Origin of the sequence: Pseudomonas sp. RIT-PI-o (assembly GCF_001297215.1) — a bacterium.
GTDB classification, from domain to species: domain Bacteria; phylum Pseudomonadota; class Gammaproteobacteria; order Pseudomonadales; family Pseudomonadaceae; genus Aquipseudomonas; species Aquipseudomonas moraviensis_A.
The window spans coordinates 170,082-227,204 of the sequence record NZ_LHPA01000041.1; the positions used below are offsets into that span (position 1 = coordinate 170,082).

Below are 57,123 nucleotides of genomic sequence, written 5' to 3' on the forward strand. Positions count from 1 at the left end.
ATGGTGTTGAACGCGCGCCCGACCTCCACCACTTCACTGCCGCCGCCCTCCGCCACTGGCTCGACGTCGGCGCCCAGCGACAGATCCCGCGCTGCCCGCGCCAGACGCTTGAGCGGCCGGCTCTGCCAGTGCACGAGCAGGCCGATGAACAACAACAGAAAGCCGCTGGTCAGGACGATGAACCACACCTGCTGCGCCGGCAGGCCTTGCTCTTCGAGACTGGTGTAGGGCTCGGGCAGCAACGAGGCGATGTACAACCACTCGCCCGGGGCCATCTGAATTTGAGTGACCAGCACCGGCGGGTTCACCGGTTCAAGCGTCAACGCGTAGTGCGCCCAGGAGCGCGGCAATTCATCGAGTTTCAGTCCGGCGTTGAAAATGCGCAGGTCTTCGGGACTGACGAAGGTCACCGAAATATCCGTGTCATGGCCCAGCGACTGGCGCAGCACTTCATCCACCGCTTGCATCACCGCGGCCTTGCGCGGCGTCACTGGCAGCACGTCCATGCCCAAGGGCTTGTCGTTGAGGGTCACGACAAACCGGGTGCCGCCCATGCTGCGCAATTGATCGAGCACCAGCGGTCGATAGGCCACCGGCAAGGAACGGAAATAACTGACGCTGGCGGTCATCGAATGGGCCAGGCTGCGGGCGCTGGTGACCAGGCCTTCGAGCTGGGTGGCGCGCAACTGCGAAACCCAGATCACACTCGACAGCGTCTGTGCGAACAGCACCGCCAGCAGGGTCAGCAGCAACATCCGCCCGAGCAGCGAACGCGGCACCGGAATGCGGTTGGCGAACTTGCGCAGTGACTCAGTGAGCATTGCCGGCAACCACATTGGCTGCCAACTGGTAACCGCTGCCACGCACGGTGCGGATCAGCCGTGGCGGTTTTTCGGTGTCGCGCAGGCGTTGGCGCAAACGGCTGACGGCCATGTCGACGATGCGATCGAGCGGCATCAGATCGCGGCCACGGGTGGCGTTGCCGATGGTGTCGCGGTCGAGGATTTGCTGCGGGTGGTCGAGGAACAGTTTCAGCAGGGCGAAATCGGCGCCGGAGAGGATCACCTCTTCACCGTCAGTGTGGAACAGCCGATGGCTGACCGTGTCCAGGCGCCAGTCGTCAAAGGCCAGCACTTCGCTGCCGCTGCGTTCGTGGGCGAATTGCGCACGGCGCAGCAAAGCCTTGATTCGCGCTTGCAGTTCGCGCGGGCTGAACGGTTTGCCGAGGTAGTCATCGGCGCCGAGTTCGAGACCGATCACGCGGTCGGCTTCGTCGGAACTGGCGGTCAGCATGATGATCGGCACCTGCGCCTGACGGGGATGCTGACGCACCCAACGGCACAGGCTGAAGCCATCTTCGTCGGGCAGCATGACATCGAGGATCACCAGATCGCTCGGCGCCTCGTTGAGCGCCTGACGAAAACCGGCGCCATCGGCGGGGGGCCGCCCCCGAAACCCGGCGCGGGTCAGGTAGGTTTCCAGCAACTCGCGTATTTCCTGGTCGTCATCGACCAACAATATCGACTTGTTGACTGAGCTCACTTCGAAGGCATCCTTGTTGTTGGAGTTGGGGCGGATTATGCCTTAAGCGCTGATTTTACAAACACCACAAAACCACTGTGGGAGCGAGCCTGCTCGCGATAGCGGTTTCACATCCAACGGATTCGTTGACTGATGTACCGCTATCGCGAGCAGGCTCACTCCTACAGTTGACCGTATTTCAGGGTCGAGTTGCTTGATCCAGCGCTACGCCGGCGCCCACCAGGCCGGAGTACGGTGCCGTCACCAGCCACACCGGGATGCCTTTGAAGTAGTCGCTCATGCAGCCCTTGTCGGCGAAGCAGCGAGCGAAGCCGCTTTCGAGGAAGAAATCGGCGAAGCGTGGAATCACCCCACCGACGATAAACACGCCGCCGCGCGCGCCGGTGGTGAGCACGTTGTTACCAGCGACGCGACCGAGCCAGCAGCAGAACTGCTCGAGCACTTCCAGAGCAATCGGGTCACCGGCAAGGCCGGCGGCAGTGATGGCTTCCGGCGTCTCGAGCGTCGGCTCATGGCCATCCACCGCACAGATCGCCCGGTACAGCCGCGGCAGGCCGCCGCCGCTCAATGCGGTTTCCGCGCTGACATGGCCGATCTCGTTGTGGATGTGCTGCCACAATTGCGTTTCCCGCGGGCTGCTCAGTGGCAGGTCGACGTGGCCGCCCTCGCCCGGCAGCGCGGCAAAGCGACCTCCGCCGAGATCGAGCAGGGTGCCGACACCCAGGCCAGTGCCCGGGCCGATCACCACCGCCGGGCGCAACGGCTCCGGCGTGCCTTCGCAGACCACGCGGAATTCGCCCGGCTGCAAACGAGTCATGCCCAGTGCCATCGCCGAGAAGTCGTTGGTCAGCAACAATTGGTCGACCTGCAAGGTCTTGCAGAACGCGCTGCGACTCAGCCGCCAGTGATTGTTGGTGAACTTGAATTCGTCGCCGCTCACCGGTCCCGCCACCGACAGGCACACCGAACCGATTGAACCCGGCGCCAGGCCAAGCCCGCTCAGGTACAGGCCGATCGCCTCTTCCGGCGTGGCGAAGTCGGCCGTGGCCAGCACCTGAACCGATTGCAGTTGCTGGTTTTGCCACAACGCGAAACGCGCGTTGGTGCCTCCGATGTCACCGACCAAAGCCAGTTTCAATTAAGCGTCTCCAGGGCAGAAGTGAAGGCGCTGGCGCCCTGCTCCGCCGAGCTGAAGGCCATGCGCATGAAGCCAAACAGCTCGCGGCCGCTGCCAATGTTGTTGCCCAACAGGCCCTTGGCAGGTTCGCGCGCTGCAAATTCGGCGGCGTCGACCTTCAGTTCCAAGGTGCCTTTGACGCCATCGACGCGGATGATATCGCCCTCTTGCACCCGCGCCAAAGCACCACCGACATAAGCTTCGGGGCTGACGTGAATCGCCGCCGGGATTTTCCCCGACGCGCCGGACATGCGCCCATCGGTCACCAGCGCGACTTTGAAGCCGCGATCCTGCAGCACGCCGAGGAACGGCGTCATCTTGTGCAGCTCCGGCATGCCGTTGGAACGCGGGCCCTGGAAGCGCATCACCGCGACAAAATCCTTCTCCAGCAGACCGGCCTTGAACGCATCGGCCAGATCCTGCTGATCCTGGAAGACCATCGCCGGTGCTTCGACGATCTGGTTTTCCAGCGCGACGGCAGACACTTTCATCACGCCGCGACCGAGATTGCCTTCCATCACCCGCAGTCCGCCTTCTTGCGAGAACGCACGGGACACCGGACGGAGGATGTTTTCGTCGAGGCTGTCAGTCGGGCCTTCGCGCCAGACCAGCTCACCGTTATCGAGGAACGGTTCCTTGGTGTACTGGCTCAGGCCATGACCGAGCACGGTGTTGACGTCTTCGTGCAGCAGACCGGCGCCGAGCAGTTCGCGAATCAGGAACGACATGCCGCCGGCGGCCTGGAAGTGATTGATATCAGCTTTCCCGTTCGGGTAGACGTGGCTCAGGGTCGGCACGACTTCGGAGAGGTCGGCCATGTCTTGCCAGGTCAGTTGAATGCCCGCGGCCATGGCGATGGCCGGCATGTGCAGGGTGTGATTGGTCGATCCGCCAGTGGCGTGCAGGGCAACGATGGAGTTGACCAGCGCCTTCTCGTCGACGATTTCGCCGATCGGCATGAAGTTGCCGTTCTGCTTGGTCAGGCGCGTGACCTGATGCGCGGCTTCGCGGGTCAGCGCGTCGCGCAGCGGTGTGTTCGGGTTGACGAAAGACGCGCCCGGCAAGTGCAGGCCCATGACTTCCATCAGCAACTGATTGGTGTTGGCGGTGCCGTAAAACGTGCAGGTGCCCGGGCTGTGGTAGGACTTCATCTCCGATTCCAGCAGCTCTTCACGGGTGGCCTTGCCTTCGGCGTACTTCTGGCGGACGTCGGCTTTTTCCTTGTTGGAAATCCCCGAAACCATCGGCCCGCCCGGGACAAAGATCGTTGGCAAATGACCGAAGCGCAGCGAGCCCATCATCAGGCCCGGAACAATCTTGTCGCAGATGCCGAGCATCAGCGCGCCATCAAACATGTTGTGCGACAGCGCCACGGCGGTCGACATGGCGATCACTTCGCGACTTGGCAGGCTCAGTTCCATGCCCGGCTCGCCCTGGGTCACGCCGTCACACATCGCCGGAGTGCCGCCGGCGAACTGGCCGACCGAGCCGATCTCGCGCAGGGCGTTCTTGATCTGTTGTGGGAAAACTTCGTATGGCTGATGCGCCGAAAGCATGTCGTTATACGAAGACACAATGGCGATATTTGCCGAGTTCATCATCCGCAGGCTGTGCTTGTCTTCCGTGCCGCACCCGGCCACGCCGTGGGCGAAGTTGGCGCATTGCAGCTTGCCGCGCATCGGGCCGTCGGTGGCGGCGCCGCGAATCAGTGCAAGGTAAGCCTGACGCGTGGCGCGGCTGCGGGCGATAAGCCGTTCGGTGACCTCAAGAACGCGGGGATGCATGTGTAGAACTCCAGGCTAACGGATGTGGCGACCTGATTGTCTATGCTGGTCAAACGCCGTTGTTGTTGGAATGACAGACGGCTTTTTTGACCATTCGGACCAGTTGATTCAGGTCACTCGTTGTAGATAAAACAAAATATTGCCACTAAAAAGGCTTGTTTTCTATTTTTATGCGAATAATCTTGTAATTCCAACAACAAAACGACGGCGGCGCTGTTCCATGACTCTTCGAATCGCAATCAATGGTTTTGGCCGCATCGGCCGTAATGTCCTGCGCGCACTGTATACCCAAGGCTATCGTCAAGACCTGCAGATCGTCGCGATCAACGATCTGGGTGACAGTTCGATCAATGCCCATCTGCTCAAATATGACACCGTCCACGGCACGTTCGACGCCGAAGTGGCCCACGATAACGAAAGCCTGACGGTCAATGGCGACCGCATCGCGGTCAGCGCCATTCGCAACCCGGCCGACCTGCCATGGGCCGCGGAAAAGATCGACGTGGTCTTCGAATGCACCGGTCTGTTCACCGACCGTGCCAAAGCCGCCGCGCACATCAGCGCCGGCGCCCGCAAAGTGATCATCTCGGCCCCGGCCAAAGGCGCCGATGCCACCGTCGTTTACGGCGTCAACCACGACATTCTGCGCCAGTCGCACCAGATCATCTCCAACGCTTCGTGCACCACCAACTGCCTCGCGCCAGTGGCGCAGGTGCTGCATCGCGAGCTGGGCATCGAGAGCGGTCTGATGACCACCATCCACGCCTACACCAACGACCAGAACCTCACCGACGTCTATCACAGCGACCCGTACCGCGCCCGTTCCGCCACGCAGAACATGATCCCGAGCAAGACCGGCGCAGCCGAAGCGGTAGGCCTGGTGCTGCCGGAACTGGCGGGCAAATTGACCGGCATGGCTGTGCGCGTACCGGTGATCAACGTGTCGCTGGTCGACCTCACCGTGCAACTGAAGAAAGAAGCCAGTGCCGACGAAGTCAACGCCCTGCTGAAAGCGGCCAGCCAGCACTCGAAGATTCTCGGCTACAACACCTTGCCGCTGGTTTCCAGCGACTTCAACCACAACCCGCTGTCGTCGATCTTCGACGCCAACCACACCAAAGTCAGCGGCAAGTTGCTCAAGGTGCTGGCCTGGTACGACAACGAATGGGGCTTCTCCAACCGCATGCTGGATAACTGCCTGGCGTTGTGTAACGCGGAATAATTGCGGGTATCCCCAAACCTGTGGGAGCGAGCCTGCTCGCGAAAGCTTTCTGTCAGTCGATATGGAATTGACTGACACGACGCCTTCGCGAGCAGGCTCGCTCCCACAGGGATATGCATTGCAATCGATGAAATCAGCACTTGACCATTCAGCCAGATGATAAGCATTATCATTCGCTCGAAATGGATCAGGTCCTCCCGTGAGTCAATCGCGCTTCAACCACGTCTTCCTCGCCCAGCGCACTTCCCTGCTGCGCACGCTGGAACGGATGGTCAACAATCACAGCACTGCTGAGGACCTGTTGCAGGAGACTTACCTGCGCGTGACCCGCGCGTTGAGCGAGCGGGCCATCGATCACCTTGAACCCTTTGTCTTCCAGACCGCGCGTAACCTGGCACTGGACCATTTGCGTGCGCGCAAGATCCATGCGCGAACCATGGTCGATGACGTGCCGCAGGACGTGGTGCAGAGCATCGCCGCACCGGCCAGCAGCGCCGAAGACGCCGCCCATGCCGAACAACTGCTGGAGCGTTTGAACGTGAGCCTCAGTCAACTCAGCCCGCGCCAGCAGCAGATCTTCATCCTCAGCCGCCTGCACGGGCACAGCTATCAGGAAATCGCCGATGAACTGAAGGTGTCGCTGAGCACTGTGCAGAAGGAGCTGAAACTGATCATGTCGATTTGCATCGGCGTTGCCGAACGACATGACAGCAGCGGCAAGCTTTGAGCAGCAAGCTGCAAGTAAAAGCAAAAAGCAGTAACGCATCCGGCTTGCAGCTTGCAGCTTGAAGCTGGAAACTGCTTCGCCAGAAGCCTTGAGGAACCACCGTGACGGACACCCACCGCCCGCCTTCGCCCGATTCGGCGCGGGACGCTGCAGCAGCAATGGACCAGGCGCTGGACTGGCTCATCGTGCTCGGCAGCCCGGACGAGGAACAGACCCGGCAATTTCATGCCTGGCTGGCGGCGGATCCGTTGAATGCCGAAGTTTTCGCCAAGGCCCAGGCGATCTGGGATGGCCCGCAGGTGGTGCTGTGCGCCCAGGCCCTGGCAGCGAAACCGGCGAAAGTCACTGTCCTGCAACGTCTGCGTCCGCACTGGAAACCGCTGGCCAGCGCTGCGGTGTTGATCCTCGGTCTGTTCAGTTTCAGCAACCTGCCGATGCGCCTGCAGGCCGATCACCTGACCGTGGTCGGCGAGCGCCAGCGCCTGCAATTGGAGGACGGCTCGAAAGTGCTGCTGAACACCAATTCGGCATTCTCCAGCACCATTAATGACCAGCAACGCGTGGCCCGGCTGTTTCAGGGCGAGGCGTTTTTCGAGATCGCCAGCGGGCGCAATCAGCCGCTGGAAATCGATGCGGGGCCGGTAACGGCCAGTGTGCACGACACCGCATTCGCCGTTCGCTACCTCGACGGGGTCGCGCAGGTGAATGTGCAGCGTGGCGATGTCGATCTACGCGCCACCCACAACGATGCCCGCGTGCGCTTGCGTGCCGGGGAAAGCATTCGGATCGGTCCCAACGGATTTGATCGTCCGGCCAAGCTCGACGCCAATGCAGATCTGGCGTGGATTGAAGGCCGTCTGGTGTTCGAGAACTGTCCGCTCAATCAGGTGCTGGCCGAGCTGCGCCGCTACTACCCGGGCTGGATCATCAACAACAACGAACAACTGGCCGACGTCGCCGTCACCGGCAATTACCGTCTCGACCAGCCGCTCGACGTGGTGCGCTCCCTCGCCCACATCACCTCGGCGCGCCTGCAGGAATTCCCCGCGCTGGTGATCTTGAACTGAATGAGAATTATTTTTACTCGATAGCCAACGGCAGTACGTCTCGTTATAGCCAATGCAATTGATTCGCATCTAACCATGCCGATCAGCACCTATAAAGATTCGTGCGACACGGAGCGCTATCGATGTCCTCACGCCTTACCCGCCAGACTTCCTCCCCTTCCCGCGTACTGTCGCTGCTGACTGCGGCGATTCTCATGGCCGGCACCGCGCCGCTGCTCGCAGCCACCGAGCAACCAGCGCGCAACATGGGCGACTACGCGTTCGCCATCGGCCAGCAACCGCTGGTTTCAGCGCTGAATGCCTTTACCGCCGTGACCGGTTGGCAGGTCGGCTTGCCGGCAGAGCTGGGTCAGAACGTTTCGTCGCCCGGCGTGCGCGGTTCGCTCCCACCAGAGAAAGCCCTCGAGCGCCTGTTGGTGGGGACCAACCTGAGCTTCCGCAAGCTGAGCAGCAACAACGTCGTGCTGGAAAAACGCGGCAGCATCGGAACGCTGAATCTCGATCAGGTGACGATCAGCGCGACGCGTCAGGAACAGTCGGTCAACAGCGTGCCTTCGACAGTCAGCGTGCAGGATCGCCAAGAGCTCGACCGCAACAACGTCAACACCATCAAGGATCTGGTGCGCTACGAGCCGGGCGTTTCCGTTGGCGGTGCCGGTCAGCGTGGCGGCATCAGCGGCTATAACATTCGTGGTATCGACGGCGACCGCATCCTGACCCAGGTCGACGGCGTGGAAATCCCCAACGGGTTCTTCAACGGTCCGTACGCCAAGAGCCAGCGCAATTACGTCGACCCGGAAATCGTCAAGCGCGTGGAGATCCTCCGCGGCCCGGCCTCGGTGCTGTACGGCAGCAACGCCATCGGCGGCGCGGTCAGCTATTACACGCTGGACGCCGACGACATCATCAAACCGGGCAAGGATGTCGGCGCGCGTTTGAAAAGCGGCTACAGCTCCGCCGACGACAGCTGGCTGAAATCCGCCACCGTCGCCGGGCGCAGCGGTGAGTTCGACGGTCTGCTGCATTACAGTCAGCGCGACGGTCACGAAACCGAATCCTTCGGCAGCCACAACGGCACTGGCCTTGCGCGCACTGCGGCGAACCCGGAAGACGTCCGTGCGACCAACGTGCTGGCCAAGCTCGGCTGGAACTACAACGACGATTCCCGCCTGGGCCTGACCTACGAAAAGTACAAGGACGACCGCGACACCGATCAGAAAAGTGCCTACGGCGGCCCGTACTTCAACGGCGCCCCGACCATCCCCGACAGCGTACTGCCTGGCGGCATGTACCAGTGGCGCACTGGCAACGACACCATCACCCGCGAGCGTTTCGGCATCGAACATTCATTCGCCCTCGACAGCCTGCTGGCAGATAACGTGAAGTGGAGCCTCAATCACCAGATCGCCAAGACCGACCAGAGCACTGAAGAGGATTACTTCCCGATGACCCGCAGGGTGCTGCGTACCCGCGACACGATCTACCAGGAAAAACAGTGGGTGTTCGACGCGCAACTGGACAAGGCTTTCGCCATCGGTGATACCGATCATCTGCTGACTTACGGCACCACGATCAAGCAGCAGAAAGTCACCGGCTCGCGCAGCGGCGACGGCACATGCCTGACAGTCGGTCGCGGCTGCACGGCGATTGGCGCGACCAGCGCGGCGGACGTGCTGGCCAAGGCCAGTGATTTCCCCGATCCGACCATCAACACCTACAGCCTGTTTGCCCAGGATCAGATCAGCTGGAACGACTGGACCTTCCTGCCGGGTCTGCGCTACGACTACACCCAGCTCAAGCCGCACATCACTGAGGAGTTCCTCAACACCGTAAACGCCGACGGCCAGGGCACGGTCAGCGACAAGAACAAGACCTGGCACAAAGTCTCGCCGAAATTCGGCCTGACCTATGCGCTGACGGAACACTACACCTGGTACGGCCAGTACGCCGAAGGCTTCCGCACGCCGACGGCGAAAGCGCTGTACGGGCGTTTCGAGAACAACACCAGCGGCTACACCGTCGCGCCCAACTCCGACCTTGAGCCGGAAAAGAGCAAAGGCTTCGAAACCGGCCTGCGCGGGAATTTCGAGCAGGGTTCGTTCGACGTCGCGGTGTTCTATAACAAGTACCGCGACTTCATCAACGAAGACGCAGTCAAGCCGGGCGACGATCAGTTGACCTTCCAGAGCAACAACATCAAGCGCGCCACCATCAAGGGCGCGGAAGTCAAAGGTCGTTTGAACCTGGATGCATTCGGTGCGCCGCAGGGCCTGTATACCCAGGGCTCGATCGCTTACGCCTACGGCCGCAACAACGACAACGGCGAACCGATCAACAGCGTCAACCCACTCACCGGCGTCTTCGGCCTCGGTTACGACCAGGATCATTACGGCGGCCTGCTGAGCTGGACCGTGGTGAAGAAAAAGGACCGTGTCGACGACAGCAACTTCAAATCGCCGGACGGCGTCAGCAGTCAGTTCAAGACCCCGGGCTTCGGCATTCTCGATCTGGCCGGCTATTACAAGGTTAGCGACGACGTCACCGTCAGCGGCGGCATCTACAACCTCACCGACAAAAAATACTGGCTGTGGGACGACGTGCGCGGTTACGACAGCGTCGGCGAAGCCTCGGTGACGCAACCGGCCAACCTCGATCGCCTGACCCAACCGGGACGCAACTTCGCGATCAATCTGATCTGGGACATCTGATCGGCCCGGCCTCACTGCGCTTAACGGCGCAGTGAGTTTTTTTACTGTCCGGCGCCCGCCCGTACGTCTTGTTATCAAGCGCCTCATTTATCAAGGACACCCCATGACTGCCTCGGAAAAAGCCCTGCGTTCGCAACGCCTGAACCAGATCACCCATGAGCCGCACAGTAAACTCGACGCGCTGGTCAAAGCCCACGCGCCGTTCGAAAGTCGCGCCAGCTTCGCCCGTTTCGTCGTCGCGCAATACCTGTTCCAGGCGGAACTGGTCGAGCTGTACAACGACGCTGAACTGACTGCGATCGTCCCTGACCTGCCGGCCCGTTGCCGCGCCGAAGCGGCCAAGGCTGACCTCGCCGACCTCGATACCGACGTCCCGGCCCCAGTGGCTGGCGCGTTGAAAAACCCGAGCAAGGCGCGGGCGCTGGGCTGGATCTTCGTGTCGGAGGGTTCCAAACTCGGCGCGGCGTTCCTGATCAAGCGCGCCGTGGCGCTCGATCTGAGCGAAACCTTCGGCGCCCGGCATTTGGCTGAACCGCAAGGTGGGCGCGCCGAGGGCTGGAAAAGCTTTGTGCGCACCCTCGACGCGTTGCCGTTCACGGCAGAGGAAGAGGCCGAAGTGGAGCAAGGCGCGCTGGACGCGTTCAACCGCTTCACCGTGCTGCTGGAACGGGTTTATGCGACAGAAGCCGAACCTGCCTGACACACCGCCATTTCCCTCTGTAGGAGTGAGCCTGCTCGCGATAGCGTCCTTTCATTCAACATCGATGTCGACTGATACATTGCTATCGCGAGCAGGCTCACTCCTACAGGGGGCTGCGTAAGTCTGTAAGATCTCCGTTCCGCTCCAGAAGCCACCTCGAGCCCATGCCCGCACCCGCCTCTTCGAAACTCGCCCGTCTGCTGTTCGCCCTGCTGGCCTATGTCAGTCTCGGCATTGGCCTGATCGCCATCGTCGTGCCCGGTCTGCCGACCACCGAGTTCATCCTCCTTGCCGCGTGGGCCGCGACCCGCAGTTCGCCACGCCTGAGTGCCTGGCTGGAAAACCATCGTCTGTTCGGACCGATCCTCAGTAACTGGCGCAACGGCAAGATCATCGCGCGCAAGGCCAAGGTCAGTGCCACCGTGAGCATGCTGCTATGCGCAACATTGATGCTGGTGCTGCTCGATCACGGCTGGCCGATCTATCTGGCAATGGTCGGCATGGGCCTGGGCAATCTGTGGATCTGGTCGCGCCCGGAAACGCCCGCTGCTGTCGCGAAGCATCCCTGTAATTAAAGATTTTTCAGCACTTCCCCCTGCGCAAACGTTTAGCGGCGACCGTCCGTCGGCGAGCGCCTCATGCCGTCTCGCTCGACGCCGATGAGCATTGCATGGCGCTGAATGGATTTGGCAAACCGGGCCTCAGGCCCAGCCACCTGTTTCTTTCCATTCGCGAGATCGCCCCATGTTCGACGCTCTGTCCATTCGCCTGAAAATCGTCCTGCTCTCCGGCCTGTGCCTGCTCGGAGTGGTGGCGCTGATTGTCAGCATGAACATCTACCAGACCAACCAGAACGACGAACTGGTCAGTCAATCCAGCAACCAGTTGCTCACTGCCAGCGTGCAGAACCTGCTGCAGGCCAAGGCCGCCGAACAGGCAGTGCGGGTGCAGAAAACCTTTGGTGAAAGCCTGCTGGTGGTCACCGCCCTCGCCGATCAGATCAAGGATCTGCGGACGATGGCGGCCAAGCGTTCACTCGAACCAGGCGCGGTTCGTGAAGAGTTGAACCAGAGCCTGAAAACCGCGTTCGAGCGCAACGATAAAGTCCTCGGTATCTGGCTGGCCTTCGAACCCAACGGCCTCGACGGCAAGGACAGCGAGTTCGCCAACGACGCCGCGCGGCAATCCAACGAGGCCGGGCGCTTCGCCTCCTACTGGAGCCGTGCCGCCGGCGCCGCGCTGAATACGATCATGGTCGAAGATGACCTGACCAAGACCACCCTCAGCGTCAGCGGCACGCCGTACAACAGTTGGTACACCTGCCCTCGCGACAACAAGCGCACCTGCCTGCTCGACCCGTATGCCGACACCGTCGGTGGCAAGGAAATGCTCATGACGACCATTTCCGTGCCAGTGATGGTCGACGGCAAAGCGATCGGCGTGGTCGGTGTCGACATCGCCCTCGACGCGCTGCAAGCCGCCGCCGTCGACTCGCAACGCAGCCTGTTCAACAACGCCGGGCATATGCTGATCGTTTCCGGCAGCGGCGTGCTGGCGGCCGACAGTGCTGACGCGACGCGGGTCGGCAAAAAGATCAGTGACACCCTCGGCGCGGACGGCAAGGATGTTCTGCAACTGGTCGGCAGCGGCACGGCGAAAATTCTTGAACAGGGCGAGCTGATTCGCGCGGTTTACCCGGTTGATCCGATCGGCAATTCGCGCGCGTGGGGCGTGGTCATCGACCTGCCCAAACAAGTGCTGCTGGCTGACTCGGTGAAGCTGCAAGCGGTGCTGGATGATGCACAGGAAACCGGCGTGATCACTGCTCTGCTGGTCGCCGTGGTGGCCGGTCTGGTCGGCCTGCTGCTGATCTGGCTCACCGCCTCCGGGGTCACCCGTCCGATCAACAGCGTCGCCGAAATGCTGAAGAACATTGCCAGTGGCGAAGGCGATCTGACCCAGCGTCTGGACTACAGTAAAAAGGATGAACTGGGCGAGCTGGTGAACTGGTTCAACCGCTTTCTCGACAAGCTGCAGCCGACCATCGCGCAGATCAAACAGAGCATCACCGAAGCCCGTGGCACGGCTGACCAGTCTTCGGAAATTGCCCGGCAGACCAGCGAAGGCATGCAGGTGCAGTTCCGCGAAATCGATCAGGTCGCCACCGCGTCCAACGAAATGAGCGCCACCGCCCACGATGTCGCCAACAGTGCCTCGAACGCCGCCAATGCGGCCAAAGGTGCCGACCAGTCGGCCAAGGACGGCATGGCGATCATCGAACGCAGCACCCGCGACATCAATCAACTGGCCGATGAAGTCAGCAAAGCGGTGACCGAAGTCGAAGCGCTGGCGGTCAACAGCGAGCAGATCGGCTCGGTGCTGGAAGTGATCCGCAGCATCGCCGAACAGACCAACCTGCTGGCCCTCAACGCTGCTATCGAAGCCGCCCGCGCAGGCGAAAGCGGTCGCGGCTTTGCCGTGGTCGCTGACGAGGTGCGCAACCTGGCCAAGCGAACGCAGGATTCGGTGGAAGAAATCCGCGTGGTCATCGAGCGCATCCAGACCGGCACCCGTGGCGTGGTCGCGACCATGCACTCGAGCCAGACCCAGGCGCACAACAACGCCGGGCAGATTCGTCAGGCGGTCGATGCACTGGGCAAGATCAGCGACGCGGTGACGGTGATCAGCGACATGAACCTGCAGATCGCCAGTGCTGCCGAAGAGCAGAGCGCAGTGGCCGAAGAGGTCAACCGCAACGTCTCGGCGATTCGCACCGTCACCGAAACCCTGACCGAACAGGCTACGGAATCAGCGGCGATCAGCAGCCAGCTCAACAGCCTGGCGAGCCAGCAGATGAAATTGATGGATCAGTTCCGCGTGTAACAATCCAGCATAAATCCCTGTGGGAGCGAGCCTGCTCGCGAAGAGGTCGTCATATCCAACATCAGTGTTGACTGACACGACGCCTTCGCGAGCAGGCTCGCCCCCACAGGGAACGGGTTCACATCCTGGTTTCATCCAAACCGCGATTTTTTTGCACTATCATCCCCCTCTCGCTCAGGAGGGCTTCGATGACTGATCTGCTTACGTCCATCCAGACCGCACTCGACCTGCCGCGCACGCCAATCCCCTTCAACGGTGACGACGCGCTGCCCTCGGCGTTCGCGGTCACCGAGCTGGCCTGCGCCAGCATTGCCGTTGCCGGGCAAGCGGTCAGCGAATTGCTTCACCAGCAGACCGGTGACATGCCCGCCGTTGCGGTCGATCGACGTCTGGCCTCGTTCTGGTTCTCCACCTCGCTGCGCCCGATCGGCTGGCAAGTGCCGCCGCTGTGGGATCCGGTCGCCGGCGACTATGCCACCCGGGACGGCTGGATCCGCCTGCACACCAACGCCCCGCATCACCGCGCCGCCGCTGAACGGGTGCTTGGCGCCTGCGCCGACCGTGCAGCAATGGCGGCGAAAGTTGCGCAATGGGCAAGTACGGATCTGGAACAAGCGGTGGTCGACGCCCAGGGTTGCGCCGCTGAAATGCGCAGTTGGGCGCAGTGGCAGCAGCACCCGCAAGGGCTGGCAGTGAATGCTGAGCCGTTGGTGCATTTCATTGCGCAGACAGACGAGCACCGCGCCGAATGGCAAGGTTCGATCGCGCGACCACTGGCCGGGATCAAGGTGCTCGATCTGACCCGCGTGCTCGCCGGCCCCACCGCCAGCCGCTTGCTCGCCGGATTGGGCGCCAATGTGCTGCGCATCGATCCGCCGAGCTGGAACGAACCCGGCGTGGTTCCGGAAATGACCGTCGGCAAACATTGCGCGCGGCTGGACCTGCAGACTCCAGCGGATCGCGCAGTGTTCGAAGGTTTGTTGCAAGACGCCGACATCCTGCTGCACGGCTATCGTGCCGACGCTCTGGAACACCTTGGCTTTGGTGTTGAGCGCCGTCGACAACTGGCGCCCGGTCTGATCGATGTCTGCCTCAACGCCTACGGCTGGAGCGGCCCGTGGCAGAACCGCAGGGGCTTCGACAGCCTGGTGCAGATGAGCAGCGGCATCGCCGAGGCCGGACAGCGCTGGAAGCACAGCGATAAACCGACGCCGTTGCCAGTGCAGGCGCTGGATCATGCGACCGGGTATCTGATGGCGGCGAGTGCGATCAGGCTGCTGACTGAACGCCTGGCCAAAGGTCGCGGGGGTTCGGCGCGGCTGTCGCTGGCGCGCACGGCGAAGCTGTTGGTCGAGCATGGCCAGGGATCGGATGAAGCATTGCGTGGCGAAGATGTGCAGGATCAGGATTCGGCGCTTGAGCACACAGCGTGGGGCCCGGCGCGGAGGTTGCGCGTGCCGGTGCAGATCAGCGGGGTGGCAGTGCGGTGGGATTTGCCGGCGATGGAGTTGGGCTCGCATTCTGCGCAGTGGCTCTAGAAGAAGCCCCTCACCCCAGCCCTCTCCCGGAGGGAGAGAGGGCCGACCGAGGTGTCTTGCGCTATACGTCGACCTGAAAAACCAGTCGATTATGGATTCGGTAAAGGTCTTTCACGTCGGCGTAATTCGCCAATATCCCCCGGTCCGCCCCCTCTACCTCCGGGAGAGGGCTGGGGTGAGGGGCTGCTTTTCAGATCACAACGCCAACACCCCGCTATACAACCCATACGCCGCCAGCCCCGCACCGATCACCACACAAGCAAAAATCCCCTTCTCCACCGTGGTAAAAACCGGTTGGCCCTGTTCATGCTTGGCCTTGGCAAACAGAATCACCCCGGGGGCATACAACAGCGCCGACAGCAGCAGATACTTCACCCCGCCGGCGTACAACAGCCACACCGCGTAAACCAGTGCGATGCCGCCAATCAGCAGATCCTTGGTGCGTTCGGCCGAGGCGTGTTCGTAGGTTTCACCGCGCCCGCTGAGCAGCACCGCGTAGGCCGCCGACCACAGATACGGCACCAGAATCATCGACGAGGCCAGATAGATCAGACTGGTGTAAGTACCCGCCGAGAACAGCGTAATCAGCAGGAAAATCTGGATCATCGCGTTAGTCAGCCACAGCGCGTTGACCGGCACGTGATTGTTGTTTTCCTTCTTGAGGAACGCCGGCATGGTTTTGTCCTTGGCCGTGGCGAAGAGGATTTCTGCGCACAGCAGAGCCCACGACAGCAACGCGCCCAACAGGGAAATCGCCAGCCCGACGCTGATCAGCAACGCGCCCCACGGCCCGACGATGTGTTCGAGCACCGCCGCCAGTGAAGGATTCTGCAGATTGGCCAGTTCCGGCTGGCTCATGATCCCCAGCGACAGCACATTGACCAGCACCAGCAGCGCCAGCACGCCGATGAAACCGATCACCGTGGCGCGACCGACATCGCTGCGTTTTTCCGCCCGCGCCGAATACACACTGGCGCCTTCGATGCCGATGAACACGAACACGGTGACCAGCATCATGTTGCGCACCTGATCCATCACTCCGCCGAAGTTCGGATTGCTGCGGCCCCAGATGTCGCGGGTAAAGATGTCCGCCTTGAACGCCACGGCAGCGATGACTATGAACATGATCAGCGGTACGACCTTGGCCACGGTGGTCAACTGGTTGATCAGTGCCGCCTCCTTGATTCCGCGCATCACCAGAAAATGCACCGCCCACAGCAGCACCGAGGCGCAGCCGATGGCGATCGGCGTGTTGCCCTGGCCGAACACCGGAAAGAAGTAGCCGAGGGTGCTGAACAGCAAGACGAAATAACCGACGTTGCCCAGCCAGGCACTGATCCAGTAACCCCAGGCCGACGAAAAGCCCATGTAGTCGCCGAACCCGGCCTTGGCATAGGCATAGACGCCCGAGTCCAGCTCCGGTTTGCGATTGGCCAGGGTCTGAAAGACGAACGCCAGGGTCAGCATGCCGATCGCGGTGATGCCCCAGCCGATCAGGATCGCCCCGGCATCGGCGCGCGCCGCCATGTTCTGCGGCAACGAGAAAATCCCCCCGCCGATCATCGAGCCCACCACCAGAGCGATCAACGCACCAAGGCGCAGCTTTTGCGTCGGTTGCGACATGCAGATCTCCTTGAACAAGCCGCTGTTATTTATTTGTAACAACAGCTGACTAAAAGCCTAAGAGTAGATGACGTTTATCAGGTAATGCATAGGCGAACACATTTATATATAGCGGATGACGATAACGCGTAGCACGTTAAGTCAGTTTTGTGCGCTGATCCTGATAATTCGATTCTGTACTGAAAACAGATGACGGACATTTGCCAAACCCGCAAAAGCAACTAGCGTCATAGTTCGAAAGCATTAATAGCTATTCCCAATTGCATTAGCGAAAAGGCTCTGTCGCGGGCCTTTCAGAGCACAGCGTTATGCCCGCAACGGGTGGATAAGTCATTCATTAACAATGGAATGTGGCCATGCACTGATCCAAGTCAGCTATTCGAACAGACAACGGTACTAGGCTGTGAGCTCTCCTTTCCTGCAATGGAGTCATGCAAATGTCTGAAGCGCCCGGAAAACTAAGACTCGGTGCACTGGTTGCACTGGTAGTCGGTTCAATGATCGGTGGCGGGATATTTTCGTTGCCACAAAACATGGCCGCCAGCGCCGACGTCGGTGCCGTGCTGATCGGCTGGGCCATCACCGCCGTCGGCATGCTCACCCTCGCTTTCGTCTTTCAGACCCTCGCCAATCGCAAGCCTGACCTGGACGGTGGGGTCTACGCCTACGCCAAGGCCGGATTCGGCGACTACATGGGTTTCTCGTCTGCCTGGGGCTACTGGATCAGCGCCTGGCTGGGCAACGTCGGTTATTTCGTCTTGCTGTTCAGCACCCTCGGCTACTTCTTTCCGATCTTCGGCGAAGGCAACACGCCGGCGGCGGTGATCGGCGCGTCCTTGCTGCTGTGGGGCGTGCACTTCCTGGTGCTGCGCGGGATCAAGGAAGCGGCGTTCATCAACCTGGTGACCACGGTCGCCAAGGTCGTGCCGCTGCTGCTGTTCGTGCTGATCGCCATCTTCGCGTTCAAACTGGACATCTTCACCGCCGACATCTGGGGCGTAAAAAATCCGGATCTGGGCAGCGTGATGAACCAGGTGCGCAACATGATGCTGGTCACCGTCTGGGTGTTCATCGGCATCGAAGGAGCGAGCATCTTCTCCGCCCGCGCCGAGAAACGTTCGGATGTCGGCAAGGCCACCGTGATCGGTTTCATCACCGTGCTGCTGTTTCTAGTGCTGGTGAACGTGCTGTCACTGGGCATCATGACCCAGCCGGAACTGGCGAAACTGCAGAACCCGTCGATGGCCGCCGTGCTTGAACACGTGGTCGGGCACTGGGGCGCGGTGCTGATCAGCGTCGGTCTGATCATTTCGCTGCTGGGGGCGCTGCTGTCATGGGTGCTGCTGTGTGCGGAGATCATGTTCGCCGCCGCCAAAGACCACACCATGCCGGAGTTCCTGCGCAAGGAAAACGCCAACCACGTGCCGGTCAACGCGCTGTGGCTGACCAATGCCATGGTGCAGATTTTCCTCATCATCACGCTGTTCTCGGCCAGCACGTACCTGTCGCTGATCTACCTCGCCACCTCGATGATTCTGGTGCCCTACCTGTGGTCGGCGGCCTATGCCCTGCTGCTGGCGGTGCGCGGCGAGAGCTACGAAGGGTTTGCCGCCGAGCGGCGCAAGGATCTGATCATCGGCGGTATCGCCCTGATCTATGCGGTGTGGTTGTTGTACGCCGGCGGGGTCAAGTACCTGCTGCTGTCGGCCCTGCTTTATGCGCCCGGCGCAATCCTGTTCGCCAAGGCCAAGCTGGAACTCAGACAACCGGTTTTCACCAACGTCGAGAAGCTGATTTTCGCCGCAGTGGTCGTGGGCGCCGTGGTGGCGGCCTACGGTCTCTACGATGGCTTCCTGACGCTGTAACCCCTGATTGATCTGTCATCTGGAGGAACACAGAAATGACCACGGAAAAAGTGAAGTACGGCGTCCACTCCGAAGCCGGGAAACTGCGTAAAGTCATGGTTTGCTCCCCAGGTCTGGCCCATCAGCGGCTGACCCCGAACAACTGCGATGAACTGCTGTTCGACGACGTGCTGTGGGTGGCACAGGCCAAGCGCGACCACTTCGACTTCGTCACCAAGATGCGCGAACGCGGCATCGACGTGCTGGAAATGCACAACCTGCTGACCGACATCGTCGCCATCCCCGAGGCGCTGGACTGGATTCTTGAGCGCAAGGTCACCGCCGACTCGGTGGGCCTGGGCCTGATCAGTGAGGTGAAATCCTGGCTGAAAAGCCTTGAGCCACGGCACATCGCCGAATTCCTGATTGGCGGCGTCTCGGCCGATGATCTGCCGGACAGCTTCGGTGGCAAGACCATCCAGATGTTCCGCGACTTCCTCGGCCACTCCAGCTTCATCCTGCCGCCGCTGCCGAACACCCAGTTCACCCGCGACACCACCTGCTGGATCTACGGCGGCGTGACGCTGAACCCGATGTACTGGCCGGCGCGCCGTCAGGAAACCCTGCTGACCACCGCCATCTACAAATTCCATCCGCAATTCACCAATGCCGAATTCGAGATCTGGTACGGCGACCCGGACAAGGATCACGGCAACTCCACCCTCGAGGGCGGCGACGTCATGCCGATCGGCAACGGCGTGGTGCTGATCGGCATGGGCGAGCGTTCATCGCGTCAGGCCATCGGCCAACTGGCGCTGAACCTGTTCAACAACAAGGCGGTGGAAAAAGTCATCGTCGCCGGCCTGCCGAAATCCCGCGCGGCGATGCACCTGGACACGGTGTTCAGCTTCTGCGACCGCGACCTGGTGACGATTTTCCCGGAAGTGGTCAACCAGATCGTCGCCTTCACCCTGCGCCCTGACGAAAGCAAACAGGGCGGCATCGACATTCGCCGCGAAGAAGGCAGCTTCCTCGACACCGTCGCCGCTGCGCTCAACCTGCCGAAACTGCGCGTGGTGGAAACCGGCGGCAACAGCTTCGCCGCCGAACGCGAGCAATGGGACGACGGCAACAACGTGGTGGCGATGGAGCCCGGCGTGGTCATCGGCTACGACCGCAACACCTACACCAATACCCTACTGCGCAAGGCTGGCGTTGAGGTCATCACCATCAGCGCCGGCGAACTCGGTCGCGGCCGTGGCGGCGGCCACTGCATGACCTGCCCGATCATCCGCGACCCGATCGACTACTAAACGACCGTCCCCCCGGCCGCACTTATCCCGTAGCGGCCGGGCCGATTACCGAATCCAAGGAGAATCATCATGGCGTTTAACATCCACAACCGTAACCTGCTCAGCCTGGAACACCACACCCCACGTGAGCTGCGTTACCTGCTCGACCTGTCCCGCGATCTCAAACGCGCGAAATACACCGGCACCGAGCAGCAACACCTGAAGGGCAACAACATCGCCCTGATCTTCGAGAAAACCTCGACCCGCACCCGTTGCGCCTTCGAAGTGGCGGCCTATGACCAGGGCGCCAACGTCACCTACATCGACCCGAACTCCTCGCAGATCGGCCACAAGGAAAGCATGAAGGACACCGCCCGCGTGCTCGGGCGCATGTACGACGCCATCGAGTACCGTGGCTTCAAACAGGAAATCGTCGAGGAACTGGCCAAGTTCGCCGGCGTGCCGGTGTTCAACGGCCTGACCGATGAATATCACCCGACCCAGATGATCGCCGACGTGCTGACCATGCGTGAGCACGCCGACAAGCCGATCCACGAAATCAGCTACGCCTACCTCGGCGATGCGCGCAACAACATGGGCAACTCGCTGCTGCTGATCGGCGCCAAACTCGGCATGGACGTGCGCATCTGCGCGCCAAAAGCCCTGTGGCCACTGGACGATCTGGTAGCGCGCTGCAAAAAATACGGTGAGGAAAGTGGCGCACGCATCACCCTCACCGAAGATCCGAAGGAAGCGGTCAAAGGCGTCGACTTCATTCACACCGATGTCTGGGTATCGATGGGCGAACCGGTGGAAGCCTGGGCCGAGCGCATCCAGCAGCTGCTGCCGTATCAGGTCAACGCCGAGCTGATGAAAGCCACCGGCAACCCGCGCACCAAGTTCATGCACTGCCTGCCAGCGTTCCACAACAGTGACACCAAGGTCGGCAAACAGATCGCCGAACAATATCCGCATCTGAAAAACGGCATCGAAGTGACCGACGACGTGTTCGAGTCGCCGGCCTGCATCGCCTTCGAGCAAGCGGAAAACCGCATGCACACGATCAAGGCGATCCTGGTCTCGACCCTGGCTGATCTCTAAGAGCGGCACCGCTCCATGTAGGAGTGAGCCTGCTCGCGATAGCGGTCTGACATTCAACATTAATGTCGACTGATGCTCCGTCATCGCGAGCAGGCTCACTCCTACAATTGATCGAGTCGTTTGCCACTCCTCTGCTTAGAAGGATTGCACCATGCGTATCGTCGTAGCCCTGGGCGGTAACGCCCTGCTCCGCCGTGGTGAGCCGATGACCGCTGACAATCAGCGCGCCAACATCCGCATCGCCACCGAGCAAATCGCCAAGATCCATCCCGGCAACCAACTGGTCATCGCCCACGGCAATGGCCCGCAAGTCGGCCTGCTGTCGCTGCAAGCGGCGGCCTATACGTCTGTCACTCCGTACCCGCTGGACGTGCTCGGCGCCGAAACCGAGGGCATGATCGGCTACATCATCGAACAGGAACTGGGCAATCTGCTCGACTTCGAAGTGCCGTTCGCCACCCTGCTCACCCAGGTCGAAGTCGACGCCAACGACCCGGCCTTCAAGAACCCGACCAAGCCGATCGGCCCGGTGTACGAAAAAGCCGAAGCGGAAAAACTCGCCGCCGAAAAAGGCTGGGCAATTGCTGCCGATGGCGACAAATTCCGCCGTGTCGTCGCCAGTCCACGGCCGAAACGCATCTTCGAAATCCGCCCGATCAAGTGGCTGCTGGACAAGGGCAGCATTGTGATCTGCGCCGGTGGCGGCGGCATTCCGACCATGTACGACGAACAGCGCAATCTCAAAGGCATCGAGGCGGTAATCGACAAGGACCTGTGCTCGTCGCTGCTCGCCGAGCAACTGGAAGCCGACCTGCTGGTGATCGCCACCGACGTCAACGCGGCGTTCATCGACTACGGCAAACCCACCCAGAAAGCCATCGCCGAAGCCCACCCGGACGAACTCGAACGCCTCGGTTTCGCCGCCGGTTCCATGGGGCCGAAGGTGCAGGCAGCTTGCGAGTTCGCACGCCATACTGGCAAGGTCGCGGTGATCGGTTCGCTGGCCGATATCGAAGCCATCGTCCAGGGCACCGCCGGTACGCGGGTCAGCACGGCGAAGCCGGGGATCAGCTACCGATAACAATAAACGCCGGAGCAGGCACAAGACCTGCTCCGCTCCCATGCCTTGAAAGGAGTAGCTCAATGGCCCAATTCGAACCCGGTCATCTGCATATCGAGCGGCACGCGTTGACCGACGATGACGTCAATTACAACGTGCATCTGGACTATGAAGTGTTCACCGATCCGCAGAAAGGCAAAGGGATTCAGTTCACCCTGCATGGCAGCATGCAGGGCAAGGACATGAAGGAAACGTTTTTCCTGCCCAAGGAGGAGGCCTACAACTTCGCCCGTGACGTGACCCGGATCGCCGAGAAGTACGGAATCCCCAAGACCCACAGCCAGATCGGCTCGGTGCACAAGCATTACGACCTGATGTTCGAAGACATTCGGCAGAAGTTGAATATGCAGTCAGGGGATCCGGTCAATCTCGAGCATTTCGAATAAAAATCTAAAGCCCCTCACCCTAGCCCTCTCCCGGGGGGAGAGGGGACCGATTGGGGGATGCTGCAGCATTGCGTCGACCTGATCCTGCATCACTGAATCTATAATCGCCCGGTACTTTCAGGTCGATGCATAACCCCAGACACCTCGGTCGGCTCCCTCTCCCTCCGGGAGAGGGCTGGGGTGAGGGTGCTTTTGCTTTCACCTCTCTTCAAGCCCAAGGCATACTTGCGCCCTCCGCTCTGCAGATCACTGAACCGCCCCCATGCGTATCCACGTCAGCTTCATCGACCGCGTCGGCATCACCCAGGAAGTCCTGGCTATCCTCGGTGGGCGCAATCTCAATCTGGATGCGGTGGAGATGATCCCGCCGAACGTCTACATCGACGCGCCGACCCTGAGCCCGCAAGTGCTCGAAGAGCTGAAAGATGCGCTGTTTCGGGTGCTCGGCGTGGTAGCGGTAACCGTGGTCGATATCCTGCCCGGCCAGCGTCGGCATTTGCAGCTCGACGCCCTGCTCGCGGCGATGACAGATCCGGTGTTGGCCCTCGACAGCGCCGGCAAGGTGCTGCTGGCCAACCCGGCGTTGATCGCGTTGTACGGTCGCGAGCCCGCTGGCGAAAGCGTCTCGGCGCTGTTCAATGATCCCGGCCTGCTCGGCACCCTGCTGGAAAACGGCTTCCGCCTGCCGCTGCGCGAGATCACCGTCAACGGCCAGACGCTGTTGCTGGATGCCACGCCGATCACCGACGCCGGCGCCCTGCTGACCCTCTATCAGCCGAACCGCATCGGCGAACAGCTCTCGGCGCTGCACCACGACCACGCCGAAGGCTTCGACGCGCTGCTCGGCGAATCCCCGGCGATCCGCACCCTCAAGGCCCGCGCGCAAAGGGTCGCGGCGCTTGACGCACCTTTATTGATTCAAGGCGAAACCGGTACCGGCAAAGAACTGGTTGCCCGCGCCTGTCACGCGATCAGCACTCGCCATAGTGCTCCTTTTCTGGCGTTGAACTGCGCAGCGTTGCCGGAAAACCTCGCCGAGAGCGAGCTGTTCGGCTACGCCCCCGGTGCTTTCACCGGCGCCGCGCGTGGCGGTAAACCGGGGCTGATGGAACTGGCCAATCAGGGCACGGTGTTTCTCGATGAGATCGGCGAGATGTCACCGTACTTGCAGGCCAAGCTGCTGCGCTTCCTGAACGACGGCAGTTTCCGCCGTGTCGGTGGTGATCGTGAAGTGAAGGTCAACGTGCGCATCCTCAGCGCGACCCACCGCGATCTGGAAAAAATGGTCAGCGAAGGCCTGTTCCGCGAAGACCTGTTCTATCGCCTCAACGTGCTCAACGTCGAAGTGCCGCCGCTGCGTGAACGCGGCCAGGACATTCTGCTGTTGGCGCGGTATTTCATGCAGCAAGCCTGTGCGCAGATCCAGCGCCCGGTCTGCCGCCTGGCGCCGGGGACTTATCCGGCGCTGCTCGGCAATCGCTGGCCGGGCAACGTGCGGCAACTGCAGAACGTGATTTTCCGCGCGGCAGCGATTTGCGAGAGCAGCCTGGTCGATATCGGCGACCTCGACATTGCCGGCACCTCAGTGGCGCGCCAGGCCGACACCGACGTCGACAGTCTTGAACAAGCCGTCGAGTCTTTCGAGAGAGAGCTGCTGGAAAAGCTCTACGTCAGCTACCCCTCGACCCGGCAACTGGCGAGCCGCTTGCAAACTTCGCATACCGCCATCGCCCATCGATTGCGCAAGTACGGCATTCCCAATAAACCCTGACTCATTGCCGCTCCCCCTTGTAGGAGTGAGCCTGCTCGCGATAGCGGTTTATCAGTCAATTAATTTGTCGTCTGCCACACCGCTATCGCGAGCAGGCTCACTCCTACAATGATTTATGGCGGATTTGAAATCTGTTCAAAAGCGACCTTCACCTGTACCGAAAGCGCTACAGCGGAACGATATCGCTACACCCGCCTATGACCTGCGCTGCGCAACGCTTTGATCCCGTTCAGCTTTTCTCCTCGCCCCAAGCTGTAGCGATTTCGCTACAACAGCGACATCCAGAAAAATATGACAAACAGACAACCCATTGATTTAACTAGATAAATTAACCTTGGCCGCATTCTTGCTACCTGCCTCCTCATCTATAAAGGGCTTCCCCGCCCCAAGCTTTCCACCGCGTCCACCAGACGAGTCTGGCCCCTGAGGAGTTTCCATGAGCGAGTTGCGTTTTACAGAAGATCACGAATGGCTGCGCACCGAAGCCGACGGCAGCGTTACTGTCGGCATCACCGCATTCGCGCAGAACGCCCTGGGCGACGTGGTGTTCGTGCAACTGCCTGAGCTGCAGGCTTACGAAAAAGGCGCTGAAGCCGCCACCGTGGAATCGGTGAAAGCCGCCAGCGGCGTGTACATGCCGCTCGATGGCGAAGTACTGGCCGTCAACCCGGCGCTGGAAAACGCTCCTGAGCTGGTCAACGAAGATCCGCTGGGCGAAGGCTGGTTCTTCCGCTTCCAGCCAAGCGACGCCGCCGCTGTCGGCCAACTGCTCGATCAAGACGCTTACGACCGTCTGATCAAAGCCCAAGCCGAAGCCTGAGGAATTACGCCATGAGCCAGATCAATCTCGGCACCGCCAACGAATTCATCGCCCGTCACATCGGCCCGCGCGCCGGTGACGAGCAAGCCATGCTCAACAGCCTCGGCTTCGACTCGCTTGAAGCGCTGAGCGCCAGCGTCATCCCGGAAAGCATCAAGGGCACCAGCGTGCTCGGCATGGACGACGGCCTCAGCGAAGCCGACGCCCTGGCGATGATCAAATCCATCGCCGGCAAGAATCAGCTGTTCAAAACCTACATCGGCCAGGGCTACTACAACTGCCACACGCCGTCGCCGATCCTGCGCAACCTGCTGGAAAACCCGGCCTGGTACACCGCTTACACCCCGTATCAGCCAGAAATTTCCCAGGGCCGTCTCGAAGCGCTGCTGAACTTCCAGACCCTGATCAGCGACCTCACCGGCCTGCCGATCGCCAACGCCTCCCTGCTCGACGAAGCCACCGCCGCTGCCGAAGCCATGACCTTCTGCAAGCGCCTGAGCAAGAACAAGGGCAGCCACCAATTCTTCGCCTCGATCCACAGCCACCCGCAAACCCTCGACGTGCTGCGCACCCGTGCCGAGCCGCTGGGCATTGAAGTTGTAGTGGGCGATGAGCGCGAGCTGACTGACGTGACGCCGTTCTTCGGCGCGCTGCTGCAATACCCGGCGAGCAACGGTGATCTGTTCGACTACCGCGAACTGACCGAACGCTTCCCCGCCGCCAACGCTTTGGTCGCCGTGGCCGCTGATCTGCTGGCCCTGACCCTGCTCACCGCACCGGGCGAATTCGGCGCCGACGTGGCGATCGGTTCAGCGCAACGCTTCGGCGTGCCGCTGGGCTTCGGTGGCCCGCACGCCGCTTACTTCTCCACCAAAGATGCGTTCAAGCGTGACATGCCCGGCCGTCTGGTCGGTGTCTCGGTTGACCGCTTCGGCAAGCCGGCCCTGCGTCTGGCGATGCAGACCCGCGAGCAACACATCCGCCGCGAAAAGGCCACGTCGAACATCTGCACCGCGCAGGTGCTGCTGGCCAACATCGCCAGCATGTACGCCGTCTACCACGGCCCGAAAGGCCTGACCCAGATCGCCAACCGCGTGCACCACCTGACCGCGATTCTGGCCAAGGGCCTGAGCGCACTGGGCGCTAACGTAGAACAAGCCAGTTTCTTCGACACCCTGACCGTAGCCACCGGCGCACACACCGCCGCGCTGCACGACAAGGCGCACGCTGCGCAGATCAACCTGCGCGTGATCGATGCTGAACGTCTGGGCCTGTCGGTCGATGAAACCACCACCCAGGCTGATATCGAAACCCTGTGGGGCCTGTTCGCCGACGGCAAGACCCTGCCGGATTTCGCTGCGCTGGTCGCTTCGGCGCAGAGCACCATCCCTGCTGCGCTGGTGCGTCAGTCGCCGATCCTCAGCCACCCGGTGTTCAACCGCTATCACTCGGAAACCGAGCTGATGCGCTACCTGCGCAAACTGGCGGACAAAGACCTGGCGCTGGATCGCACCATGATCCCGCTGGGCTCGTGCACCATGAAACTCAACGCCGCCAGCGAAATGATTCCGGTGACCTGGGCCGAATTCGGTGCGCTGCACCCGTTCGCCCCGGCCGCGCAAAGCGCCGGTTACCAGCAACTGACCGATGAACTGGAAGCGATGCTCTGTGCCGCCACCGGTTACGACGCGATCTCGCTGCAACCGAACGCTGGTTCGCAAGGTGAATACGCAGGTCTCCTGGCAATCCGCGCCTATCACCAGAGCCGTGGCGATGAGCGCCGCGACATCTGCCTGATCCCGTCATCGGCCCACGGCACCAACCCGGCAACTGCGCAAATGGCTGGCATGCGCGTGGTCGTCACCGCGTGCGATGCCCGTGGCAACGTCGACATCGAAGACCTGCGCGCCAAAGCCATCGAGCACCGTGAACACCTCGCTGCATTGATGATCACTTACCCGTCGACCCACGGCGTGTTCGAAGAAGGCATCCGTGAAATCTGCGCGATCATTCACGACAACGGCGGCCAGGTGTATATCGACGGCGCCAACATGAACGCCATGGTCGGCCTCTGTGCCCCGGGCAAGTTCGGCGGCGACGTCTCCCACCTGAACCTGCACAAAACCTTCTGCATCCCCCACGGCGGTGGCGGCCCGGGCGTCGGCCCGATTGGTGTCAAATCGCACTTGACCCCGTTCCTGCCGGGCCACGGCCAGATGGCACGCAAGGAAGGCGCGGTCTGCGCGGCACCGTTCGGCAGCGCGAGCATTCTGCCGATCACCTGGATGTATATCCGCATGATGGGTGGCGCCGGTCTGAAGCGCGCTTCGCAACTGGCGATCCTCAATGCCAACTACATTTCCCGTCGTCTGGAAGAGCACTACCCAGTGCTGTACACCGGCAGCAATGGCTTGGTGGCACACGAATGCATCCTCGATCTGCGTCCGTTGAAAGACAGCAGCGGCATCAGCGTCGATGACGTCGCCAAGCGCCTGATCGACTTCGGCTTCCACGCGCCGACCATGTCGTTCCCGGTCGCTGGCACGCTGATGATCGAGCCGACCGAAAGTGAATCCAAGGAAGAGCTGGATCGCTTCTGCGACGCCATGATCCGCATCCGCGAAGAAATCCGCGCAGTGGAAAACGGCACCCTGGACAAGGAAGACAACCCACTGAAAAACGCCCCGCACACCGCAGCGGAACTGGTCGGCGAGTGGACTCACCCGTACAGCCGCGAGCAAGCGGTGTACCCGGTCGCCTCGCTGATCGAAGGCAAATACTGGCCGCCGGTCGGCCGGGTCGACAACGTCTTCGGTGATCGCAACCTGGTGTGCGCCTGCCCATCGATCGAAAGCTACGCTTAACCGTATAGGGGGATCAGTTGCACCGATCCCCCACACGCCGCAGCCCCCTGTAGGAGTGAGCCTGCTCGCGATAGCGGTGGATCAGCCGACTCAATTGTTATCTGACATACCGTTATCGCGAGCAGGCTCACTCCTACAGGGGAATGTGGTCAGCCGCACGAACCTGCCAATCCCCATAACAAGAAACCGGAGAACCACTCATGTCGTTAAGCGTGTTCGACCTGTTCAAGATTGGCATCGGTCCCTCCAGTTCCCACACCGTCGGCCCGATGCGCGCTGCTGCGCGGTTCGCCGAAGGTCTGCGCCGTGAAAACCTGCTGTCGGCCACCGCCAGCGTGCGCGTCGAGCTGTACGGTTCGCTGGGCGCTACCGGCAAAGGTCACGGCAGCGACAAAGCCGTATTGCTCGGCCTCGAAGGCGAGCACCCGGACACGGTCGACACCGAAACCGTTGCCACGCGCCTGCAGGAGATTCGCGGCAACGGCCGGCTGAATCTGCTCGGCGAGCACAGCATTGCGTTCAACGAGAAAGAACATCTGGCAATGATCCGCAAGCCGTTGGCCTACCACCCCAACGGCATGATCTTTCGCGCCTTCGATGCGGCCGCAATTCAGATTCGCAGCCGCGAGTACTATTCGGTCGGCGGTGGTTTCGTTGTCGATGAAGATGCCGCCGGTGCCGATCGCATCGTCGAAGACGCCACGCCGCTGACTTTCCCGTTCAAAAGCGCCAAGGACTTGCTGGGCCATTGCAGCACCTACGGGCTGTCGATCAGTCAGGTGATGCTGACCAACGAAAGCGCCTGGCGCCCGGAAGCCGAGACTCGCGCCGGCCTGCTGAACATCTGGCAAGTGATGCAGGACTGCGTGGCTGCGGGGTGCAGAAACGAAGGCATTTTGCCCGGCGGTCTGAAGGTCAGGCGCCGGGCCGCCGCGCTGCATCGGCAATTGTGCAAGAACCCGGAGTCGGCCCTGCGTGATCCGCTGTCGGTGCTCGACTGGGTCAATCTTTATGCACTGGCGGTCAACGAAGAAAACGCCAACGGCGGACGTGTGGTTACCGCGCCCACCAATGGCGCGGCGGGAATCATTCCGGCGGTGCTGCATTACTACATGCGTTTTATCCCCGGGGCGAATGACGACGGCGTCGTGCGTTTTCTGCTGACCGCTGCCGCTATCGGCATTCTCTACAAGGAAAACGCCTCGATCTCCGGCGCCGAAGTCGGCTGCCAAGGTGAAGTCGGTGTGGCCTGTTCGATGGCAGCCGGCGCCCTGTGCGAAGTGCTCGGCGGCAGCGTGCAGCAAGTCGAGAACGCCGCGGAAATCGGCATGGAACACAACCTCGGCCTGACCTGCGACCCGATCGGCGGCCTGGTGCAGGTGCCGTGCATCGAGCGCAACGCGATGGGCTCGGTGAAAGCCATCAACGCGGTGCGCATGGCCATGCGTGGCGACGGTCAGCATTTCGTCTCCCTCGACAAAGTCATCCGCACCATGCGCCAGACCGGCGCCGACATGAAAAGCAAATACAAGGAAACCGCCCGCGGCGGTTTGGCAGTCAACATTATCGAATGCTGATCACGAACCAAGCCAAACGAAATTGACCACCTCTCCCCTAGGGAGAGAACGTAATTAGCCCCCTCTCCCTCTGGGAGAGAGCTGGGGTGAGGGGCTTTTGATCTTGATCTCGCTTCTCACCCCCAAACTCTAATTTCCAAGGAGCTACGCATGTCCACCGAAACCCTTTCCAAAACCCCGCTGCACGCGCTGCACCTCGAACTCGGCGCGCGCATGGTGCCGTTCGCCGGCTACGACATGCCCGTGCAATACCCGCTCGGCGTGATGAAAGAACATCAGCACACCCGCGATCAGGCCGGGTTGTTCGACGTCTCGCACATGGGCCAGATTCGCCTGACCGGTGCCAACGCAGCCAAAGCCCTGGAAACCCTTGTGCCGGTCGACATCATCGACTTGCCGGTGGGCATGCAGCGTTATGCGATGTTCACCAACGAAACCGGCGGCATTCTCGATGACCTGATGGTCGCCAACCTCGGCAATGACGAGCTGTTCCTGGTCGTCAACGCGGCCTGCAAGGATCAGGATCTCGCGCATCTGCACAAGCAGATCGGCGATCAGTGCACCATTACGGCGCTGTTCGAGGAGCGCGCCCTGCTCGCCTTGCAAGGTCCGGCAGCCGTAACAGTGCTGGCGCGTCTTGCGCCGGACGTGGCGAAGATGACCTTCATGCAGTTCAAGAGTGTGTCGTTGCTCGGCATCGACTGCTTTGTCAGCCGTTCGGGCTACACCGGTGAAGACGGTTTCGAAATCTCGGTACCGGCTGCCGAAGCGGAAAAACTCGCCCGCGCCCTGCTGGCCGAACCTGAAGTTCAGGCCATCGGCCTCGGCGCGCGCGATTCGCTGCGCCTCGAAGCCGGGCTGTGCCTGTACGGCCACGACATGAACACCGAAACCACACCAATCGAAGCCAGCCTGCTCTGGGCGATTTCCAAGCCACGCCGCGCCGATGGCGCACGGGCCGGCGGTTTCCCCGGCGCGGAGCAGATTTTCGCTCAGCAACAGAATGGCGTCGCACGCAAACGCGTGGGCCTGCTGCCACAGGAACGCACCCCGGTGCGTGAAGGTGCAGAAATCGTCAACGAGGCTGGCGAGATCATCGGCAGTGTCTGCAGCGGCGGTTTCGGTCCGACCCTGGGCGGGCCGTTGGCAATGGGTTACCTCGACAGTGCTTACTTAGCGCTCGACACGCCCGTGTGGGCCATTGTCCGTGGGAAAAAGGTGCAGATGCTTGTAAGCAAAATGCCATTTGTTCCACAACGCTACTATCGTGGTTGATCGACTGTTTCTATAAGTAACGCGATTGCGTTATGCGTGCACTAATGTGTAACGCAATCGCCATAAAACAGTGCGTTTTTTAACATCCGAGTGAAATATGATCGTTGCTTATAACGTTTATAAAAACCAGAACCAGACAATCGTCTAAGCCCGGACTAGTGAGCTGACTAACAGCCGTTCAGAGCAGTAAAACCGGGGCCTTCGCGGGGCTTGTTTTTTCTCCCGTAGTTGGCGTAGAGTTTGTCCACTGTGTTTGCATGGGTCAGCTTGGAATCGTGACCTGGGCAGTAGCCTACAAGTTAGCTACATCCCGCTCGACGTCTTCTTACTCCTTGCAACCAGCTCCAGTACTCTTTCATGTGAAAGGGGCTGTCATCAATTTATGCGTCAAAGGAAATAAGAAATGTCCACACGTCAGAGCGGTACCGTCAAGTGGTTTAACGACGAGAAAGGTTTTGGTTTTATCACTCCAGAAAGCGGTCCGGATCTGTTCGTACATTTCCGCGCCATTCAGGGCAACGGCTTCAAAAGCCTGAAAGAAGGCCAGAAAGTGACTTTCGTTGCTGTGCAGGGCCAGAAAGGCATGCAGGCTGACGAAGTACAAGCAGAAGCCTGATCTTCTGATACGAAAAAGCCCCTGATATTGATATCAGGGGCTTTTTTGTGCGCGCTAATCCGTAAAATGGCGCTTCCATTCGCGTCCCGAGGCTGCCATGTCGAAAAACCTGCTCACGCCCCAAGGGGACTTCCCTCCTGTCGCGCTTGGTCGTCGTCTGGCGGCGATGTTCTACGACTTCCTGCTGTGCACCGCCCTGCTGATCGTCACTGGCTTCATCTACAAGTTGATCCAGGGCGCGATCATCGGCGAAGAACGCCTGCGGGCAATGACCGATGCTGGCCAGCTTGACGGTGATCCGCTCTACTCCACAGTGCTGCTGTTGGTGTTGTTCGGCTTCTTCGCCAAGTTCTGGACCCATGGCGGGCAGACCCTCGGCATGCAGGTCTGGGGCATTCGCGTGCAGAACGCCAACGGCACAGCGATCAGCCTGTGGCAGGCGCTGTTGCGCTTTATGGTGTCGATTGCGTCGTGGCTATGTATCGGGCTGGGATTCTTCTGGTCGCTGTTCGACAAGCAGAAGCGCACGTGGCATGACATTTATTCGGATACCCGCGTGGTGCGGATCCCGAAAAAGGCCAAATAACTTCCAGACACCGAATACCAATGTAGGAGTGAGCCTGCTCGCGATAGCGGTGTGTCAGTCAACGTATCGCTGACTGACACACCGCTATCGCGAGCAGGCTCACTCCTACAGGTTTTGTGTTGTATCTGAAAGGTTTTAGGCGTTACCGGCCAATTTCATCCGCGCTGCCTGGGTGAAGTCCAGCATGCGCTTCAACGGGCGGATCGCCTGCGGGATCAGCGCCGGATCAACGAAGATCTCGTTGGTGCCTTCCTTCAGGCTCTTGAGCGTGCGCTCAAGGGTGTTCATGGCCATCCAGGGGCAATGCGCGCAACTGCGGCACGCCGCGCCGTTGCCGGCGGTAGGCGCCTCGATGAAGACCTTGTCCGGGCACAGCTGCTGCATCTTGTAGAAGATGCCGCGGTCGGTCGCCACGATGAAGGTCTTGTTCGGCAGGCTCTGTGCGGCTGCGATCAACTGACTGGTGGAACCGACGGCGTCGGCCAGCTCGATCACCGATGTCGGCGACTCCGGGTGAACCAGAATCGCCGCGTCCGGGTACAACGCCTTCATGTCTTCGAGCTGCTTGGACTTGAACTCTTCGTGAACGATGCAGGCACCGTCCCAAAGCAGCATGTCGGCGCCGGTCTTGCGCTGAATGTAAGTGCCCAGGTGCTTGTCCGGGCCCCAGATGATCGTTTCGCCGTTGTCCATCAGGCTTTCGACGATTTCCAGTGCGCAGCTCGACGTCACCACCCAGTCAGCCCGAGCCTTCACGGCGGCGGAGGTGTTTGCGTAAACCACCACGGTGCGCTCCGGATGCTGATCGCAGAACGCCGAGAACTCGTCGACCGGGCAACCCAGGTCCAGCGAGCAGGTCGCCTCCAGGGTCGGCATCAGCACGCGTTTTTCCGGGTTGAGAATTTTTGCCGTCTCGCCCATGAACTTCACGCCGGCGACCACCACGGTCTTGGCCGGGTGGGCGTTGCCGAAGCGGGCCATTTCCAGGGAATCGGAAACACAGCCGCCGGTTTCTTCGGCCAGGGCCTGAATCACCGGATCGCAATAGAAGTGGGCCACGAGCACCGCGTCCTGAGCCTTGAGCTCGGCGGCGATGGCGGAACGGTAGTAGGCCTCTTCCTCTGCCGTCAGCGGTTTGGGCTGTTTGGCGTCGAGGTGGGCTTGAACCAGAAGGCGTTCGGAAATCTGCGTCATGTTCGCAAGACCTGCAGGCGCATTCGCGCGAAAGTCGAGTATACACCCGGCTCCGGACCGCTAGAGGTACCGCCGGGAGAGTGAGTATCATCAGGCACGGACAGCGTTGAAGCTGCGCAAGGCTACAGAATATCCCGTTGATACAAAAGATGATTCTGACCTGTGTCAGGCACGGCGGCGCTGAAACACAACGCAGCCGAATCGCAGGCAAAAAAAAACCCGGAAATCCTCACTTTCGTGGGCCTTCCGGATTTTCTAAACCGCCAAATATGGTGGGTCGTGTGGGATTCGAACCTACGACCAATTGGTTAAAAGCCAACTGCTCTACCAACTGAGCTAACGACCCGCTGTGTGGTGGCGCGTATAATACTGATTTTTAAGGACTATTCAACACCTTTTTGAAAATAATCAAAAATAAGGGGTTGGATCGTCCACACCAGCTGCCGCGAAGCCTTCTGCACGCAGGCGGCAGCTGTCGCATTTGCCGCACGCGCGCCCGTCATCGTCTGCCTGATAGCAGGAAACCGTCAGGCCATAATCCACGCCCAGCTTCACGCCGGCCTGGACAATCTGCGCCTTGCTCAGGTTCTGCAACGGTGCCTGAATCCGGAAGCCGTTGCCCTCCACGCCCGCCTTGGTCGCCAGATTGGCCACGCGCTCGAACGACTCGATGAACTCGGGACGGCAATCCGGGTAGCCGGAATAATCCACCGCGTTGACGCCGATGAAGATGTCGCGGGCGCCGAGCACTTCCGCCCAACCCAATGCCAACGACAGGAACACGGTATTGCGCGCCGGCACGTAAGTCACCGGAATGCCTTCGCCCAGCTCCTCCGGGATGTCGATACTGGTGTCGGTCAGGGCCGAACCGCCCATGCCATTGAGATTCAGGCCAATGACCTTGTGCTCGACCACGCCCAGATCACGAGCAACGCGGGCGGCGGCATGCAATTCGGCATGCGAGCGCTGACCGTAATCGAAACTCATGGTGTAGCAGGCGTAGCCTTCGGCGCGGGCCATCGCAACGACGGTGGCCGAGTCGAGGCCGCCGGACAGCAGGATGACCGCACGTTTTTCGGTAGTGTTCAGTTGTTCAGTCATCTCAGCGCCCCGGTTCGTCGTTCCAAAGATATTTATGCAGCTGCAATTGCAGGCGTACCGGCAGATTGTCCGCCACCACCCAGTCTGCCAGCTCGCGAGCATTGAGGTCATGGTGGCTTGGAGAAAACAGCACTTCGCCGGCACGCTGGTCTATGCCGTACTGGATCAGCTTGGAGACCGCCCAGTCATAGTCCTCCCGCGAGCAGATGACAAACTTCACCTGATCGTTGCGGGTCAGCAGTTCGATGTTCTCGTAGCGGTTGCGATGCGCTTCTTTCGAGCCTGGGGTCTTCAGGTCAACCACGCGACTGACGCGTGAATCCACCGCCGAGACGTCGAGGGCGCCGCTGGTTTCCAGCGAAACCTCGTAGCCGGCATCACACAACCGTTCAAGCAAAGGAATAGCGTTTGGCTGAGCCAACGGCTCACCGCCGGTGACACAGACGTAGCGCGGGCGAAACCCGGCCACTTGCTCAAGGATGTCGTCGAGGGTGCGGACGGTGCCGCCACTGAACGCATAAGCGCTGTCGCAGTATTGGCAACGCAACGGGCAACCGGTCAGGCGCACGAAAACCGTGGGCAGCCCGGCAGTCCGAGTTTCCCCCTGCAACGAGTAGAAAACTTCGGTGATTCTCAATGTGTCTTGCATAGTCGCCACGGGCGTAACAGCTAAACAGGCTGTCCGCCTCCGTCAGGCACTTCAGGCAATCCCGCCAACGCGTAGACCGCAAGAAGCGTGTTTCAGAAAAAGGGCGTGAATTCTAACGAAAAAACCCGCGACAAGCGCGGGTTTCTTCAAAACACGGATAAACAGGCTTACATGCGCTGCAGATCACGCTGGGCCAATTGCGCGGCGGACGTGCCCGGATATTGGGACACCACCTGCTGCAGAATGCCTTTGACCTTGTCGGTATGACCGAGGCGGCGTTCTACGTCAGCCAGTTTGTACAGCGAGTCCGGCACTTTGTTGTGCTTGGGATACAGCTGCGAAACCTTGGCAAACGCCTGACCTGCACCTTGCAGATCACCCTTGGCCAGGTTCACTTCGCCCAACCAGTATTGAGCGTTGCCCGCGTACTGGCTGTTCGGATATTTGCGCAGGAAAGCCGCGAAGGCCTGGCTGGCCTTGTCGAAATCCTTGGCTTTGATCAGGTCGAAAGCGGCATCGTAATACAGCTTTTCCTTGGCCGGATCAGCCGGTTCGCTACCCGCAGCAGGGGCTTGGGCGGCCGCAGCAGCACCCGCGCCTGCGGCAGCACCGGCAGCAGCACTTGCATCGCCGCCGGCAGAAGAATTCTCGGGAGTCGCGGCTGGTGCAACGCCGGATCCTATGCGCCGATCAAGATCCTGGTATCGCTCCAGGGATTCCTGCTTCATGCGCGCAACCTGATTCTGCAGTTCTTCGATCACGCCCTGTTGGCGCGAGATCTGATCCTGCATCTGTTGCAATTGGTTGAACAGCATGCCTTGTGCCGAGGCAGGGGCCGAAGCCGCTCCCCCGGCATAGGCGCCGTTCGTACCGTAACCCGCAGGCGGATAACTGCTCCCGCTATTGTTATAACCGGAGTTGTCATCGACCACAGGAACCGCAGCCCACGCCGCAAGCGGCGCGAGGCTGAGAGCCAGAACAGTTACAGCACGACGGCACGTTCGCATATCGAATTACTTACGCAGTTCGACGCGACGGTTCTGGGCCCAGGACTGCTCGTCGTTGCCGGTAGCAACTGGACGCTCTTCGCCGTAGGAAACCAGTTCCAGCTGAGCTGGGGAAACACCTTGCAGTACCAGGTAGCGCTGAACGGCTTTCGCACGACGCTCGCCCAGTGCCATGTTGTACTCACGAGTACCACGTTCGTCGGTGTTGCCTTCCAGAACAACGCGAGCGCCGTTTGCTTTCAGGTCTTTGGCGTGAACGTCCAGAGCGCGCATGGCTTCTGGCTTCAGGTCCGAGCTGTCGTATTCGAAGTAGAAGGTGGTGATTGCGCGCAGAGCAGCTTCTTCGCTCAGGGAGCCGTCAACGGCACCGGTGTTTGCGCCGTAACCAGCGTTTGGATCAACAGCGCCTTCGCCGGCGTTGTCGCCGCCTTTGGACGAGCAACCTACAGCTACAGCCATGGCCAGAGCCAGCGCAGCAAATTTACCAAACTTCAGCATTTCCATCGTGAAACTCCTAATGAACCCCAGTGTGTTAAGTAAAACGTGTAGCGCCCGCTCACTTCAGGTAAGGGGACCAGGACGGTTCTCTGACTTCGCCTTGAGCGGTAGGAAGCGGGAGCCTCACGCGCCCATTAATGGACACGAGCATCAAGACTCCCCGGCCCTGTTGGCGGGTGGCGTAGATTACCATGGTGCCGTTGGGCGCAACAGTAGGTGACTCGTCCAGAGTGCTATCAGTGAGGATCTTTACACTACCCCGCTGCAGATCCTGAGCTGCCACCTTGAAATTGGTGAAGCCATCCTGACGATGGATCATCACCAAAGTCTTTTCATCAGCCGAAAGTTTCGGGTTGGCGTTGTAGTTGCCCACGAACGTCACACGCTCGGCACCACCGCCACCGACGCTGGTTTTATAGATTTGCGGCTTGCCGCCACGGTCGGAGGTGAAGTAGATGGTCGAGCCATCCTTGCCCCAGAACGGTTCGGTATTGATGCCCTGACCATTGGTTACACGGCTGATCTGGCGCGAACCGAGGTTCATCACGTAGATGTCCGGGTTACCGTCTTTCGACAGAACGAACGCCAGGCGATTGCCATCCGGCGACCAGGCTGGCGCGCCGTTGAGGCCTTCGAAGTTGGTGATCTGCTCACGGCGACCGGTGTCGATGTTCTGCATGAAGATGCGCGGACGCTTCTGCTCGAACGACACATAGGCGATACGTTTGCCGTCCGGCGCGAAACGTGGCGACAGGATCGGCTCACGGGATTGCAGCAGCGTCACTGCACGAGCGCCGTCATAGTCGGAACGTTGCAGGGTGTAACGCGTGTTCTTCTCGGAGAAGCGCTCGGCGGTTACGTACAGCAGACGCGTCGAGAACGCGCCGTCGATGCCGGTCAGCTTCTGGAACGACTGATCGGAAATGAAGTGCGCCATGTCACGGATCTGGTCGGTAGTACCGGAAACACTGCCGTCAGCCACTTTCTGTTCGGTGGCAACGTTGAACAGTGCCCACTGCACCTGGAGACGACCGCCCGCTGGAGCAATGCTGCCGACCATCACGTATTGAGCACCCAATGCCTTCCAGTCACGGAAGATGATTTCGCTCGGCTGGCTTGGCTGGCTGATCATGTTCTGCTTGGGGATCGGCGCGTAATAGCCAGAGTTGCGCAAATCGTTACCGATAATTTCTGCCATGTCATCCGGCAGCACGGCACCGCCCTGCATGCCGAATGGAACGACAGCGATCGGCGTAGCCCGGTCAGTGCCACTGCTGATCAGGATGTTCTTTTCGTCTGCTACCGCTATCCCTGCAAGGCAGCAGATAACGACCAGCATTGATCGAAGAATAGTTCTCACAAGCCTAAATCCTCAGGATTGAATGTCATCTTGAATGAGCGATACGGAGCAAAATCAGCGGGGCTCAAGCCCTGCATTTCCGTCAATCGCCCGATATTCTTAACCGCGGCTACCGCAGAAGCGTCAAATGGAGCATCGCCGCTGGACTTTGTGACCGTAGCACCCGTTACGGTACCGTCCGGCAACATACTGATCCGAAGCTCCACTTTCATGCCTTTACGCGCCGAAGGTGGAAGATTCCAACCCTCCGAAACACGGAGCCTGATCAGGTCATCGAAATCACCCGCTACGCTGTCGCCAAGCTCGTCCGCCTTGGTCGCTGCCCGATCCGTCTTGTCCGAAAGCAACTCAGCCAACGCCTGAGCCTTTTTGTCTTCAGCCGACTTGCGAGCTGCATCCTGGGCCTTTTTCTTGGCAGCGTCAGCAGCAGCTTTTTTCTTCGCGTCTTCGGCGACTTTCTTCTTCGCCTCTTCAGCTTCAGCTTTCTTCTTGGCGTCTTCGGCGGCTTTCTTCTTCGCGTCTTCGACGATCTTCTTCTTCGCTTCTTCGGCAGCGGCTTTCTTGGCCTCTTCCTCAGCAGCTTTTTTCGCTTCGTCTTCGGCCTTCTTCTTGGCTATATCAGCCAATTGTTTCTCTTCGGCTTTTTTGGCTTCGGCTTTCTTCGCGTCATCGGCTTTTTTGGCTTCATCAGCCTTTTTCGCTTCGTCCGCTTTTTTCGCCTCGTCGGCCTTCTTCGCTTCCTCGGCCTTTTGAGCCGCTTCCTCTTTCTTTTGTTCCGCCGCTTTCACCGCTTCCTGCTCGATCTTTTTCTGTTCGAGCTGTTCGACTTCAGTCTGGCGCGCGGCAGTTTTCTTCGCCTCACCTGCAATCTTCTGATTGGTCTGGGTAGTCGCCGGACTTTTCGATTTCAGCTGGTACAGAGTCGCCTGGACGATCGGCTTGGCCGGCGGCAGTTCGGGCGTGAAGGCAAAACTGACGAACAGCATGCCGAATACCAGCACGTGCAGGACAATTGCCAGAACACTAGGCCAGAAGTAGCTTTCCGAGGCGGACGGCTCTCGCTGTTGCTGCATCAGGGGGCCTCGGTAATCAGACCAACGTTACCGACCCCGGCTTTCTGCAACCCGCCCATGGCACCCATGACGGCGCCGTAGTCGACAGTCTTGTCGCCACGAATGAACACCTGGGTGCGTTTGCCGCCTTCGGTGCCGACGCGAATGATCTTGGTCACTGCGTCAGTCATCTGCGGCAGGGTCATGGCCCTGTCCTGTTGCTTCTCGGTGTCGACTTCGCTGCCAAGGTTCCAGTAGTAGGTCTTGTCAGCCTTGATCGAAATGGTCAGGACCTGGGTGTTGTTGTCCTGCGGCAAGGCTTCGCTGGAAACCTTGGGCAGATCAACTTTCACGCCCTGATTGAGCATCGGCGCGGTCACCATGAAGATGACCAGCAGCACCAACATCACGTCGATGTAGGGCACCACGTTCATCTCGGCGACCGGCTTGCGCTTTTTGCGAGCTCGAGCGATTAAAGCCATCGGGAAATACCTGCTTATTCTTCGCTGGTGTGCACTTTGCGGTGCAGGATCGCCTGGAATTCATCGGCGAAGGTGTAGTAGCGGCCCAGCAAGGTTTCGCTGCGTGCAGCAAAACGGTTGTAAGCGATGACCGCCGGGATCGCAGCGAACAGGCCGATCGCCGTGGCGATCAGGGCTTCGGCGATACCCGGGGCAACGGTGGCAAGGGTCGCCTGCTGAGCGCTGGCCAGACCGCGGAAGGAGTTCATGATCCCCCAGACGGTACCGAACAGACCGATGTACGGGCTGACCGAACCGACGGTGGCGAGGAACGGCAGGCTCTGCTCCAGTTTCTCTTCTTCACGAGAGATGGCCACGCGCATGGCACGAGCGACACCTTCCATCACGGCTTCAGGATCGACACCTGGCTGCTGACGCAGACGGGAGAATTCCTTGAAACCGGCACGGAAGATCTGCTCGACGCCCGAATCCGGATCGGGATTGCTGCCGGCCTGACGGTACAGTTTGGACAGATCGATACCCGACCAGAAGCGCTCTTCGAAGCTCTCCAGGGCGCGTCGACCGGCACGCAGCAAGTTGCTGCGCTGAAAGATCATGATCCATGAGGTCACCGATGCGGCCACCAGGGTCAACATTACCAACTGCACCACGATGCTGGCATTGCTGACCAGGCTCCACATGGAGGAATGGTCGACGACGTTAGCTTCCACGCTTTATCTCCTGCTCTGAGTGTGTACCCGGGCCGACCGCGTCGGCAAAGGCCGCACGCAGGTCTTCGGGAAGGGCCCGGGGTTTCAAACTGTCGGTGCGCACGCAGGCCACCAAAAACTGCCCTTCGCAGAGCAGCACATTATCCGTGGCCCGCCTGACCTGCTGTCTGAAGCGCAGGCTGGCACGGTTCAATTCGGTTACATCAGCGCTTACCAGCAGTTCGTCATCCAGTCGCGCCGGCGCGTGGTAGCGCGCTTCGCTGGAATGCACGACGAACAACAGGTCCTCTCCGGCCAGCTGCGATTGGGCAAAGCCCAGTTCCCGTAGCCGTTCGGTTCGAGCCCGTTCCATAAACTTGAGGTAATTAACGTAATACACGATGCCGCCCGCATCGGTGTCCTCGTAATAAACGCGACAACGATGTGCGAACGGCCCAAGCCCGTTTTGCGCGCGCATACTCTAGTGCTTACTCCTCAGGTTGCCAATCCGGCAGACAACTGTTTTTCGTGGTTTCAAAGCTATAACGCAAAAGTACCGTCCTATGACCGTACAAACCCTGAATAAATCACCAACAAATGTGTATCAATCGTCCACGGCGTCGAGAAACTCGTCTGCCACGGGCATCTCACCCATACGCGATGGAACGTTCAAACCGAAATGCAGGTAGGCATGGCGCGTCACCACCCTGCCCCGGGGTGTGCGCATGATATAGCCCTGCTGGATCAGATAGGGCTCGAGCACGTCTTCAATGGTGTGGCGTTCTTCACTGATTGCCGCCGCCAGACTGTCGATCCCGACCGGGCCGCCGTCGAACTTCTCGATCATGGTCAGCAGCAGTCGCCGGTCCTGGTGATCGAAACCGTGTTCGTCGACATCCAGCAGGTTCAGCGCCAGATCTGCGACCGCTTTGGTGATGTGGCCCTTGGCGCGGACCTCGGCGAAGTCGCGTACCCGGCGCAGCAGCCGGTTGGCAATTCGCGGCGTGCCACGAGCACGACGGGCGATCTCGAACGAACCTTCCGGATCCAGCGGCAGACCCAGAATCGCCGCCGAACGGCTGACGATCGTTGCCAGGTCGGCGGTGCTGTAGAACTCCAGGCGCTGGACGATACCGAAGCGGTCACGCAGCGGATTGGTCAGCATGCCCGCGCGGGTAGTCGCACCGACCAGAGTGAACGGCGGCAGATCCAGCTTGATCGAGCGCGCCGCCGGCCCTTCGCCGATCATGATGTCGAGCTGGAAATCTTCCATCGCCGGATACAGCACTTCTTCAACGATCGGCGACAGTCGATGGATTTCGTCGATGAACAGCACGTCGTGCGGCTCGAGATTGGTCAGCAATGCGGCCAGATCACCAGGGCGCTCGAGCACCGGGCCCGAAGTGCTCTTGATCGACACGCCCATTTCCTGGGCAATGATGTTCGCCAGCGTGGTCTTGCCCAGACCCGGCGGGCCGAAGATCAAGGTGTGATCGAGGGATTCGCTACGGCCACGGGCGGCCTGGATGAACAGTTCCATCTGCTCGCGCACGGTCGGCTGGCCAATGTAATCGGCCAGGCTGACGGGACGAATCGCCCGGTCCTGGACTTCTTCGCGCTCGCGCGGGCTGTGCGCGGCGGCGATCAGACGGTCAGCTTCAATCACTTAAATCATTCCCTTCAGAGCGCGGCGGATCAGGTCTTCGCTGCTCAGGTTCTTGTCTTTGATCGCGGAAATCGCCTTGCTCGCTTCCTGCGGCTTGTAGCCCAGGGATATCAACGCACTGACGGCATCGGTCTCGGCGCTGTTGACCGGCGCCGGGCCGTCCGGCTGATTCGGCACCAGCGCAAACATCGCCGGCGAAGTTTCCCAGGCTTTGAAACGGTCTTTCAATTCGACCAGCAAACGCTCGGCAGTCTTCTTGCCAACCCCAGGCACCTTGGTCAGCGCCGAGGTGTCCTGAGACTGCACGCAACGCACCAGCTCATCGACTTCCAGGCTCGACATCAGCGCCAGCGCCAGTTTCGGCCCGACCCCGTTGAGACGGATCAGCTCGCGGAAGAAGTCTCGCTCACGCTTGCCGGCAAAACCATAGAGCAATTGCGCATCTTCGCGTACGACCAAGTGGGTGTGCAGGGTCAGCGGTTCACCGACCGACGGCAGGCGATAAAGGGTGGTCATCGGCACTTCCACCTCATAGCCGAGGCCGTTTACATCGAGAATCAGGTGCGGCGGCTGTTTCTCAGCCAGGGTGCCGCGCAAGCGTCCAATCACGTTTTGAATCCTTGAGCGCTGGCCAGCCGTGGGCTGGCGACGATTGAAGGGGGCTTGCGCGCCGGCAACACAGGCACCGAAAAGCCACTTTCAGGAAAATTGATGCTGATGCTATCAGAGACGCAGGCGCCCGCCACGACTGCGTGCGGTTCCCAGACCGTGGGGGAGCAGGCTCGAGCGTGTATGCGCATGGCAGATGGCGATCGCCAAGGCGTCGGAGGCGTCGATTTGCGGCTTGCTGGTCAATTTGAGCATGTGCATGACCATCATCTGCACCTGCTCTTTATTGGCCGCGCCCGTGCCGACCACGGCCTGTTTGACTTGCGTGGCGGTGTACTCGGCAATTTCCAGGCATTCTTCAGCGCCAGCAACAATCGCAGCGCCGCGCGCCTGACCGAGCTTCAGCGCCGAGTCGGCGTTTTTCGCCATGAACACCTTTTCGATGCCCATGGTCACCGGGCCGTAGGTCTTGATGATCTCGCGCACGCCGCGATAGACGATCTGCAGACGCTCATGCAGCTCGCCGGAACCGGTGCGAATGCAGCCCGAGGCCACATAGATGCAGCCGCCCCGCCCGGTATCGCGAACGATCCCGTAACCGGTGATGCGCGAACCGGGGTCGATACCAAGAATTAGAGTCATAACGCCTGCAGATTAATAAAAACGATTTACCTGACACCCAATAGCAAATGTGGGAGCGAGCCTGCTCGCGAACGCGGTATATCAGCAACACAGGTGCTGAATGACACACCGCTTTCGCGAGCAGGCTCGCTCCCACAGGGAAGACTAGTCGCTAATCAACCCAACTGAGCAGCGACGTCTTCCGGGATATCCGCGTTGGAATAAACGTTCTGCACGTCATCCAGGTCCTCGAGCATGTCGATCAGCTTGAGCACCTTTTCCGCGCCTTCCAGATCCAGTTCGGCGCTGGTGGTTGGCTGCATCACGATTTCCGCGTCGTCGCCCTTGAACCCGGCCGCTTCCAGCGCGTTGCGCACCGCATAGAAACCGGTGAACGAGGTGAACACGTCGATCGAACCGTCTTCGTGGGTGACCACGTCATCGGCGTCGGCTTCCAGCGCCGCTTCGGTCAGCGCGTCTTCATCGACGCCCGGGGCAAAGCTGATCTGGCCCTTGCGTTCGAACAGATACGCCACCGAACCGTCGGTGCCGAGGTTGCCTCCACACTTGCTGAACGCGTGACGCACAGCTGCGGCGGTGCGGTTGCGGTTGTCGGTCATGCACTCGACCATCACCGCCACGCCGCCCGGGCCGTAGCCTTCGTAGGTCAGTTCTTCAACGTTGTCCGCTTCGGTGGCACCGGCACCGCGCGCGACGGCGCGGTCGATGATGTCGCGGCTCATGTTGGCGCTCAACGCCTTGTCCAGCGCCAGACGCAAACGCGGGTTGGAACCCGGATCACCGCCACCCTGACGGGCGGCAACGGTCAGTTCACGGATCCACTTGGTGAAGATCTTGCCCCTCTTGGCATCCTGACGTTCTTTGCGGTGCTTGATGTTTGCCCACTTGGAATGACCTGCCATAACTTGCTCCGAATGCTCTTTGAAACCTTGCCCGCCCTGCCGAGGCAGCGGCCGGCAATTGAAAAATTCGACCTGAGAAAGAAAAAAGGCGCATCCGAAGATGCGCCTTCAGGCCCGTCTTACTCAGCCTTTGGCGTTTCGCGCAGGCGAATGTGCAGCTCGCGCAATGCCTTCGCGTCGACCACGCCCGGAGCCTGCGTCATCACGTCGGCAGCACTCTGGGTTTTCGGGAAGGCGATCACTTCACGGATCGACTGGGCGCCGGTCATCAGCATCACCAGACGGTCCAGACCGAAGGCCAGACCACCGTGCGGCGGTGCACCGTACTTCAGCGCGTCGAGCAGGAAGCCGAATTTCTCTTCCTGTTCCGCTTCGTTGATGCCCAGCAGACGGAATACCGCTTGCTGCATTTCCTTGCGGTGGATACGGATCGAACCGCCGCCCAACTCGGTGCCGTTCAGCACCATGTCGTACGCACGGGACAGCGCGCCGGCCGGGTTGGCTTCGAGTTCCTGCGGGGTGCACTTCGGTGCGGTGAACGGGTGGTGCAGCGCGGAGAAGCTGCCGTCGTCGTTCTCTTCGAACATCGGGAAGTCGACGACCCACATTGGCGCCCACTCGCAGGTCAGCAGCTTGAGGTCGTGACCGAGCTTGATACGCAGCGCGCCCAGGGCTTCGCTGACGATCTTGGCCTTGTCGGCACCGAAGAACACGATGTCGCCGTCGACTGCGCCGACGCGATCGAGGATCACGTTGAGCTTGTCTTCAGGAATGTTCTTCACGATTGGCGATTGCAGACCTTCAACACCGGCTGCGCGCTCGTTGACCTTGATGTACGCCAGGCCCTTGGCACCGTAGATGCCGACAAACTTGGTGTAATCGTCGATCTGCTTGCGCGGCATGCTCGCCCCGCCTGGAACGCGCAGTGCGGCGATACGGCACTTCGGATCATTCGCCGGGCCGCTGAATACCTTGAAGTCGACTTCTTTGAGCTGGTCGGCAACGTCGACCAGTTCCAGCGGAATACGCAGGTCCGGCTTGTCCGAACCGTAGCGGCGCATGGCCTCTTCGAAGGTCATGTGCGGGAATTCGCCGAATTCCAGATCCAGCACTTCCTTGAACAGGTTGCGGATCATCTGCTCGGTCAGGCCCATGATCTCTTTTTCATCGAGGAAGCTGGTCTCGATATCGATCTGGGTGAATTCCGGCTGACGGTCGGCACGCAGGTCTTCGTCACGGAAGCATTTGGCGATCTGGTAGTAACGGTCGAAGCCGGCCACCATCAGCAGCTGCTTGAACAGCTGCGGCGATTGCGGCAGGGCGAAGAACGAACCGGCGTGGGTGCGGCTCGGCACCAGATAGTCACGCGCACCTTCCGGGGTGGCACGGGTCAGGATCGGCGTTTCGACGTCGAGGAAGCCGTTCTCGTCGAGGAAGCGGCGGATGCTGGTGGTCATGCGCGAACGCAGACGCAGCTTCTCGGCCATTTCCGGACGACGCAGGTCGAGGAAGCGATAGCGCAGGCGGGTTTCTTCGCCGACGTCGGAGAACTCGTTGAGCGGGAACGGCGGGGTTTCCGACTCGTTCAGCACTTCCAGTTCATAACCCAGCACTTCGATCATGCCCGACGCCATGTTGGCGTTGGTCGCACCGGCCGGACGCAGACGCACTTTGCCGGTGATCTTCACGACGTATTCGCTGCGCACGCGATCGGCGGCGGCGAAGCTCTCGGCGCGATCCGGATCGAACACCACCTGGGCCAGACCGTCACGATCACGGATATCGAGGAAAATCACCCCGCCGTGGTCGCGGCGACGGTGGACCCATCCGCAAAGGGTAATTTCCTGGCCTTCCAGGCTTTCGTTCAGTTGGCCGCAATAGTGGCTGCGCATCATGGTGTCGTTCGCTTCTCGTAATTCGAAATTCGGTGGAGTAACCGTCGCTTCAAGCAATGCGGCCACTCACGCGTGTCGTTCGTTCAGGGTTTGAACCCTAGTCAGCTTTGTCGCCACCGGCCAGATTCTTCTTGGCTCCGGTCTTGAAATCGGTCTCGTACCAACCGTTGCCGCTGAGGCGAAAACCCGGCATGGACAGCTGCTTCTTCAGATCTGGCGCCTGGCAGGCAGGGCAGTCGACCAGCGGTGCGTCGCTGATCTTCTGAATGGCTTCCAACTGATGACCACAGGAAGCACATTGGTAATCGTACATTGGCATGAGGGTGTCTCGGCGATCGGATTGCTGCCGCGCGCATGGCTTTGCGGCGAAAGCGCGGGATTATATCGATTAAATGCGCCCTGTGCAGCCGTAACACTGCACAGGCCGCAACCTCGTTGTCCCTGCCGTTTCAGCGCGAAACGCCGGGTGCGAGATCCTTGATCCCGTTCATGACGCACACTACCCGAATCAGCGCACTGAAGTTCTTCACCCCGCCGTGCCGCAGATGCACCTCACGATCGACGTGGGATAACAATGTGCTGATCGTACAATGATTGTCCTCGGCCATGCCGCCGAGGATGTTCCAGTAGACCTGCTCGAGTCGCAGGCAGGTCGCGAAACCGTTGAGCCGGATTGATCGGGACAAGGGCCGGATCAGGTTCATGTCGAACTCGCTGACAAACGGATCGACCTTTATTACGTGCCGCGAAGCCGACATCCTGTCGCTTCGCCTGTCTCCTTCTACCATAGCGTTGACACTCCTTTGCCATGACTGCTGATTTATAAGGCAACATCCTGCGCCTTCATAAAAACCCAGTGACAAAGTTATCGCCATACGACTTGTTGACCAGCCTCGTAGGATAAGCCAACGACAATGGTAAGAGCCTGGACAGGGTGCGGACGGCTTGACGGCGCCCGCACCGGCCGACTTACTCCTCGAGCAGCGCGCGCAGCATCCAGGCGGTTTTCTCGTGCACCTGCATACGCTGGGTCAGCAGGTCGGCTGTCGGTTCGTCGCTGACCTTGTCCAGCAGCGGGAAAATACCCCGCGCGGTGCGGGTCACCGCTTCCTGGCCCTCGACCAATTGCTTGATCATGTCCTCGGCGCTCGGCACACCGACCTCTTCTTTAATAGAGGACAGCCGCGCGTAGGTCGCATAAGCCCCCGGCGCCGGGAAGCCCAACGCACGAATACGCTCGGCGATCGAATCGACGGCCAGCGCCAGCTCGTTGTACTGCTCTTCGAACATCAGATGCAGCGTGCGGAACATCGGGCCAGTGACGTTCCAGTGGAAGTTATGGGTTTTCAGATACAGCACGTAGGTGTCCGACAGCAGTCGCGACAGCCCTTCGACGATGGATTTGCGGTCTTCTTCACTGATACCGATATCAATTGCCATGCTTACCCCCTAACAGTGATTGAATTCATCCAGCAGGTTCAGCCCCACTTTAGCAAGGCAAGCGCTGGCTCGCAGCTATGAATCGGTGATCAGACTGCGACAAATCGACCGTTTCCGTGCCGCTGGCCGGGCTGATTTGAGTAGCCGCAGGCTTTGCTGTTAAATAGGCAGTGTGTCGCCACCCCCCATTTTCCGGGGTGTTGCGCATAGGCTGATCAGTGTACGTGTCCACCGCCTCTTATTTTGTCCTGAAGCGAACCGTGCGCCTTCAGCTCTTCCTTGTGAGCCGTCATAACGTGAGCCAATCAAAATGTTGAAAATCGTCCACCTGCTAATGGGCGCAGCAGCCTTGCTGCTGTCGTTCATACCCAGCCTGAAAGCCGAAGCCGTTCCTTACCTGCAACAGCCCGATGCACTTTACCTGGCCTTTTTCGGCCTGCTGAACCTGGTCATCGCTCCAGTGATTCCCTACTGGAACAAAGGCCCGCGCCAGCATCTGCAAAATCTGGTCAGCGCGCTGCTGGTGCTGACCGTCGTCCTGCAAACCCTGACCCTGATCGCACCGATGCCGGTCATCGCTGGCCAGCCGGCCGTGCTGTTCAGCCTGGCGATTGCGCTGGTTGCCGTGCTGCTGCACCTGGCCGTCAGCTTCTACAAATCGTCACCGGCCGCCGCGCCGACTACCTATGACATGAGCAATCGCGATACCGGCACCGTGAAGTGGTTCAACACTTCCAAGGGTTTCGGTTTTATCTCCCGGGACTCCGGCGATGATATTTTCGTGCACTTTCGCGCCATTCGTGGCGAAGGCCATCGCGTCCTGGTCGAAGGCCAGCGCGTCGAGTTCTCGGTGATGAACCGCGACAAAGGCCTGCAAGCCGAGGACGTGATCGCCGCCCTGCCGCGTCGCTGATCCAAAGCAAAAAAAACCGCGAGCAGCCTGACTGTTCGCGGTTTTTTTGTGCCTGCCGAATGGCTCAATAATGCGGCGGCGGTGCATCTTCTTCAAAAGCACCAAACTGCCCGACCATTTCCTCGTGACGCTTGATCAGCGCTTCCATCTGCAATTGCAGGCGCTCGATAACCCTCTGCTGGGCCACCAGCACATCGTTCAATGCCTGAATGGTGTCATCCTGAAAGGCCAGACGGCTTTCCAGGTCGGTAACGCGTTCTTCGAGGCTCATGACTCAGCCCTCCACAAAAGTGAATTCTTCAGTCAGCACCAGGCGCAGGCGCTCGCGAATGGCTGCCACCTGGTCCCCGCTGTACGGCTTGGCCGGATGCTTGCCCCAGACCGGCGCAGGCCAGGCGGCATCGTCGCGTTTGCGCACGATCACATGCATGTGCAATTGACTGACAACGTTCCCCAGGGTCGCCACGTTCAGCTTGTCGGCATCGAACGAGTCCTTGAGCAACTCCGCAAGGGTGGTGGTTTCCCGCCAGAGTAGCTGCTGATCGGCGACATCCAACTGAAACAACTCGCTTATATCCTCGCGGCGAGGCACCAGGATGAACCACGGGTAATTACTGTCGTTGGACAGCAACAGCCGGCACAACGGAAAGTCGCCGATGACCAGGGTGTCCTGTTGAAGTCGTGAATCCAAAGCAAACACTGTACGTACTCCCGGCTGATCGTATGACTCAGCTTAGCGGCCGGTTCCGAAAACCGGCGCGCCAAGCGACAGAGCGGCAGCATACCTGCGAATGCAGCGGGCTTCACGCTGCCTCCGGCGCTAAATCGCCAGGCGCTCCGCCATGAGACATTTATCCCATCCGCGCACCAACACCGCCCCTGACATGAGCCTGAACGTGAAGAGACGCATGAAAATCCTTGATCTGCCGAGTCTCGAGTCAGTCCTCGCTCGATCGCTCCAGGCTTGATCGTGTTTTTTTTGCACCAAAACTGCACAACGGGTCTACGCTCACTGGGTCAGGCATCCGCCAAATACTCACGGCGGGGTGAACCGGTAACGTTTTTGGTTGTCCTGCGCATCTTTGGTGCGTTGCAACACGATTGGGAGAATCTCGTCAAGCCCGCGACAAAACAGGCCCGAGGCCCCGTTTTCACAAGGTTTTCACATATGCGGGCGGCACACGAAAAAATAACCGCACCGATTTTGCGGTTTGTGCACGCTTGTTGCATTCGTAACCGTATGGACTAAAAGCGCACCACTGGAAGTGGTCGGCTGAAGCCAATAAAAACAGTGGCAGGGTTGCCCGATGGAGATTCAAGTGTTTTGCCAGGGACTCTTTTTATCGATGCAAAAAGGCCCGGATACAGCGATTGAAGTTGTCAGTCAGGCTGCATTGGTACTGTGAATTTGCGACATCCAGCGCTCCTTTCGCGACAACGCCGTAAAGAAGCTGAAAGGTTGGTTTCGCAAGTATCGCCAACATTGTCGGCGTGATATAAGTTTGCGCCGACACAAAAAGAAAGAGCCGCCCAGATAATAAAACAGGTGGGACGGCAGTACTCTTCTAAAACCAAAGGAGCAAATCACGATGCGCGTGATGAAGTGGAGCATGATCGCACTGGCCGTTGCAGCAGCAGCCAGTTCGCAGTTGGCTACGGCCGCCCCGTTTGTCAGTGACCAGGCTGAAGCCAAAGGTTTCGTTGAAGACGCGAAACTCACCGAGACGTTGAAGAACTACTACTTCAACCGCGACAACAAGAACGGTGGCCGCGACCAGAAAGACTGGACCCAGGGCTTCCTCGGCAACTTCACCTCCGGTTATACCCAGGGCACCGTGGGTGTAGGTATTGATGCATACGGTTATCTGGCCTTGAAACTGGATGGCGGTGACGGTACTTCCGGTACTGGCAACATGAGCCGTAGCGATACCGTGAAGGCCAACGGCTATGGCCGCGACGTCAATGACAGTCAGGGCAAGGCAGGCGCTTCCATCAAGTTCCGCGTCTCCAAGACCGAACTGAAATTCGGCGACATGCAGCCAAGCACTTCTCCGGTGTTCGCTGTCGGCGGTTCCCGCATCCTTCCGCAAACTGCCACTGGCTTCCAGTTGCAGAGCAGCGAAGTGAAAGACCTTGACCTCGAAGCCGGTCACTTCTACTCCGGCTCCAGCCAGGACAAGAACGCCCGCGATGGTGGCCTCTACGCTACCTACGCTGGTGTTGAAGCGAACAACATCGACTACTTCGGCGGCAAATACTCGATCACTGACAACCTCAGTGCATCGCTGTACGGCGCAAAACTGGAAGACATCTGGAACCAGTACTACGCCAACGTGAACCTCACCACTCCGTTCGGTGGTGACACTTCGCTGAACACCGACTTCAACATCTACCGCACCACCGACACCGGTAGTGCCGAAGCGGGTGACATCAGCAACACCACGTTCTCCCTGGCAACCGCTTTGTCGTTCCTCAAAGCGCACACCTTTACCCTCGCCTTCCAGAAGGTCAACGGCGACACCCCGTTCGACTACATCGGCGTGGGCAAGAACAACCGTGGTGGCGACTCGATCTTCCTCGCCAACTCCATCCAGTACTCTGACTTCAACGGCGCAGGCGAGAAATCCGTCCAGGCCCGTTACGACCTGAAAATGGCCGAGTACGGCGTTCCTGGCCTGAGCTTCATGGTTCGTTACGTCAAAGGTTGGGATATCGACGGTACCAACACTCCAGCGGGCAGCGCTTACGCCGGTCTGTATGGTGATGATGGCAAACACCACGAAACCAACTTTGAAGCCAAGTACGTTGTTCAAAGCGGCCCGGCCAAAGATCTTTCCTTCCGCATTCGTCAAGCCTGGCACGTTGCCAACGCTGACGAAGGTGAAGGCGATGTCAAAGAGTTCCGCCTGATCACCGAGTACCCGCTGAACATCTTGTAATCGTCAGTGGTTAGTTTCAAAGCATAAAAAAAGGCCCATCTTCCGATGGGCCTTTTTTATTTGCCTGGCACTGATTAAGAGTCTGGCTACGAGAGCAATTACTTAGCTAGCAACCTATCATTGTGTCGCCGACTCCTGAACAACGCGTATAACTCGCTGCGGAAATGGAATATCAATACCGGCAGCCTTCAAACGATCACGCGCCTGTTCATTAAACATGAACATCACATCCCAATAGTCTGCAGTTTTAACCCATACGCGCAGGGACACCGTGATCGAACTGTCCCCCAGTGTCGAAATTACCGCTTGCGGTTCCGGGTCCTGCATGACGCGCGCATCCTTGGCCAGATCCAGTAGCACCTGACGGGCCTTTTGCAGATCCGCTTCGTAATCCACGCCCACGTCGAACACCACTTTGCGGGTCGGCTGGCGGTTGGTGTTGGTGATGATGCCGTTCGACAGATTGCCGTTGGGCACGATGATGGTCTTGTTGTCGCCGGTGCGCAGCACGGTATGGAAGATCTGGATGCTGTCGACAGTGCCCGCCACGCCTTGGGCTTCGATCCAGTCACCGATGCGGAACGGGCGGAACAGCAGAATCAGCACGCCGCCAGCGAAGTTCGCCAGGCTGCCTTGCAGGGCCAGGCCGATCGCCAGACCGGCAGCACCAATAGCCGCGACGAACGAGGTGGTTTCGACGCCGATCATCGACGCGACGCTGACAATCAGCAGCACCTTGAGAATGATGTTGGCCAGGCTGCTGATAAAGCCTTGCAGCGCCAGGTCGGCATTGCGCAGGGCCAGCAGACCGCCGAGTTTTTGCGTGACCTTGTTGATCAGCCACCAGCCGATGGCCAGGGTAATCACTGCCAGCAGCACGCGACTGCCGTATTCCATGATCATCGGGATCCACGCCTGGGACGCCTTGACCAGGTGGTCCACTTCAGCATTCAAATCCATGTTCTATCTCCTGATTTCCGGCTTCCCGGGGTGTATTAAAAACAACTGTGGGAGCGAGCTTGCTCGCGAATGCGGTGTGTCAGTCAACTCATCGCTGAATGAAACACCGCATTCGCGAGCAGGCTCGCTCCCACACAGCATTCAGACCAGGCTTAGTCGCGGAAGTTGTTGAACTGCAGCGGCATGCCGAATTCCTTCGCACGCAGTGCCGCGATGGCTTCCTGGAGGTCGTCGCGCTTCTTGCCGGTGACACGCACCTGCTCGCCCTGAATGGCGGCCTGCACTTTCAGTTTGGCCTCCTTGATGTGGCCGACGATTTTCTTCGCAAGTTCTTTGTCGATGCCTTCCTTGAGGATGGCGTCCTGCTTCATCAGTTTGCCGGAAGCGTAAGCCTCCTTGACCTCGAGGCACTGCACGTCGATCTTGCGCTTGGTCAGCGCCAGCTTGAGGATTTCGATCATCGCTTCGAGCTGGAAAGCGGCTTCGGCGGTGAGGCTGACGGTCAGGTCTTTTTCCTTGAACTCGAAGCTGCCTTTGCCTTTCAGGTCATAACGACGATCGAGTTCCTTCACGGCGTTCTCGACCGCGTTGGTAAGTTCGTGTTTGTCCAGTTCGGATACCACGTCGAACGACGGCATGTAATCTCTCCAATAAAAAGGCGCGCTCGATGTGGATGGAGCGCGCTTGGCTTGCGGTTAAAATCGGGCTCATTATAACGGGTCTTTTCCTACCGATACGGCGAGCCGCACATGCCTGCAAGCAATCGAGCAAAAAACTGATGTCGACCATCTGGCATGTCTTGGGCGCCGGCAGTCTCGGCACACTCTGGGCGACACGGCTGGCCCGCGCCGGATTGCCCGTGCGACTGATCCTGCGCGACCCGTCACGCTTGCGCAGCTATGCAGCTGGTGGCGGATTAACCCTGGTAGAAAACGGACAAGCTCATACCTATGCAGTTCCCGGCGAAACCCCGGACAGCCCCGAGCCGATTCGCCGTCTGGTGGTCGCGTGCAAGGCCTATGACGCCGAAGAGGCCGTCGCCCGCCTCGCTTCACGCCTCGCTCCGGATGCCGAATTGATCCTCCTGCAAAACGGTCTGGGCAGTCAGGACGCCGTTGCCGCGCGGGTGCCGCAAGCGCGCTGCATCAGCGCATCCAGCACCGAGGGCGCGTTTCGCGATGGCGATTGGCGGGTGGTGTTCGCCGGCCACGGTTTCAACTGGCTGGGCGATATCGGCAATCCGCTGGCACCGGTCTGGCTCGACGATCTGCAAGCGGCAAATATTCCCCATGAATGGAGCGCCGACATCCTCACTCGGCTGTGGCGCAAACTGGCGCTGAACTGCGCGATCAACCCGCTGACCGTGCTCCACGACTGCCGTAACGGCGGCCTGACAGCGCATCACTGCGAGGTCGCTACGCTCTGCGCCGAACTGACTGAACTGCTCGAACGCTGTGGTCAGCCGACAGCGGCAGACAATCTGCAAGCGGAGGTCGAACGGGTGATCCACGCCACCGCCGCCAATTACTCTTCGATGTATCAGGACGTCGCCAACCAGCGCCGCACCGAAATCAGCTATCTATTGGGCCACGCCTGCAAAGTCGCTGAGCGCCATCAGTTGAACCTGCCGCACCTGCACCAGTTGCAGCAACGTCTGGTCGCTCATCTGCGCAACCGTGGATTGCCCAGCGACTGAGCAGCCGCTAGGCTGACGGCTTGTTCCCCTGCTGCGATAAACCCGATGCCATTGCGCCAGCGCCTCGAAAACCTGCCGGTCGGCCAGAAACTGCTGGCCGCCCTGCTGGTGTTGTTGACCACGGTTCTGCTGGTCGCCAACCTGACCTTTATCAGCGCCGCCTACTACATTTCCCAGGAAAGCATGGCGCCACAGGCCCTGCAGACCATCGGCCGGCTGATCGCCAATCCGAGTCTGGTCAGCGACGCGCTGGAGTCGCCGCGCAGCGCCGAGCGCCTGCTCAAGGAACTCGACAGTTATTCACCGTTGCGCGCCGCTGCCCTTTACGACGGCAAGGGCGAACGTCTGGCGCAGGTGCAGCGCGGTGAAAAGCTCAGCCTGCCCGAGCGCTATCGCCATGTCGAAGCCTGGCAACTCACCGAATTTCGCAGCAATCAACTGATCACCCTGCCCCGCCCCGGTGCCGCGCCGGGGCATCTGTTGCTGGTCGCCAGCAGCGAATTGCCGATGGCGTTCTACACCGGCACCCTGACCGCCAGCCTCGGCATCCTGATCTTCAGCGTCTTGTTGTGGCTGGTGATTGCCCGGCAGATCAAACGTCTGATCACCCGCCCCATTCATCAGCTCGAGGAGCTGTCCCGCCAGGTCACCCGCGAAGAGAACTACGCGCTGCGCGCTGCACGGGGCAATCACGACGAAATCGGCAGCCTGGCCGAGGCGTTCAACACCATGCTCTCGCGCATCGAAGCCCGCGAGCAGCAGCTCAAACGCGCCCGTGATGACTCGCAAGCCGCCTACGATCAGGCGCAGGGGCTGGCCGAGGAAACCCGCCACACCAATCGCAAACTGGAGCTGGAAGTCCAGGTGCGCAGCAAGATCGAGAAGAAACTCACCGGCTTCCAGAATTACCTCAACAGCATTATCGACTCGATGCCTTCAGCGCTGATCGCCCTCGACGAGCAGCTTTACGTCACCCAGTGGAACCAGGAGGCCAGCGCGCTCTCCGGCACGCGTCTGGACGAGGCACTGAACCAGCCGATCTTCCTCGCCTTCGAACCACTCAAGCCGTTTCTGCCGCAGCTCAAGGCTACCGTCGAGCAGCACACCGTGGCGAAAGTCGATCGGGTGACCTGGTTCAAGGACGATGAACCGAAACATTACGCGCTGACGTTTTATCCGCTGATGGGCGGTGCCGGGCGTGGCGTGGTGATCCGTATCGACGACATCACCCAGCGCCTGTCGCTGGAAGAAATGATGGTGCAGTCGGAGAAGATGCTCTCGGTCGGTGGCCTTGCGGCTGGCATGGCCCATGAAATCAACAACCCCCTCGGCGCGATCCTGCACAACGTGCAGAACATCCGTCGGCGGCTGTCGGCGGATCTGCCGAAGAACATCGAAACCGCCGAACAACTGGGCATCGAACTGGATGCCGTCAACCGGTACCTGCAGGGCCGCGAAGTCCCGCAATTGCTCGATGGCATTCAACAAGCGGGCGCCCGCGCGGCGAAGATCGTCACGCACATGCTCAGCTTCAGCCGTCGCAGCACCCGGCAGATGGCGCCGTGCGATCTGCCGGCGCTGATCGATCAGGCGGTGGAAATCGCCGGCAACGACTTCGATCTGGCGATTGGTTTCGACTTCAAGGGTCAAGCGATCATCCGCCAGTTCGATCCGGCATTGGGGCCGGTGCCGGGCACCGCCAACGAGCTGGAACAGGTGCTGCTCAATCTGCTGAAAAACGCCGCCCAGGCGATTCATCAGCGCGAAGACGACAGCGAACCGGGACGGATCATTTTGCGCACCAGACTCAATCCGCCGTGGGCCGAGATTCAGGTCGAGGACAACGGCATCGGCATGAGCGAGAACGTGCGCAAGCGTACCTTCGAGCCGTTCTTTACCACCAAGGAAATCGGCCAGGGCACCGGCCTTGGCTTGTCGGTGTCGTACTTCATCATCACCAACAACCACAAAGGCCAGATGGAAGTGCAGTCGGCGCCCGGCCAGGGCACTTGCTTCACCCTGCGTCTGCCGCTGGTACAACCGGCGCCGTTGACCGCCGAAACCAATTCACTACCGAGGTAACCCATGGGCTTTCGCTTGTCGAAGATCTACACCCGCACCGGCGACAAAGGCGAGACCGGCCTCGGTGACGGCCGTCGCGTCCCCAAGGATCACCCGCGCATCGAGGCGATTGGCGAGGTCGATACGCTGAACAGTCAGGTCGGCGTGTTGCTGGCGGGCCTGCTCGCCGAGCGTGAAGTGCATCCGGGGCTCAACGAGATCATTGAGGTGTTGGCGCCGTGTCAGCACCGCTTGTTTGATCTTGGCGGCGAACTGGCGATGCCGGCGTATCAGGCGCTGAACGAGGCTGAAATCCAGCGGCTGGAAGCGGCGATCGATGTCTGGAATGAAGAGCTGGGGCCGCTGGAAAACTTCATCCTGCCCGGCGGCTCGATGTTGATTGCGCAAGCGCATGTCTGCCGCAGTCTGGCCCGCAGCGCCGAGCGCCGGTGTCAGCATTTGAACGCGATCGAACCGTTGGCCGGGGTTGGCCTGGCGTATATCAATCGGCTGTCGGATTTGTTGTTTGTCGCGGCGCGATTGATTGCGCGGCGGCAGGGAGTGGCGGAGATTTTGTGGCAGCCGGCGGCAAAACCTGAAGATTTGTAGTGTTTGAAAATAAGCTATCGCGAGCAGGCTCACTCCTACAGTGACCGTATTTCTTCAGTTGAAACGCGGTCATTGTAGGAGTGAGCCTGCTCGCGATAGGGTCAGTAGCCGCTATACAGGATCAGGCCAGAACGCCCGAATCCCCGCCACACCCTGCGCCCCGACATCCCAAGCCTTCTCACGCTCCGCCGGCCCTACCCCACCGAGCAGGAACACCGGTTTGCTAAAACCGTCAATCAACGCCGCAGCCTGCTCCCAGCCCAACGGCTGTGCATCCGGGTGCGTCAGCGTCGGCTGCACCGGCGACAGGGTGACGAAGTCGACGCCCATCTGCTCCGCCAGCGCCAATTCCTCAGCGTTATGGCACGACGCCGCGAGCCAGCGCTCCGCCGGCAACGGACGCCCTGCCGCCGCGTATTTCCGCAGCTGGGCGGCGGTGATGTGCCAGCCCGCCGACGGGAAATCGCCGAGCCACTCGAACGGCCCCTTGATCATCAACTGCGCCTTGCCCGCGCACAGGCCAACCGCGTCCACCG

53 protein-coding genes, 1 tRNA gene and 1 pseudogene (2 of these 55 running past the window's edge) are annotated in these 57,123 nt (G+C 60.2%); 26 read left to right on the forward strand and 29 right to left on the reverse strand.

The genetic code is table 11. The annotated features are described in order from the left end of the window. From AEQ63_RS23105 to edd, 4 genes are all read right to left on the reverse strand, one after another. Positions 1–821: the 5' portion of an ATP-binding protein gene (locus AEQ63_RS23105; protein WP_016773530.1), read on the reverse strand. The gene continues 649 nt to the left of window position 1, outside the view; 821 of the gene's 1,470 nt are visible here — the first part of the coding sequence; its start codon is at positions 819–821; its stop codon lies beyond the left edge, outside the window. Beyond that, entirely contained in the window at positions 811–1,542 is a 732-nt protein-coding gene (locus AEQ63_RS23110; RefSeq protein ID WP_064364979.1) for a response regulator, read from the reverse strand. The genes AEQ63_RS23105 and AEQ63_RS23110 overlap by 11 nt, the downstream gene beginning before the upstream one ends. A gap of 178 nt (positions 1,543–1,720) precedes the next feature. Beyond that, a complete protein-coding gene (locus AEQ63_RS23115; protein WP_042607265.1) occupies positions 1,721–2,680 on the reverse strand; it encodes a glucokinase in 960 nt (319 codons plus the stop codon). Next, entirely contained in the window at positions 2,677–4,503 is a 1,827-nt protein-coding gene (gene edd / locus AEQ63_RS23120) for a phosphogluconate dehydratase (protein ID WP_016773527.1), read from the reverse strand. The genes AEQ63_RS23115 and edd overlap by 4 nt, the downstream gene beginning before the upstream one ends. Before the next feature lie 220 nt (positions 4,504–4,723). On the opposite strand from edd, the gene gap reads away from it, so the two are divergent. The 9 genes and pseudogenes from gap to AEQ63_RS23160 all read left to right on the forward strand — a co-directional run bounded on the left by gap (position 4,724) and on the right by AEQ63_RS23160 (position 15,348). After that, on the forward strand, positions 4,724–5,725 hold the full coding sequence (gap, locus tag AEQ63_RS23125) for a type I glyceraldehyde-3-phosphate dehydrogenase (RefSeq protein WP_016773526.1): 1,002 nt from the start codon (positions 4,724–4,726) through the stop codon (positions 5,723–5,725). A gap of 199 nt (positions 5,726–5,924) precedes the next feature. Next, positions 5,925–6,452 (forward strand): RNA polymerase sigma factor, encoded by a 528-nt coding sequence (locus AEQ63_RS23130; protein ID WP_042607266.1) that lies wholly within the window; start codon positions 5,925–5,927, stop codon positions 6,450–6,452. A gap of 101 nt (positions 6,453–6,553) precedes the next feature. Further along, on the forward strand, positions 6,554–7,519 hold the full coding sequence (locus tag AEQ63_RS23135; protein WP_064364981.1) for a FecR family protein: 966 nt from the start codon (positions 6,554–6,556) through the stop codon (positions 7,517–7,519). A gap of 122 nt (positions 7,520–7,641) precedes the next feature. Further along, on the forward strand, positions 7,642–10,227 hold the full coding sequence (locus AEQ63_RS23140; protein WP_064364982.1) for a TonB-dependent receptor: 2,586 nt from the start codon (positions 7,642–7,644) through the stop codon (positions 10,225–10,227). A 103-nt stretch (positions 10,228–10,330) separates the two neighbouring features. After that, positions 10,331–10,927 carry a biliverdin-producing heme oxygenase gene (locus AEQ63_RS23145; RefSeq protein WP_064364985.1) on the forward strand — a complete coding sequence of 199 codons (597 nt, stop codon included), beginning with the start codon at positions 10,331–10,333 and terminating at the stop codon, positions 10,925–10,927. 164 nt (positions 10,928–11,091) lie between these two features. Then, positions 11,092–11,502: a YbaN family protein gene (locus AEQ63_RS23150; protein WP_064364987.1), complete on the forward strand. Its 411-nt coding sequence runs from the start codon at positions 11,092–11,094 to the stop codon at positions 11,500–11,502. A 442-nt stretch (positions 11,503–11,944) separates the two neighbouring features. Further along, a pseudogene (locus AEQ63_RS29395) lies at positions 11,945–12,952 on the forward strand (PDC sensor domain-containing protein); the annotation flags it as partial. Positions 12,953–13,054: 102 nt separating this feature from the next. Continuing rightward, positions 13,055–13,810 carry a methyl-accepting chemotaxis protein gene (locus AEQ63_RS29400; protein WP_376779074.1) on the forward strand — a complete coding sequence of 252 codons (756 nt, stop codon included), beginning with the start codon at positions 13,055–13,057 and terminating at the stop codon, positions 13,808–13,810. A gap of 188 nt (positions 13,811–13,998) precedes the next feature. After that, complete coding sequence (locus AEQ63_RS23160) at positions 13,999–15,348, forward strand: CoA transferase (RefSeq protein WP_064364992.1); 1,350 nt, start codon at positions 13,999–14,001, stop codon at positions 15,346–15,348. A gap of 195 nt (positions 15,349–15,543) precedes the next feature. Here AEQ63_RS23160 and arcD (AEQ63_RS23165) read toward each other — a convergent pair whose 3' ends face one another. Next, positions 15,544–16,971, reverse strand: coding sequence for an arginine-ornithine antiporter (gene arcD, locus AEQ63_RS23165; protein WP_064364995.1), 1,428 nt, complete (start codon positions 16,969–16,971; stop codon positions 15,544–15,546). Between the two features lie 437 nt (positions 16,972–17,408). Here arcD (AEQ63_RS23165) and arcD (AEQ63_RS23170) point away from each other — a divergent pair, with 437 nt between their 5' ends. The 12 genes from arcD (AEQ63_RS23170) (at position 17,409) to AEQ63_RS23225 (ending at position 32,223) form a co-directional block, all read left to right on the forward strand. Beyond that, a complete protein-coding gene (arcD, locus tag AEQ63_RS23170; RefSeq protein ID WP_042607274.1) occupies positions 17,409–18,836 on the forward strand; it encodes an arginine-ornithine antiporter in 1,428 nt (475 codons plus the stop codon). A gap of 35 nt (positions 18,837–18,871) precedes the next feature. Beyond that, a complete protein-coding gene (gene arcA / locus AEQ63_RS23175; protein ID WP_064364996.1) occupies positions 18,872–20,128 on the forward strand; it encodes an arginine deiminase in 1,257 nt (418 codons plus the stop codon). Between the two features lie 69 nt (positions 20,129–20,197). Beyond that, positions 20,198–21,208, forward strand: coding sequence for an ornithine carbamoyltransferase (locus AEQ63_RS23180; protein ID WP_041479782.1), 1,011 nt, complete (start codon positions 20,198–20,200; stop codon positions 21,206–21,208). 151 nt (positions 21,209–21,359) lie between these two features. Then, the gene (gene arcC / locus AEQ63_RS23185) at positions 21,360–22,289 is read left to right on the forward strand and encodes a carbamate kinase (protein ID WP_016770621.1); all 930 of its coding nucleotides are present in this window, start codon (positions 21,360–21,362) and stop codon (positions 22,287–22,289) included. A gap of 62 nt (positions 22,290–22,351) precedes the next feature. After that, positions 22,352–22,714: a DUF5064 family protein gene (locus AEQ63_RS23190; protein WP_042607276.1), complete on the forward strand. Its 363-nt coding sequence runs from the start codon at positions 22,352–22,354 to the stop codon at positions 22,712–22,714. Positions 22,715–22,976: 262 nt separating this feature from the next. Next, positions 22,977–24,485, forward strand: coding sequence for a sigma-54-dependent transcriptional regulator (locus AEQ63_RS23195; protein WP_064364998.1), 1,509 nt, complete (start codon positions 22,977–22,979; stop codon positions 24,483–24,485). Between the two features lie 436 nt (positions 24,486–24,921). Beyond that, positions 24,922–25,305, forward strand: a complete 384-nt coding sequence (gene gcvH, locus AEQ63_RS23200) for a glycine cleavage system protein GcvH (RefSeq protein ID WP_042607278.1) — start codon at positions 24,922–24,924, stop codon at positions 25,303–25,305. 11 nt (positions 25,306–25,316) lie between these two features. Beyond that, positions 25,317–28,169, forward strand: coding sequence for an aminomethyl-transferring glycine dehydrogenase (gene gcvP, locus AEQ63_RS23205; RefSeq protein ID WP_064365000.1), 2,853 nt, complete (start codon positions 25,317–25,319; stop codon positions 28,167–28,169). A 200-nt stretch (positions 28,170–28,369) separates the two neighbouring features. Beyond that, on the forward strand, positions 28,370–29,746 hold the full coding sequence (locus tag AEQ63_RS23210) for an L-serine ammonia-lyase (RefSeq protein ID WP_064365002.1): 1,377 nt from the start codon (positions 28,370–28,372) through the stop codon (positions 29,744–29,746). A 150-nt stretch (positions 29,747–29,896) separates the two neighbouring features. Continuing rightward, positions 29,897–31,021, forward strand: a complete 1,125-nt coding sequence (gene gcvT / locus AEQ63_RS23215; RefSeq protein ID WP_064365003.1) for a glycine cleavage system aminomethyltransferase GcvT — start codon at positions 29,897–29,899, stop codon at positions 31,019–31,021. 403 nt (positions 31,022–31,424) lie between these two features. Next, entirely contained in the window at positions 31,425–31,637 is a 213-nt protein-coding gene (locus tag AEQ63_RS23220; RefSeq protein ID WP_003227496.1) for a cold-shock protein, read from the forward strand. Positions 31,638–31,734: 97 nt separating this feature from the next. Then, on the forward strand, positions 31,735–32,223 hold the full coding sequence (locus AEQ63_RS23225; protein WP_064365005.1) for an RDD family protein: 489 nt from the start codon (positions 31,735–31,737) through the stop codon (positions 32,221–32,223). A gap of 135 nt (positions 32,224–32,358) precedes the next feature. On the opposite strand, the gene nadA is transcribed toward AEQ63_RS23225, so the two are convergent. From nadA to AEQ63_RS23320, 19 genes are all read right to left on the reverse strand, one after another. Continuing rightward, positions 32,359–33,417, reverse strand: a complete 1,059-nt coding sequence (gene nadA, locus AEQ63_RS23230; protein WP_042607283.1) for a quinolinate synthase NadA — start codon at positions 33,415–33,417, stop codon at positions 32,359–32,361. A gap of 270 nt (positions 33,418–33,687) precedes the next feature. Then, positions 33,688–33,763 (reverse strand) — tRNA-Lys (locus AEQ63_RS23235). A gap of 62 nt (positions 33,764–33,825) precedes the next feature. Next, positions 33,826–34,518 carry a 7-cyano-7-deazaguanine synthase QueC gene (gene queC / locus AEQ63_RS23240; RefSeq protein WP_064365006.1) on the reverse strand — a complete coding sequence of 231 codons (693 nt, stop codon included), beginning with the start codon at positions 34,516–34,518 and terminating at the stop codon, positions 33,826–33,828. Position 34,519: 1 nt separating this feature from the next. Beyond that, positions 34,520–35,167: a 7-carboxy-7-deazaguanine synthase QueE gene (gene queE / locus AEQ63_RS23245; protein ID WP_064365008.1), complete on the reverse strand. Its 648-nt coding sequence runs from the start codon at positions 35,165–35,167 to the stop codon at positions 34,520–34,522. Between the two features lie 167 nt (positions 35,168–35,334). Continuing rightward, positions 35,335–36,174 (reverse strand): tol-pal system protein YbgF, encoded by an 840-nt coding sequence (gene ybgF, locus AEQ63_RS23250; RefSeq protein ID WP_041479790.1) that lies wholly within the window; start codon positions 36,172–36,174, stop codon positions 35,335–35,337. A 6-nt stretch (positions 36,175–36,180) separates the two neighbouring features. Then, positions 36,181–36,678, reverse strand: coding sequence for a peptidoglycan-associated lipoprotein Pal (gene pal / locus AEQ63_RS23255; RefSeq protein ID WP_003178634.1), 498 nt, complete (start codon positions 36,676–36,678; stop codon positions 36,181–36,183). Positions 36,679–36,730: 52 nt separating this feature from the next. Continuing rightward, the gene (gene tolB / locus AEQ63_RS23260) at positions 36,731–38,011 is read right to left on the reverse strand and encodes a Tol-Pal system beta propeller repeat protein TolB (RefSeq protein ID WP_082367955.1); all 1,281 of its coding nucleotides are present in this window, start codon (positions 38,009–38,011) and stop codon (positions 36,731–36,733) included. Between the two features lie 17 nt (positions 38,012–38,028). Continuing rightward, positions 38,029–39,105 (reverse strand): cell envelope integrity protein TolA, encoded by a 1,077-nt coding sequence (tolA, locus tag AEQ63_RS23265; protein ID WP_042607286.1) that lies wholly within the window; start codon positions 39,103–39,105, stop codon positions 38,029–38,031. Beyond that, entirely contained in the window at positions 39,105–39,557 is a 453-nt protein-coding gene (gene tolR, locus AEQ63_RS23270) for a protein TolR (protein WP_161806102.1), read from the reverse strand. The genes tolA and tolR overlap by 1 nt, the downstream gene beginning before the upstream one ends. A gap of 23 nt (positions 39,558–39,580) precedes the next feature. Continuing rightward, entirely contained in the window at positions 39,581–40,276 is a 696-nt protein-coding gene (gene tolQ / locus AEQ63_RS23275; protein WP_008080223.1) for a protein TolQ, read from the reverse strand. Then, complete coding sequence (ybgC, locus tag AEQ63_RS23280) at positions 40,266–40,733, reverse strand: tol-pal system-associated acyl-CoA thioesterase (protein WP_064365011.1); 468 nt, start codon at positions 40,731–40,733, stop codon at positions 40,266–40,268. The genes tolQ and ybgC overlap by 11 nt, the downstream gene beginning before the upstream one ends. 126 nt (positions 40,734–40,859) lie before the next feature. Further along, positions 40,860–41,921, reverse strand: a complete 1,062-nt coding sequence (gene ruvB, locus AEQ63_RS23285; protein ID WP_024014087.1) for a Holliday junction branch migration DNA helicase RuvB — start codon at positions 41,919–41,921, stop codon at positions 40,860–40,862. Next, positions 41,922–42,530, reverse strand: coding sequence for a Holliday junction branch migration protein RuvA (gene ruvA / locus AEQ63_RS23290; RefSeq protein WP_024014088.1), 609 nt, complete (start codon positions 42,528–42,530; stop codon positions 41,922–41,924). A gap of 114 nt (positions 42,531–42,644) precedes the next feature. Continuing rightward, positions 42,645–43,172 carry a crossover junction endodeoxyribonuclease RuvC gene (gene ruvC / locus AEQ63_RS23295; protein ID WP_016773501.1) on the reverse strand — a complete coding sequence of 176 codons (528 nt, stop codon included), beginning with the start codon at positions 43,170–43,172 and terminating at the stop codon, positions 42,645–42,647. A 155-nt stretch (positions 43,173–43,327) separates the two neighbouring features. Continuing rightward, positions 43,328–44,074 (reverse strand): YebC/PmpR family DNA-binding transcriptional regulator, encoded by a 747-nt coding sequence (locus AEQ63_RS23300; protein WP_024014089.1) that lies wholly within the window; start codon positions 44,072–44,074, stop codon positions 43,328–43,330. A gap of 119 nt (positions 44,075–44,193) precedes the next feature. Then, positions 44,194–45,969, reverse strand: a complete 1,776-nt coding sequence (gene aspS, locus AEQ63_RS23305; RefSeq protein WP_064365013.1) for an aspartate--tRNA ligase — start codon at positions 45,967–45,969, stop codon at positions 44,194–44,196. 97 nt (positions 45,970–46,066) lie between these two features. Continuing rightward, positions 46,067–46,288 (reverse strand): FmdB family zinc ribbon protein, encoded by a 222-nt coding sequence (locus tag AEQ63_RS23310; protein WP_042607290.1) that lies wholly within the window; start codon positions 46,286–46,288, stop codon positions 46,067–46,069. Positions 46,289–46,418: 130 nt separating this feature from the next. Next, on the reverse strand, positions 46,419–46,757 hold the full coding sequence (locus tag AEQ63_RS23315; protein WP_042607291.1) for a ribbon-helix-helix domain-containing protein: 339 nt from the start codon (positions 46,755–46,757) through the stop codon (positions 46,419–46,421). A 181-nt stretch (positions 46,758–46,938) separates the two neighbouring features. Then, entirely contained in the window at positions 46,939–47,409 is a 471-nt protein-coding gene (locus tag AEQ63_RS23320; protein ID WP_016773497.1) for a Dps family protein, read from the reverse strand. Positions 47,410–47,719: 310 nt separating this feature from the next. On the opposite strand from AEQ63_RS23320, the gene AEQ63_RS29180 reads away from it, so the two are divergent. Further along, positions 47,720–48,322, forward strand: coding sequence for a cold-shock protein (locus AEQ63_RS29180; RefSeq protein WP_042607292.1), 603 nt, complete (start codon positions 47,720–47,722; stop codon positions 48,320–48,322). A 64-nt stretch (positions 48,323–48,386) separates the two neighbouring features. Here the strand turns inward: AEQ63_RS29180 and AEQ63_RS23330 are convergent, their stop codons facing one another. Together AEQ63_RS23330 and AEQ63_RS23335 are read right to left on the reverse strand one after the other, a co-directional pair. Then, the gene (locus AEQ63_RS23330; RefSeq protein ID WP_016773495.1) at positions 48,387–48,593 is read right to left on the reverse strand and encodes a SlyX family protein; all 207 of its coding nucleotides are present in this window, start codon (positions 48,591–48,593) and stop codon (positions 48,387–48,389) included. Between the two features lie 3 nt (positions 48,594–48,596). Beyond that, positions 48,597–49,022 (reverse strand): HIT domain-containing protein, encoded by a 426-nt coding sequence (locus AEQ63_RS23335; protein WP_064365015.1) that lies wholly within the window; start codon positions 49,020–49,022, stop codon positions 48,597–48,599. Between the two features lie 889 nt (positions 49,023–49,911). Between AEQ63_RS23335 and AEQ63_RS23340 the strand changes: the two genes are divergently transcribed. Next, positions 49,912–51,261: an OprD family porin gene (locus tag AEQ63_RS23340; protein WP_042607294.1), complete on the forward strand. Its 1,350-nt coding sequence runs from the start codon at positions 49,912–49,914 to the stop codon at positions 51,259–51,261. 117 nt (positions 51,262–51,378) lie between these two features. Here AEQ63_RS23340 and AEQ63_RS23345 read toward each other — a convergent pair whose 3' ends face one another. Both AEQ63_RS23345 and AEQ63_RS23350 read right to left on the reverse strand, forming a co-directional pair. Continuing rightward, positions 51,379–52,221, reverse strand: coding sequence for a mechanosensitive ion channel family protein (locus AEQ63_RS23345; RefSeq protein WP_042607295.1), 843 nt, complete (start codon positions 52,219–52,221; stop codon positions 51,379–51,381). 152 nt (positions 52,222–52,373) lie between these two features. Continuing rightward, entirely contained in the window at positions 52,374–52,859 is a 486-nt protein-coding gene (locus AEQ63_RS23350; RefSeq protein WP_042607296.1) for a YajQ family cyclic di-GMP-binding protein, read from the reverse strand. 140 nt (positions 52,860–52,999) lie between these two features. Here AEQ63_RS23350 and AEQ63_RS23355 point away from each other — a divergent pair, with 140 nt between their 5' ends. Genes AEQ63_RS23355 through AEQ63_RS23365 form a run of 3 tightly spaced genes read left to right on the forward strand, consistent with a single transcriptional unit; the run spans position 53,000 to position 56,587 of the window. Continuing rightward, complete coding sequence (locus AEQ63_RS23355; protein ID WP_064365017.1) at positions 53,000–53,917, forward strand: putative 2-dehydropantoate 2-reductase; 918 nt, start codon at positions 53,000–53,002, stop codon at positions 53,915–53,917. Positions 53,918–53,962: 45 nt separating this feature from the next. Beyond that, a complete protein-coding gene (locus tag AEQ63_RS23360) occupies positions 53,963–55,999 on the forward strand; it encodes a sensor histidine kinase (protein ID WP_042607298.1) in 2,037 nt (678 codons plus the stop codon). A gap of 3 nt (positions 56,000–56,002) precedes the next feature. After that, the gene (locus AEQ63_RS23365) at positions 56,003–56,587 is read left to right on the forward strand and encodes a cob(I)yrinic acid a,c-diamide adenosyltransferase (RefSeq protein WP_064365019.1); all 585 of its coding nucleotides are present in this window, start codon (positions 56,003–56,005) and stop codon (positions 56,585–56,587) included. Between the two features lie 111 nt (positions 56,588–56,698). On the opposite strand, the gene AEQ63_RS23370 is transcribed toward AEQ63_RS23365, so the two are convergent. Beyond that, on the reverse strand, positions 56,699–57,123 hold the final stretch of the coding sequence (locus tag AEQ63_RS23370) for a Nudix family hydrolase (protein ID WP_042607300.1). The gene runs 523 nt beyond the window's last position; 425 of the gene's 948 nt are visible here — the last part of the coding sequence; the start codon falls outside the window, past its right edge — the gene reads right to left on this strand; it ends in the stop codon at positions 56,699–56,701.

Excerpts from the sequence above, each read along its gene's own strand:
- edd (WP_016773527.1), bottom strand. The coding sequence starts at position 4,503 with ATGCATCCCCGCGTTCTTGAGGTCACCGAACGGCTTATCGCCCGCAGC.
- AEQ63_RS23195 (WP_064364998.1), top strand. The coding sequence starts at position 22,977 with ATGCGTATCCACGTCAGCTTCATCGACCGCGTCGGCATCACCCAGGAA.
- queC (WP_064365006.1), bottom strand. The coding sequence starts at position 34,518 with ATGACTGAACAACTGAACACTACCGAAAAACGTGCGGTCATCCTGCTG.
- gcvH (WP_042607278.1), top strand. The coding sequence starts at position 24,922 with ATGAGCGAGTTGCGTTTTACAGAAGATCACGAATGGCTGCGCACCGAA.
- AEQ63_RS23220 (WP_003227496.1), top strand. The coding sequence starts at position 31,425 with ATGTCCACACGTCAGAGCGGTACCGTCAAGTGGTTTAACGACGAGAAA.
- queE (WP_064365008.1), bottom strand. The coding sequence starts at position 35,167 with ATGCAAGACACATTGAGAATCACCGAAGTTTTCTACTCGTTGCAGGGG.
- arcD (WP_042607274.1), top strand. The coding sequence starts at position 17,409 with ATGTCTGAAGCGCCCGGAAAACTAAGACTCGGTGCACTGGTTGCACTG.
- AEQ63_RS23315 (WP_042607291.1), bottom strand. The coding sequence starts at position 46,757 with ATGGTAGAAGGAGACAGGCGAAGCGACAGGATGTCGGCTTCGCGGCAC.
- AEQ63_RS29180 (WP_042607292.1), top strand. The coding sequence starts at position 47,720 with ATGTTGAAAATCGTCCACCTGCTAATGGGCGCAGCAGCCTTGCTGCTG.
- AEQ63_RS23145 (WP_064364985.1), top strand. The coding sequence starts at position 10,331 with ATGACTGCCTCGGAAAAAGCCCTGCGTTCGCAACGCCTGAACCAGATC.
- AEQ63_RS23300 (WP_024014089.1), bottom strand. The coding sequence starts at position 44,074 with ATGGCAGGTCATTCCAAGTGGGCAAACATCAAGCACCGCAAAGAACGT.
- aspS (WP_064365013.1), bottom strand. The coding sequence starts at position 45,969 with ATGATGCGCAGCCACTATTGCGGCCAACTGAACGAAAGCCTGGAAGGC.
- tolB (WP_082367955.1), bottom strand. The coding sequence starts at position 38,011 with ATGCTGGTCGTTATCTGCTGCCTTGCAGGGATAGCGGTAGCAGACGAA.
- AEQ63_RS23360 (WP_042607298.1), top strand. The coding sequence starts at position 53,963 with ATGCCATTGCGCCAGCGCCTCGAAAACCTGCCGGTCGGCCAGAAACTG.
- AEQ63_RS23355 (WP_064365017.1), top strand. The coding sequence starts at position 53,000 with ATGTCGACCATCTGGCATGTCTTGGGCGCCGGCAGTCTCGGCACACTC.
- AEQ63_RS23345 (WP_042607295.1), bottom strand. The coding sequence starts at position 52,221 with ATGGATTTGAATGCTGAAGTGGACCACCTGGTCAAGGCGTCCCAGGCG.
- ybgC (WP_064365011.1), bottom strand. The coding sequence starts at position 40,733 with ATGCGCGCGCAAAACGGGCTTGGGCCGTTCGCACATCGTTGTCGCGTT.
- AEQ63_RS29400 (WP_376779074.1), top strand. The coding sequence starts at position 13,055 with ATGCAGGTGCAGTTCCGCGAAATCGATCAGGTCGCCACCGCGTCCAAC.
- AEQ63_RS23350 (WP_042607296.1), bottom strand. The coding sequence starts at position 52,859 with ATGCCGTCGTTCGACGTGGTATCCGAACTGGACAAACACGAACTTACC.
- AEQ63_RS23310 (WP_042607290.1), bottom strand. The coding sequence starts at position 46,288 with ATGCCAATGTACGATTACCAATGTGCTTCCTGTGGTCATCAGTTGGAA.
- AEQ63_RS23180 (WP_041479782.1), top strand. The coding sequence starts at position 20,198 with ATGGCGTTTAACATCCACAACCGTAACCTGCTCAGCCTGGAACACCAC.
- AEQ63_RS23150 (WP_064364987.1), top strand. The coding sequence starts at position 11,092 with ATGCCCGCACCCGCCTCTTCGAAACTCGCCCGTCTGCTGTTCGCCCTG.
- ybgF (WP_041479790.1), bottom strand. The coding sequence starts at position 36,174 with ATGCGAACGTGCCGTCGTGCTGTAACTGTTCTGGCTCTCAGCCTCGCG.
- AEQ63_RS23225 (WP_064365005.1), top strand. The coding sequence starts at position 31,735 with ATGTCGAAAAACCTGCTCACGCCCCAAGGGGACTTCCCTCCTGTCGCG.
- AEQ63_RS23210 (WP_064365002.1), top strand. The coding sequence starts at position 28,370 with ATGTCGTTAAGCGTGTTCGACCTGTTCAAGATTGGCATCGGTCCCTCC.
- AEQ63_RS23160 (WP_064364992.1), top strand. The coding sequence starts at position 13,999 with ATGACTGATCTGCTTACGTCCATCCAGACCGCACTCGACCTGCCGCGC.
- AEQ63_RS23320 (WP_016773497.1), bottom strand. The coding sequence starts at position 47,409 with ATGGCAATTGATATCGGTATCAGTGAAGAAGACCGCAAATCCATCGTC.
- AEQ63_RS23140 (WP_064364982.1), top strand. The coding sequence starts at position 7,642 with ATGTCCTCACGCCTTACCCGCCAGACTTCCTCCCCTTCCCGCGTACTG.
- AEQ63_RS23340 (WP_042607294.1), top strand. The coding sequence starts at position 49,912 with ATGCGCGTGATGAAGTGGAGCATGATCGCACTGGCCGTTGCAGCAGCA.
- tolA (WP_042607286.1), bottom strand. The coding sequence starts at position 39,105 with ATGCAGCAACAGCGAGAGCCGTCCGCCTCGGAAAGCTACTTCTGGCCT.
- AEQ63_RS23330 (WP_016773495.1), bottom strand. The coding sequence starts at position 48,593 with ATGAGCCTCGAAGAACGCGTTACCGACCTGGAAAGCCGTCTGGCCTTT.
- gap (WP_016773526.1), top strand. The coding sequence starts at position 4,724 with ATGACTCTTCGAATCGCAATCAATGGTTTTGGCCGCATCGGCCGTAAT.
- AEQ63_RS23365 (WP_064365019.1), top strand. The coding sequence starts at position 56,003 with ATGGGCTTTCGCTTGTCGAAGATCTACACCCGCACCGGCGACAAAGGC.
- arcD (WP_064364995.1), bottom strand. The coding sequence starts at position 16,971 with ATGTCGCAACCGACGCAAAAGCTGCGCCTTGGTGCGTTGATCGCTCTG.
- gcvT (WP_064365003.1), top strand. The coding sequence starts at position 29,897 with ATGTCCACCGAAACCCTTTCCAAAACCCCGCTGCACGCGCTGCACCTC.
- arcC (WP_016770621.1), top strand. The coding sequence starts at position 21,360 with ATGCGTATCGTCGTAGCCCTGGGCGGTAACGCCCTGCTCCGCCGTGGT.
- nadA (WP_042607283.1), bottom strand. The coding sequence starts at position 33,417 with ATGACGCAGATTTCCGAACGCCTTCTGGTTCAAGCCCACCTCGACGCC.
- pal (WP_003178634.1), bottom strand. The coding sequence starts at position 36,678 with ATGGAAATGCTGAAGTTTGGTAAATTTGCTGCGCTGGCTCTGGCCATG.
- ruvC (WP_016773501.1), bottom strand. The coding sequence starts at position 43,172 with ATGACTCTAATTCTTGGTATCGACCCCGGTTCGCGCATCACCGGTTAC.
- AEQ63_RS23190 (WP_042607276.1), top strand. The coding sequence starts at position 22,352 with ATGGCCCAATTCGAACCCGGTCATCTGCATATCGAGCGGCACGCGTTG.
- gcvP (WP_064365000.1), top strand. The coding sequence starts at position 25,317 with ATGAGCCAGATCAATCTCGGCACCGCCAACGAATTCATCGCCCGTCAC.
- arcA (WP_064364996.1), top strand. The coding sequence starts at position 18,872 with ATGACCACGGAAAAAGTGAAGTACGGCGTCCACTCCGAAGCCGGGAAA.